Below are 57,671 nucleotides of genomic sequence, written 5' to 3'. Positions count from 1 at the left end.
AGCAATCCGATGAACCCGATCTCGCACACCTATTTCGGCCGCGCGACGGCGGCTGGCCTCGAGGTCTTCGAGCGGTCGACGCGCCGCTACGGCAAGCCGGAATTCGGCCTTCCCGAAACGCTGATCGACGGCGAGCCCGTTGGCGTTCACGAGCGCATCGTCTGGCGCGAGCCGTTCTGCAATCTGATCCATTTCGAGCGCGCGCTTCCCAAGGGGCGGGCTGCCGATCCGAAGGTGCTGATCGTCGCGCCGATGTCGGGCCATTATGCCACGCTCTTGCGTGGAACCGTTGAGGCCCTGCTTCCCCATTCCGACATCTACATCACCGACTGGATAGACGCGCGCATGGTTCCCTTGAGCGAGGGCACCTTCGATCTCGACGACTACATCGACTACGTCATCCAGATGCTGCACTTCCTCGGACCCGACACCCATGTCATCGGCGTCTGTCAGCCCGCCGTTCCGGTGCTTGCCGCCGTCGCCCTGATGGAAGCGGCTGATGATCCGCTGTCGCCGGCGTCGATGACGCTGATGGGTGGGCCGATCGATACGCGCATCAACCCGACAGCCGTCAATCTGCTGGCCAAGGAACGGCCGATCGAGTGGTTCCGCGACAACGTGATCATGCCGGTGCCGTGGCCGCAGCCGGGCTTCATGCGCATGGTCTATCCCGGCTTCCTGCAACTCTCCGGCTTCATGTCGATGAACCTCGACCGGCATCTGATCGCCCATAAGGAATTCTTCGCCCACCTGGTGAAGAACGACGGCGATGCGGCCGAGAAGCACCGGGATTTCTACGATGAATATCTTGCGGTGATGGATCTGACGGCAGAGTTTTACCTGCAGACCGTTCAGGTCGTCTTCATGCAGCATGCCTTGCCCAAGGGCGAGATGATGCATCGCGGTCGCCGGGTTGATACCACGGCGATCAAGAAGGTGGCCCTGCTGACGGTCGAAGGTGAGAATGACGACATTTCCGGTCTCGGCCAGACGAAGGCGGCGCAGACGATCTGCACCAACATCCCCGAGCACATGCGGATGCACTACATGCAGCCGGACGTCGGCCACTACGGCGTCTTCAACGGTTCGCGTTTCCGTCGCGAGATCGCGCCGCGCATCGTCGCCTTCCAGCGCGAGCACGCACGCCACGCAAAGCCGGTAAAGCAGCTGATCAAGGGCGGCAAAACCGCCTGATCCCCGTAAAATGCGGGCTTTTGCCCGCTTAGAGTCAAGGGTTTGTCCGATTCCGGGGAAGGGCGTCTTGTAGTCGAAAGCCCGCCTTCCCACATCGTTTTCACCGGGCCGCAATGGGTGGCCCGGGTGATTGCGAGGAATCCTGAAGATGAACCAATCTGCATTGATCCGTCCGGATTGGACGCCCGCGACCATTGCATTGATGGTGCTCGGTTTCGTGGTCTTCTGGCCTCTCGGCCTGGCCATGCTCGCCTACATCCTCTTCGGCGAGAAACTGAAAACGTTCAAGAAGGACGCCAACAGCACGGTCGATGGCATGTGCTCCGCCTTCAAGCGCGGCAATCGCGCCAACTGGACGCAGCATCATCGCACCGGCAACGTCGCCTTCGATGACTGGCGCCAAGCCGAGCTTACCCGCCTCGATGAAGAGCGTCGCAAGCTCGATGAAATGCGCGAGGAATTCGATTCCTACGTGCGCGAGCTTCGCCGCGCCAAGGACCAGGAAGAGTTCGACCGCTTCATGCGCGAACGCCGCAACGGCGGTTCCGGACCGGTAGCCCCGTTCGAGGCAAACTGAGTGACGAAAAAGACATCCGGTGTTTCACATGAAACGCCGGATGTCGCGATCAGCCATGCGGGCCACGTGTCTCTCTCGATGAGAAAACGGGCCGATCCTTATCGATCATCAGGCGCTTCGATCATCAGGCACTGGCAATTCCCTGGATCGTTGATGCCTTAGGGAATTATGCATTAGCCGAAAAGACCGCGAATCGGATAGAAAGCCGTCATGTTCCCTTCTTTCACGCGGCGGCGCATTCCCCCGGCTCCTGTCGACACGACCCGAGAAATCGAAGTCGCGGGCAAGATGCTTCCGCTAACCATCCGCCAGAATTCGCGCGCCACACGAATGACGCTGCGCATCGAGCCCGGCGGTCGGGCGCTGAAGCTGACGGTTCCGCAAGGGCTGGCCGATCGGGAGGTAAACGCCTTCCTCAACCGCCATCAGGGCTGGTTGATGACAAAGCTGGCGCGGTTTTCCGGCGAAAGCCAACTGGAAGAGGGTGGCTCGATCCTGATCCGCGGTATCGCGCATCGGATCGAAAGGTCAGGAAAAATCAGAGGTTTGACCGAGGCAATCATCGTCGGCGAAGACGCGATATTGCGTGTCAGCGGCGGCGAGGAACATCTGCGCCGCCGCATCGTCGACTTTCTCAAGAAGGAAGCGCGGCACGATCTCGATCGCCTGGTCGCGGTCTATGCCGGCCGGATCGGCCGGCGGCCCAAATCGCTGAGCCTGAAGGACACGCGCAGCCGCTGGGGCTCCTGTTCGGCCGATGGCGCCCTGAGCTTCTCATGGCGCATCGTCATGGCGCCGCCGAAGGTCATCGCCTATCTCGCAGCACACGAAGTCGCGCATCTCCAGGAGATGAACCACGGCCCTCAATTCTGGGCGCTGTGCGAAAAGCTTTGCCCCGACACCAACGATGCCAAGCGCTGGCTAAGGCGCAACGGCACGATGCTGCACGCCATCGACTTCGACTGATTTGCTTTGGAATTAGCCGCGGCTGGGGCCGGCGAGTGCCGCCTGAATTTTCTCGTCTGTCTTGTACTGGCTAAGCGCATAGACCGACCAGATCGCTGCCGGTACCCAGCCGATCAGGGTAATCTGCAGAATGAGGCAGATGATGCCTGCAAAGGGACGGCCGATGGTGAAGAACTGAAGCCAGGGAAGAATGAGGGCAAGCAGCAGACGCATTCGTCTCTCCGTTGTGATAGAATGCATATGGTGAGCGCACGCCGACACCGCAATGCCGCACCCTCTGGACGACGGTGTGCAGGGTGGTTTTTGGCTCGACTCCAGCGACATTTCATGCAAGGTCGCTTCTCATGAAAACCGAAGTGAAGATATGCGGGCTGAAGACCGCGGAAGCGGTGGATCGCGCAGTTGCGCTCGGCGCAACGCACACGGGGTTCATCTTTTTCGCCAAGAGCCCGCGCAACCTGGAACCCGATGACGCTGGCCGCCTGGCGGACAGAATCCGAGGCAAGGCGAAAATCGTCGCCGTGACCGTCAATGCCGACAATGACGATCTCGATGAAATCGTCGCCGCGCTTAATCCGGACATTCTGCAGCTGCATGGCAGCGAGACGCCCGACAGGGTGCTCACCGTCAAGGCGGTCTACGGCCTTCCGGTGATGAAGGCCCTGTCGATCCGCGACGCCGACGATCTGAAAAAGGTCGAGCCCTATATCGGGATCGCCGACCGCTTTCTCTTCGATGCAAAGCCCCCAGCAGGATCGGAATTGCCCGGCGGCAACGGTGTTTCCTTCGACTGGAAGCTGCTCGATGCGCTTGACGGCAGCGTCGATTACATGCTTTCCGGTGGTTTGAACGTGAACAACATCGGTGAGGCCCTGGCGCAGACGCGCGCCCGCGCCATCGATACCTCCTCCGGCGTCGAGAGCGCGCCGGGCGTCAAGGATCTGAAGCTCATGGAATCGTTTTTCGATGCCGTTCGCCAGGCGGAGGCGGTTACGGCACGGTCAGGGAGCAAGACGTGAACGAGGCGCCAAAACTGAATTCCTTCCGGGCGGGCCCTGACGAAGACGGCCGTTTCGGCATTTTCGGTGGCCGCTTCGTTGCTGAAACCCTGATGCCGTTGATCCTCGATCTGCAGGCCGAGTGGGACAAGGCAAAGAACGATCCGGCCTTCAAGGCCGAACTCGACAATCTCGGCGCGCATTATATCGGTCGCCCGAGCCCGCTCTATTTCGCCGAACGGCTGACCGCAGAACTCGGCGGCGCCAAGATCTACTTCAAGCGCGAAGAGTTGAACCACACCGGTTCGCACAAGATCAACAATTGCATTGGCCAGATCCTGCTTGCCAAGCGCATGGGCAAGACGCGCATCATCGCCGAAACCGGCGCCGGTCAGCACGGCGTGGCCTCGGCCACCGTCGCCGCCCGCTTCGGCCTGCCTTGCGTCGTCTACATGGGCGCGACCGACGTCGAGCGTCAGGCGCCGAACGTCTTCCGCATGAAGCTTTTGGGTGCCGAGGTGAAGCCGGTGACCGCCGGCAACGGCACGCTCAAGGATGCGATGAACGAGGCGCTGCGCGATTGGGTTACCAATGTCGACAACACCTATTACCTGATCGGCACGGCTGCCGGTCCGCATCCCTATCCGGAAATGGTCCGCGACTTTCAGGCCGTCATCGGCCAGGAGGCGAAGGAACAGATGCTTGCGGCCGAAGGCCGGCTGCCCGATCTCGTCATTGCTGCCGTCGGCGGCGGTTCCAATGCGATCGGCATCTTCCACTCGTTCCTTGACGACGAAGGCGTGAAGATCGTCGGCGTCGAGGCTGGCGGCAAGGGGCTCGACGGCGACGAGCATTGCGCGTCGATCACGGCCGGTTCGCCGGGCGTGCTCCACGGCAACCGCACCTATCTGCTGCAGGACGGCGACGGACAGATCAAGGAAGGCCACTCGATTTCGGCCGGCCTCGACTACCCCGGCATCGGCCCGGAACACTCCTGGCTCAACGATGTCGGCCGCGTCGAATATGTGCCGATCATGGACCACGAGGCGCTGGAGGCATTCCAGATGCTGACCCGCCTTGAAGGCATCATCCCGGCGCTGGAGCCCTCGCACGCCTTGGCCGAGGTCATCAAGCGTGCGCCGAAGATGGGCAAGGACGAGATCATCCTGATGAATCTCTCCGGTCGCGGCGACAAGGACATCTTCACCGTCGGCAAGATTCTGGGTATGGGGCTATAACGATCATGACCGCACGCATGGACAGAAAGTTCGCCGATGTGGCGTCGGAAGGACGTCCGGTCCTTGTCACCTATTTCATGGGTGGCGACCCCGATTTCGAAACGTCCCTTTCCATCATGAAGGCGCTGCCGAAGGCCGGTGCCGACGTCATTGAACTCGGCATGCCGTTTTCGGACCCGATGGCCGACGGACCGGCGATCCAGCTTGCCGGCCAGCGCGCGCTGAAGGGCGGCCAGACGCTGGCAAAGACGCTGGAGATCGCTCGCCGTTTCCGCGAGGAAGACCAGCGCACGCCGATCGTGCTGATGGGCTACTACAATCCGATCTACATCTACGGCGTCGATCGCTTCCTGACGGATGCTTTGGACGCAGGCATCGATGGCCTGATCGTTGTCGATCTGCCACCGGAGATGGACGATGAACTCTGCATCCCCGCCTTGCAGAAGGGCATCAGTTTCATTCGCCTGGCGACGCCGACGACGGATGACCGTCGTCTGCCGAAGGTTCTCGAAAATACCTCGGGCTTCGTGTACTACGTCTCGATGAACGGCATCACCGGCTCGGCACTGCCGGATCCGTCGTTGATTGCCGGTGCCGTTCAGCGCATCAAGGCCCATACGAAACTGCCCGTTTGCGTCGGTTTCGGCGTCAAGACGGCGGAACATGCAAGAGCCATTGGTGCTTCCGCCGATGGCGTCGTCGTCGGTACGGCGATCGTCAATCAGATCGCGTCGAGCCTGACCGAAGAGGGCAGGGCAACGGACGCGACGGTACCGGGTGTCGAAGCGTTGGTAAGGGGCCTTTCGGCTGGCGTGCGGTCCGCACGGCTCGCAGCAGCCGAATAATTGCCTATATTAGCGCGCACAACCCGAAGAAAATCTTCAGGAGTCTATAAGTGAACTGGATCACAAACTACGTTCGGCCGAAGATCAATTCGATGCTGGGCCGCAGGGAAGTTCCGGAAAATCTCTGGATCAAGTGCCCGGAAACCGGCGAGATGGTGTATCACCGCGATCTCGAGGAAAACAAATGGGTCATCCCGCAATCCGGCTTCCATATGAAGATGCCGGCCAAGGCGCGACTGAAGGATCTGTTCGACGGTGGCATCTATGAAGCCCTGCCGCAGCCCAAGGTGGCGCAGGATCCGTTGAAGTTCCGCGACTCCAAGAAATACTCCGATCGCCTTCGTGACAGTCGCGCCAAGACCGAGCTGGAAGATACGATCGTGGCCGGTGTCGGCCGCGTCCAGGGCGTCAAGCTCGTCGGCGTCGTGCATGAGTTCAACTTCATCGGCGGTTCGCTCGGCATGGCCGCAGGCGAAGCGATCGTGAAGGCCTTCGAGAAGGCGATTGCGGAGAAGTGCCCGCTGGTCATCTTCCCGGCCTCCGGTGGCGCCCGCATGCAGGAAGGCATCCTGTCGCTGATGCAGCTGCCGCGCACGACCGTTGCGGTCAACATGCTCAAGGAAGCGGGCCTTCCCTATATCGTCGTTTTGACGAACCCGACCACCGGTGGTGTAACCGCCTCCTACGCCATGCTTGGCGATGTCCATCTGGCCGAACCCGGCGCCGAAATCGGCTTTGCCGGCAAGCGCGTGATCGAGCAGACCCTGCGCGAAAAGCTGCCGGAAGGCTTCCAGACCGCGGAATACCTGCTGGAGCACGGCATGGTCGACATGGTGGTCAAGCGTCATGACATTCCCTCGACGCTGGCCCGTGTGCTGAAGATCCTGATGAAGAAGCCGGCCGATGCGGTAAAACTCAACGGCGGCGGTGCAGAACCAGCGGCTTTGCCGGTTGCGGCAAGCGCATAGCATACGATCCTATCGGGGCAGGGCGAGATGACAGCGGTGGAAGCCAGCGAAGCAGGCTATGAGATCGAAAAACTCCTTGCCTTGCATCCGAAAGGCTTCGACCTGTCGTTGGACAGGATAACCCGGCTTCTGGCCGCGCTCGGCAATCCGCAGGATCGGCTGCCGCCGATCATTCACGTGGCCGGCACTAACGGCAAGGGCTCCGTCACCGCATTCTCGCGGGCGGTGCTTGAAGCCGCGGGCTTGAGCGTTCACGTCCACACCTCGCCGCATCTGGTCAACTGGCACGAGCGCTATCGGCTTGGCGTCAAGGGTGGCAAGGGCAGGCTCGTCAGCGATCCCGTGCTTGCCGATGCGGTTCGGCGCGTCGCGGAAGCCAATGGCGGCGAGAAGATCACCGTCTTCGAAATCCTGACCGCCGTTACCTTCGTTCTTTTCGCCGAACACCCGGCAGATGTCGCGATCATCGAGGTCGGTCTCGGTGGCCGCTTCGACGCGACCAATGTCATAACCCGCCCTGCGGTCTCCGTGATCATGCCGATCTCGCTCGATCACCAGGCCTATCTCGGCGACCGGGTCGAACTGATCGCAGCGGAAAAAGCCGGCATCATGAAGCGTGGCTGCTCCGTCGTCATCGGCCAGCAGGAAGAAGAAGGCGTCCGCGACGTCCTGACCTCGACCGCCGAGCGTCTCGGCTGCCCGATGTCCGTCTACGGGCAGGACTTCATGGCGCATGAGGAATTCGGCCGCCTTGTCTATCAGGACGAGCGGGGTCTGTCTGACCTTCCCCTGCCGAAGCTGCCCGGCCGTCACCAGTATGCCAATGCAGCCGCGGCCATCCGCGCCGTCCGCGCCGCCGGTTTCGACGTGCCGGATGCGGCCATCGAGCGCGGTGTCGCCGGCGTCGAGTGGCCCGGACGCTTGCAGCGTCTTGCCGGTGGCAAGCTTGGTCACTACGGCCCGCAGGATGCGGAAATCTGGGTCGATGGCGGGCACAATCCCGGTGCCGGCCAGGTGATCGCCGAAGCCATGGCGAATTTCGAGGAGCGGGAGTCCCGCCCGCTGTTCCTGATCATCGGCATGATCAGCACCAAGGATCAGCTCGGTTACTTCCGCGCCTTCCTTGATCTGGCCGAACAGGTCTTCACGGTGCCGATTCGTGGCTCCGATGCCGGTCTGGATCCGGTGGCCCTGGCGCAGGACGCGGCCTCGGTCGGCTTCGAGGCGTCCGCCGTGTCATCGGTGGCCGAAGCGTTGACCGTCATCGCCAATCTCGTCGACGAAGACCCGATGCCGCCACGCATCCTGATCGGCGGTTCGCTCTATCTCGTCGGCGACGTGCTTGCCGATAACGGTACGCCACCGAAGTGATCGGTTGCCTGCGACAAGGATCGCAACAGGCCGCCATTTGCGCTGGCGCCCGAAAATTGGCAGCCGGGCAATTTCCTCTAGAGCATTTCCAGGAAAAGTGCGAAGCGGTTTTCCGTCAGGAAATGCGTAAAAACAAAGAGATAGAGCGTTTGTGCGGTTCCGCATAAATCGGAAACGCTCTTGACAAGAAAAAAGCCCGGCAAGCCGGGCTTTGAAGTCACTTCGATGTGGTGGCCTTAAGCGGCCGCAGTCGAAATCCAGGACGTCAGGGCCGTCTTCGGAGCAGCGCCAACCTTGATGTCGGCAACTTCACCGGCCTTGAACATCGCAAGCGTCGGGATCGAGCGCACGCCGTATTGCGCGGCCAGCTCCGGGTTCTCGTCGATGTTCAGCTTCACGACCTTGACCTTGCCGGCGAGCTCGTTGGAGATTTCCTCAAGGCTCGGCGCGATCATCTTGCACGGGCCGCACCATTCAGCCCAGAAATCGACAACCACCGGCTCGGCGGCGTTCAGCACTTCCTGCTGAAAATTGGATGTATCGACTTTTACAGTAGCCATCGGCTGCTCCTTGCGTTCGAAATGTCGGTGTCCAGATGTTGTGTCTCATGTGAGGCTGTCCCACTGGATTTTCAATATCGGGTATCTCACTTTGTCGCGAGGTCTTCAAGGCTCCTGTCCAGTGCCGCATCCTCGAGCACGTGGATGACGGGGCCTTCGGTGAAGATCAACGCACACTGGAAGCGGTGCGCGGGATAAAGTGGCCGCAGCAGCTCGCGATAGATCGCAAGCTGGGTTTTATAGGCGGCGGGGACGTTGTCGGCTGACGCGGGCACGCTGCGATTGGTCTTGAAGTCGGCAATGGTGACGACGCCATCCGCCACCGACAGCCGGTCGATCCGGCCGGAAACGGCAAATTCGCGGTTTGCGAGCTTCAATGTGCCCATGACCGAGACTTCTGCGCGGCTGGCGCCGGAAAAGAGCGCGCGCAGGTCACCATGATCGAGGACCTGCAGGACGGCATCACGCAGGCGCTTGCGTTGCGTTTCGGGCCAACGCGGCACCGAGCGGGCGAGATATCGGTCGGCCGCCGCCAGGCGCTCGGACGGGGCGATCGACGGCAGCACCTGCAGCAGCCGGTGCAGGATGGCGCCGCGCAGCATCGAGAAATTTGCTGGCGTTTTCACGGAAAACAGCGCCGAGCTGACGATCATGTCGCCGTCGTCCTCATCGACCGCAATGCCGACGCCCGATGGGCTCAGCGGCCGCGGCAACCGCCGTGGCGGCGGCAGCGGCGTCGAAAGAGCAATCGGCAGGCCGGTCTTCGCGGGGGCCATGAGGTCCGATAGCTCGTCACCTGACGGCACTTCGCGCGGCACATGCGTTTCCCGCCAGGAGTGCCCTGGCCATTCTTCGTCACCCGCCTTGAAGGTGACAGGGGTGCAGCGACCATTCTCGTCCTGCGAAAGGCTCGCCTGCACGATGGCGTGCCAAGTGTCCGCACTTGGCCGCTGCCCGCGATACCCGCAGACGACCAGCCGGTCGGCAGCCCGGGTCATGCCCACATAAAGCAGCCGGCGGTATTCTTCCTCGGCCAGCGTCTTCAGCCGGTCGCTGTCGGCGGCGATGAGTGAATTCGAAGCCGAACCGGGCGCCCGCCAGACGGGCAGCGGGTAGCTCGAGCCATCGGCGAGTGGCATCTCGAGGAAGCGAAGATCGGGCACGTGCTGGGAGTTGAAAGGCTTGCCGCCGCCGTCGACCAGAAACACCACCGGCGCCTCCAGCCCCTTGGCCGCATGCACCGTCATGATCCGGACTTCGTCGCGCTCCTTGTCCTGCTCGCGCTTGACGGTCGGCGCCTCGATTTCGAGCGTCGAGACGAAAGCCTGCAGGCCGGGCAGGCCGCTTCTTTCGTGTTCGAGCGCAAAGGTCAGGAACTCGTCGAGAATGTCGCTCACTTCGCTGCCGAGCCGGGCGAGAAACGCCGCGCGCCCACCATGAACGCCAAGCACGCGGGCATAGAAATCATGCGGGGCCAATTGTTGAGAAAGGGCGGCATAACGAAGAAGCGCCTTGACGGTTCCCTCATGTGGGGAGCCTTCGATGGCGCCGGATTCCTGCAGCCTCTGCCAGAGGCTAGCGCCTTCGTCCCGTCGGGCAGCGAGTTCGAAAAGCATGTCTTCGTCGAGGTTAAACAGCGGGCTCTTTAACAGCGCCGCGAGCGACAGGTCGTCCTCCGGCAGCAGCATGAAGCGCCCGAGCGCCAGCAGGTCCTGGATGGCGATATGGCTCGTCAGAACCAGCCGGTCGGCACCGGCGACGGGGATGTCGCTGCGCCGCTTCAGGGCGCGGGTCAGCGCATTGACAAAGGCGTCGCGCTTCCGGACGAGCACGATGACATCGCCCGGGCGCATGGCGCGGCGCACGCCCTTTTCGATGATGGTCTCGCGCCCGATCCAGCTATCGAGTACGGCGGCAATGCGCCGTGCCAAAATGTTGACCGGTGCCGTTTCCGGCGTGGCATCGAAGGGGGCCGTCCATTCGTCGTCGGTCGCCGTCGGCTCGGCCGCGATCACATCCCAGATGTCGACGGCGCCGGGATGGCCGATGCGGTTCGAGGCGTGCACGACCGCTTCGTTCCGGGCGCTCAGCCCACGCGCATGCGCCGGGTTGGCAAAGACGGTATCGACGGCGGAGAGCACGTCGACGGTGGAGCGGAAGGAGAGCTGCAGGCGGATCGGACTGAACGCCTTGCCGCCGTCTCGCACGCGCCGCTCGGTCTCGATGCTTTCGCGCGAGAAACGCTCGGGGCGTGCGCCCTGGAACGAGTAGATCGATTGCTTCTCGTCACCGACGGCAAACATGGTGCGCTCGTTGCCGCGCGCACTGTCGCCCGAGAAGAATTCCGCCGCCAGCGCCTGGATGATCGTCCATTGCGTCGGGCTCGTATCCTGGGCTTCGTCGACAAGGATATGGTCGATGCCCTGGTCCAGCTTGTAGTGAACCCAGGCGCTGACGTCGCCGCGCGCAAACAGGCTTGCGGTGCGATTGATCAGGTCCTCGAAGTCGAGCTGGCTGCGGGTGCGCTTCAGCGCTTCATAGTCGTTGTTGAGCCGATCGGCGAGCGTCAGCGCCGAGAGTGTCGCCTCGTACATCTGGATGATGCTCAGCCGGTCGGCGCAGGCGATGACATGATCGCGGGCGGCTTCGACCAGCTCAATCAGATCCGGCGCGGCCTGGAGCATGGCCTTGTTTACGAAGGCCGATTCGGCGCGCGGCTTGCCGGTGCCGGTAAAGAACAGCTCCTGCAGCCCCTCGTATCGGGCCATCGGATCGACAAGCTTGGCCGTTGCGCGAAGCCCCTCGGCGAAATCGAGCACCTTGGCGCCGCCGGCGCTGGCAGCCAATCCAAGGTAGCGTTCGAGGGCCGGGCCGTTAAGGCCGGGAAGCGGCCAGACGCTTTCGAGGATGCGCTCGACGCTGTCTTCAGGTTCAAGCCTGAGTGCCGCGTGCAGTTGCACGGCGACGCCGCCATGGAGGTCAGCATGGTCGAGAAATGCCTGTATCGCCGTGCGGTTGGAGACGATCGCACCCAGCAGTTTTTCAAGCCCGGTGTCGTCGGCAAGCTCGAGCACGGTGGCAAAGGCATCGGCAAGCGGTGCATCGCTGTCAGCCGTTGTCGCGGTCAAGAGGGCGCGGCGCGCGTCTGCCAGCAGCACGGCCGCCGCCCGGTCGTCGAGAACCGAGAAATGCCCGGCAACGTTTGCCTCGAGCGGAAACTGGTGCAACAGCGCCTCGCAGAAGGCGTGGATAGTCTGGATCTTCAGGCCACCCGGCGTTTCGAGCGCGCGCGCAAACAGCCGCCGCGCCTCCTGGAGCTTCAGCCGCGAGGGCAACTCGCCCTCGATGGTTTCGATCCGCTTTTCCAGCGCCTCGTCGTCGAGCGTCACCCATTCGGCAAGGCGTTCGAACACGCGGTTCGACATTTCCGAAGCCGCCGCCTTGGTATAGGTCAGGCACAGAATGGCCGAAGGCCTGCAGCCCGCAAGCAGCAGCCGGATGACGCGCTGCGTCAGAACGTGGGTCTTGCCCGACCCGGCATTGGCTGAAACCCAGGCGGAGCGAGCGGGATCGGAGGCGAGCGACTGCCGGCGCGACGTCCAGTCGAGCCAGGCTTCGGGCGTCCTTTCGTCGGGGCCGGCGCTTTCATCCCTCATCGCTGTCATCCTCGCTGTCGGCTGTCGACCATTCCGCAACCCGGGCCAGATGGTCGTATTCACCGCCGTAGTCGCGTTCCTTCTGCACGATCAGTCGTGAGGCAAAGCCATGTCTGCCCGACATCAGGGCGGTCAGCAGCTTTCTAAGCTCAGTCAGGGCGTCGTCCGCCAGCTGATCGGCCGATTTCGTTTCCTTGGCGCGGCTGTTTTCGTTGTTGACGGTCTCGACCTTGAAGCGGGAGCCGGGCTTCAACCGGACATAGAGCAGCGATTGCGGGTGGCCGGGACCCATGCCCTTGAACGCACCGGCTTTCAGCGCTGCCGCTTCCAGCGCCAGCTGCGGATCGAGCAGCACGCGGGCTTCCTTGATCGACGGGCTGGAGCCGGTCTTGTAATCGATGATTTCCACCGTCCCGTCGGTCATCGTGTCGAGCCGGTCGGCGATCCCCGTCAGGCGAATATCCACCACCCCGATCTCCATCGATGCCGCAACTTCGGTCAACGGCTTGCGGATAAACCGCGCACGCTCCCGTTCCCAGGCGACGAACGCCTTGCCGACCGCTGCAAAGCGTGGCCGCCATATGGTGTCGATATGGGCGGGCAGCCGTTCTTCGTCGAAGGCTTCATTGAGCAGGCGGCCCATCGCCTCTTCTGCAGCCGCGGACAGGATGTCGAAGCCGCCGCGCACGAAACGATCGACGATGCGGTGATAGAGCGTGCCGCGTTCTGACGCGCCCGGATCGCGATTGAACGGGTCGAGCGGATGCAGACGCAGGATCCGGCGCGCGTAGATCGAATAGGGATCGCGGCGAAGCCGCGAGACTTCGCTGAACGAATATTTGCGTGGCTGCAGGTCGACCGGCGGCTTGGGTGCCGGGCGCTCGGCCAAGGCCTGACGCCCACCCTTGTCGAGCATCCGCGCCCACAGGAGATAGTCGCTGCCGTTCGATCGCAGGTTCTCTGCCAGCCGCTTGCCGCCCAGCGCCAGCAGCCGCTGCAGCCATCGCGATGCGACGGTCGGCGCCGATCCCTGGCGCATCGAGCGGGTGAAGATCAGCTTGCGGGTGCCGCACGCCATCTGGAAGTCGTGGGCGAGCTGGCCGATGCGGCGTTCGGGCGGCTCGAGGCCGATCCCGGTTTTCATCGTTCGGGAAAGGAAGGGATCATTGGCGGTTTGCCCCGGCCAGTTGCCTTCGTTCATGCCGCCAAGCACCACGAGATCCATGCTCTGCAGGCGCGATTCCAGCGCGCCGAAGATGAAGACGCGGGGGTGGCGCATCGAGCGCGGCTTGACCGCCTCACTGGCGGCAAGCGCCTCCATGATGTCGCACCATTGCGGTCCGTCGGCATCCATCTGGCCTTCGGTCTCGATGATGCCGCGCAGCAGCGTCGCCAAGGCTTCGCCTGCCTCGCCGGACCATAGACCGCTGAGGTCGGCGCGCTCGTCGCCGCAGACGGCCTCCAGCGCCTGGCCGGTTCGTGTCGCCCATTCGGCAAAGGTAAATATCTCGGAGAAGGGGCGGCGGCCATGGCTGCGCCGCACCAGCGCGCCGGCGAGTGGGTCCGTTGCCACCTTTACCCGCGCTGCGAGGCCCCTCGCGGCGAGAATGTCGTCCTCGGTAATGCCGATCCGCCATTCCGGGGGATGGCGGTCCGTCCTGTGATGGCCGGCTGCCTGTTCGAGCAGCGGCACCAGAAGCGAAATGTCGGCGATATCGGTGCCGCTGCGCAGCGCCAAGCGCTCCAGCACATCGGCGCTGCGGCGCATCTCCGCCTGCGGCAGGCCGAAGCGGGCTAGGGGATGCTTGAACAAAGCGACCAACGGTACCGGATCGCCGGGCCTGAGACTTGCCTCCAGCAGAAGCCGCATCAGCGTGCCGGCAGGCGTAGAGGCGAGCGGCGTGCCGGCGGAATCGTCGGCCTCGATATCGAAACGTGCCAGCTCCGCGCCGACACGGCGCGCAAGATTGCGGTCGGGGGTGATCAGGGCCGCCTGGCTGTCGTCGCTTCCCTCAAGCGCCAGCCGCAGTGCGATCGCGATCGCCGTCGCCTCCTCGCGCTCATTGGCGGTTTCGATCAGGGCGACGTCGCCAAAGGCCCGTTGCAATGTTTCGGGCTTAAGTTCGTTGCGGGTTTCAGTCCAGCCATTCGTCGCCTTGGCGGGCAAAAGCGCATGCGACAGGATTTCGCTGCGATCGATGAGCCCTGCATCGGCCTGGTCGAGGGTCGGGATATCGCGGCGTTCCACCTGCATGCGTTGCAGCAGGCGGTGAAAGCCGTATTGCGGGTGGCTGCGGCTGGCCGGATCGGATCTGCCGCCGGTGACGGTCTCGCCGACGATCATGCCCCATTCGGCGTCGGTCATCGTCTGGTCGAGCCCCGGCAGCACGATCGTGCCGTTGGACAGCTTCTGAACCGCGGCAATCAGGGCGGCCGTCGCCGGGATGGAGCCGGTCGAACCGGCAATGACGATCGGCCCTTGAAGCGCGCCCGCGGCAATGCGCTGGGTCTCGGCCTGCAGGATGGCGTTGCGATGTCGTGCCGGCGAGGATTGTTTGAGTTCTTCCAGCCGCTCCGGCCAATAGGTGCGGGCGATTTTCAGGAACTCGAGCGTCAGCTGCCACCACAGCGCATGTTCGCCGGCATCGAGACTGTCGAGCTGCTCCCAGTCGAGTTCTTCCGTCTCCATCGCATCGATGAGTTCGGCCAGATTGCGCGCCAGCCAGATGGCGTCCGCCGGGCTTGCGGGGGCGATCAGTGGGCTTTCCGCGTGAATGTCGAGCACCACCTTCGGCAGGCGGTTTCGCCAGGCAAGGATAAGCCGGCCAAGTTCGATCAGGCGGGCGGTGCCGGGAAGGGGCGGCGCCAGGTCCAAGATCGCCGGCACTTCCGCATCGAAGAAGCCGCTGTCGTCATCGGTTTCGCCGAGTGCCCGGATCGTCGGCAGGATTGCCGAACGGCCGCCGAGCAGATCGACGAATTCGGAGCGCAGCACGCGGGCGGACCGACGCGTCGGGACGAAAATCGTCACGCCGGCAAGCGGCAGCGGATCCGCGGGATCGTAGCGAAAATCCGGCGTCAGCGTCCCGTCGCAGAGTTTGCGCGCAAGTGTCTTCAGGAAGGGCAGGCCCGGCGGAATCGTAAAGACGTTGGTTCCGCGATAGGACATGCTCATCCTTCCGGCTGGTAGCGGCGGATCGCGGCTTCAGCGTCTTCGATCGCCTCTGGCGTGCCCACAGTCATCCAGTGGCCGTCGAGCACGATGCCGAACAATCGGCCTTCGGCGATCGCCCGATCGAAATAGATGTTCAGGTTGAACGCATCATCCGGCGCGTCGGCAAACAGTTTCTTGTCGAGCGCGATCGCGCCGGCATAGACCACGGGATTGTCCATGCCCTCGGCATAGCGGACCAGACGGCCGTCGGTGCCGAGCGAAAAGTCCCTCTTGCCGTTGTGCCCGGTCGTATCCTCGTCGCGCACGCAAAGCAGTGCCATGTCCATGCGCTGCGGATCGAAGAAGCCGGCGAGCCGCTCGAGATTGCTGGGCTTGCCCGCTTCCTCGCCAACCCAGAAGAGATCGGCGTTCATCACCAGAACGGGGCCATCGGCAAGCAGCTTCAGCCCCTTGACCAGGCCACCGCCCGAATTCATCAGCGCATCGCGTTCGTCGGAAATCACGATTTCGGGCGCCGGGCGCTGCGCCAGATGTGCTTCCATCTGGTCGGCGAAGTGGTGGACGTTGACGGCTGCCCTGGTGACGCCGGCGTTCACCAGCAGATCCAGAACATAGTCGATCATCGGCTTGCCGGCGATCTTCACCAGTGGCTTCGGGATGGAGTTGGTGATCGGGCGTAGACGGGTACCGAGGCCCGCCGCGAGCACCATCGCATTGCTGATCGACATTGCTTCTCTGTCAGTTCGCTGATTCGGGCACGATGATTCCCGTCTTCATACACCAGTCGCGCAAGGGTTTCAGCGCTTCGTGCATGAGAGCGACTTCGAGATAGGCGAAAGTGCGCGGCATATGCTTCATATAGCCGGGTTTGCCGTCGCGCTGCATCAGCCGCACCCAGATGCCGACGAGCTTGCAGTTGCGCTGCGCCGACATCAGATGCCAGTCGCGAAGGAACAGGGCCTCGTCGAACGAACCGGCAGCGCGGCGGTCGCCGAGATAGGCATCCATCATGCGGCTTGCCAGTGCCGGTTCGATCGTCACCCGAGCGTCCTGCACCAGTGACGCCACGTCATAGGCCGTCGGGCCAATCATCGCATCCTGGAAGTCGATCAGGCCGACACGCTGGAGACCCTCGTGCTCGGGACGCCAGATGATGTTCGGCGAGTGAAAGTCGCGCAGGAGCAGGTTCTTCTCCGACGTCGCGATGAGGTCGATGAGGTCGTCCCAGATCGCCGCGTATTCCTGCTTTTCCTGTTCCGTCGCCGGCTCGCCGCGTTTCCACGGCAGGTACCAGTCGGTGAGCAGCCGGGTCTCTATCTTCATCGCCCTCCGGTCGAAATCAGGGATATGGTGCTCTACGCCGCCGGAGAGCGCGATGTCACGCCTTGCCGGGGTGGCGTGAAGTCGGGCGAGCAAGCGCGCGCTTTCGACGTAGCGTGCCTCGATCGGCTTCCCGGCCTCGTCGAGTACTCCTTCGGAGCCGAGGTCCTCGATCAGCAGAATTCCCTGGTCGAGATCGCGTGCGTAGATCACAGGTGCTGCAAAGCCCCGTTCTCTGAGGAGCTCGTCGATGGCGACGAAGGGGATCACATCTTCGGCGATATGCGCGAGTTGCTGGTAGTACCTGCCATCCTGGAGGATCGGACCGGGCTTATGCCGCGCGGCATCCATCAGGATCCGGCTCGGAAGGCCGTCTCGGCCGTCGACCCGTTCGTATGCTCGCACCGAGGCATCGCCGCTCAGGTGACGTCGGCGCGCGTCCGCAAATCCGTTACCTGCGAGGAAATCGCGGATCGCCAGCGAGCGGGTAATGCGCTGCAGGGCATCTTCGGGGCCGGCGATGCTGGCGGTTCGTCCGGCCGCCTCATGGGTGATCTGCAGCACGATCCTGTCGGAAGGCAACGCCCCGTCGGCCCTCTCCGGCCATTCGACCAGGCAGACGCCCAGAGACAGCGCCTCGTCGAAGCCCAGCTCATCGAGTTCGCTGGCATCTGCCAGCCGATAGAGATCGAAATGCGCCACGGGAATGCGCAGGTCGTAGCTCTGCACCAGCGTAAATGTCGGGCTCGGGACTTCCAGCCCGTCGTCATCGGCGACGGCGCGCAGGAAGGCGCGTGCCAAGGTCGACTTTCCGGCCCCAAGATCACCCGAGAGAGCCAGGCAGTCGCCGACTTTCAGCGCCAGAGCCAGGTCTTCGCCAAGCTGGATCGTGGCTGCCTCGTCCTTCAGGAAGCGTTCGATCGGCTTCATTATTCCGCCGCGACGATCTTCGGGACCTCTGCCGAAGGGATACGGCAGCTGACCTCGGTGCCTTCGCCCTCACGGCTGCGGATCGACACGGTGCCGTGGTGAAGGCTGACGAAGCTCTCGACGATCGACAGGCCAAGGCCGGCGCCGCCGCGCTGACCGTGGCTTTCGAAGCGGTTGAACACCGTATCGAGCACGTCCTGGGGAATGCCCGGTCCGCTGTCCGAAACGGAAAAGACGAAGTCTCCACCGTCGCGCCGGCACGAAAGCTCGATGACACTACCGTCAGGAGCAAAGTTGGCGGCGTTGGTGAGCAGCTTGACGAAAATCTGCTTCAGCCGCTGCTGGTCGGCGACCATGCGTCCGAGGTTGTCGGGTGCCGCAACGCGCAGTGTGACGCCGCCCTCGACCAGTCGGTCAGCCATCTGATGGGCGATGTCGTCGAGGAAGTCGGTAAGATTGATTTCCGACATGTCGAGCTCGACGATGCCGGCGTCGACGGTCGCAAGATCGAGAATGTCGTTGACGATGGTCAAAAGCAGCGACGAGGACGTGGCGATGTGATCGACATATTCCGCCTGCCGATCGTTGAGGTCACCAAAGGCAGGCGTCTTCAGCAAATCGGCAAAACCGATGATGTTGGTAAGCGGCGAGCGCAGCTCGTAGGACACGTGATGAACGAAGTCGTTCTTCAGCGCATCCGCCTTGCGCAGCGCATCGTTCTTCTCGGTCAGTGCCCGTTCGACCCGCACGCTGTCGGTGATGTTGACGAAGGTCAGCATCGTCTGGGCGTTTGGCAGCGGAATGACGGCGTAGTCGAGGATCAGCCCGGTTCGAAGTTCAAGAATGCCTCGACTCGAGGGCCGTTCGTCGTCGAAACTGGTGATGATATGGGAGAACCGCTTCCAGCCGTCCGGCTGGTCGTAGGACATGAGGCAGGCCTGCTCGATCGCGCGGATATGCGTGCCTGGCTTCGCCTCGGTCTCGTTGATGCCCCAGGTCGCGCGAAAGGCCGGGTTGGAAAGCCGGATGCGGCCATCGGGACCGAACACCGCAACGCCTTCGGCCAGATGGTCGATCGTTTCGCCCTGGACCTGGACCAGCGTGTTGTAGCGGGTTTCCAGATCGACCTTCTCGGTTAGGTTCTCGAATACCCACGTGACGCCGCCTTGCGGCCGTGCCGTTGCGAATACCCGTAGCGTCTGGCCGTTCGGCAGGTGCCAGAGGTCGGATTGCGTATCGAGCGCCTGGTAGACGGAGAGCGCGTTCGCCTTCCACTGTTTCCAGTTGAGCTGTTCGGGCAGCTGTCCGCCCGAGCGCAGACGGTCGAGCACTTCGCCATTGTCCGGCTTGCGCTCGAGGAAGCCCATGTCCAGGTTCCAGAGGCGCTGGAAGGCCTGGTTGTAGAATTGCAGGCGCTGATTGCCGTCGAAGATTGCGACCGGCGTTGCGAGATGGTCAAGCGTTTCCGCGTGGCTCTTGAGCGTGCGATTGAGTTCTTCCCGCACAGCCTCGACGCCGGAGACGTCGATGGCAATGCCGGTCGTTCCGGCCGGGCTGCGTGCGTCGACGACGTCGAAGAATGTGCGGTTGCCCTTGACCACGGTCGACAGCTTGTCTCGGAATGGCGTGTCGAAGGTCGAGACGGCGCGTATTTTTTCGCGTGCCACGGTCGCCAGCAGTTCACGGCCCTCGGCGATGGCTGCAGCGACGTTGGGGGCTTCCACGGCGTCGGCATAGGCCTCGTTGACCCAGCTCAGCGCTCCATCGGTGCCGCGCTGCCAGACCGGCAGGTCGATCGCGTCGAGCAGGGTGCGGAAGGACGTCAGCGAGTTGTTGAGGCGATCGCGTTCGAGCTTCAGTTCAGCCAGTTCAGCCCGCATGTTGTTAAGCGCGATGAAGCGCACAAAAGCGCGTCCGCCGGAAACGCGGCCTTGTGCCTCCAGGACTTCGTTGCGCGTCGTTTCGAGCACCAGATCGAAGCTGCGTGCCTGCGTGCGCAAGGCGTCGATCGCCTTTTCGAGCTCGCTGGCGGAATTCGCCTTAATCCAGCGCCCAAAGGCCAGGAACTCGCGATCGTCTGCAGGCGCGCCGGTTTCTGCCGGCAACTGGCCGAGCAACTCGGCCCGCTCGGCAAGCCCATCCCAGATGACGATGCGGCGGTTCTTGTCGGCAATGAGCGCCTGGAAGCGCGAGAGGCGCTGATTGGCGTCCGAAAGGTCGGATCGCAGCTCGCGGTTTTCAGCCTCGATATTGCCGCGCTGGCGGATCAGCCAGATTGCCGAGATCATCGCCGCGGAAATGACGCCGATGAGGACGGAGAAGGTGATGACCTCCGACGAACCGAAGATATTCGCCTTCTGCGCCGAGACCTGGGCGACCGCATCGGTCGCAGCGAAAAGCGCCGTGCAAGAAATCAGGCGGCGGAGATATACCGGACCTTTGCGGCGACCGCCCGATGAGGTTTGTTGTGCTGTTGTCATGGCGCTGCCGTCCCCGTCTGCCCGAAGGGTGCTGCCGGCCCTGTAGTGCCATGCGCAGTTCCGGCGATACCCGGTTGAAGGGTTCGCGTCAGTTCTGATTGCATCCCCGGTCTGTCTCCGTCTGTTTGCCGCTTGCCGACAAGACATCCCACTCGCAATGCCCGAAGGTCCGCACCGGCATCACGAATCAATGGGTTAGAGCATACTTCGTTGACGAATCGCCGGGAAGGGAGCTGCCCAAAAAAGAGGCCGCGCTCTCTTGTCAAGAACGCGGCCACAACATGTTGTGGATTGCCCGGGTAACGATTAGTACCGGTAGTGTTCCGGCTTGAACGGACCCTGCTGGCCGACGCCGATATAGTCGGCCTGTTCGCGCGACAGCTCGGAGAGCTTCGCGCCCAGCTTGTTCAGGTGCAGGCGGGCAACCTTCTCGTCGAGCGCCTTCGGCAGAACGTAGACTTCGTTCTTGTAGTTCTCACCCTTGGTGAAAAGCTCGATCTGAGCCAGCACCTGGTTGGAGAACGAAGCGGACATCACGAAGGACGGGTGACCGGTGGCGTTGCCGAGGTTGAGCAGGCGACCTTCCGACAGAAGGATCATGCGGTTGCCCTTCGGGAACTCGATCATGTCGACCTGCGGCTTGATGTTCGTCCACTTCAGGTTACGCAGCGCGGAGACCTGAATTTCGTTGTCGAAGTGGCCGATGTTGCCGACGATCGCCATGTCCTTCATCTCGCGCATGTGGTCCATGCGGATGACGTCCTTGTTGCCGGTCGTGGTGATGAAGATGTCGGCAGACGAAACAACATCTTCGAGCTGGACGACTTCGAAACCGTCCATGGCTGCCTGCAGGGCGCAGATCGGGTCGACTTCCGTGACCTTTACGCGGGCGCCAGCGCCGCTGAGCGAAGCAGCCGAGCCCTTGCCGACGTCGCCGTAGCCGCAGACAACGGCAACCTTGCCGGCCATCATCACGTCGGTGCCGCGGCGGATGCCGTCAACCAGCGATTCCTTGCAGCCGTACTTGTTGTCGAACTTCGACTTGGTGACGGAATCGTTGACGTTGATTGCCGGGAAGGGCAGCAGGCCCTTGGCCTGGAGCTGGTACAGACGGTTGACGCCTGTCGTCGTTTCCTCGGTCACGCCCTTGATGGCGTCACGCTGCTTGGTGAACCAGCCCGGCGAAGCCTGGAGGCGCTTCTTGATCTGCGCGAACAGGATCTCTTCTTCTTCCGAACCCGGGTTGGAGAGAACGTCCTCGCCGGCTTCGGCGCGGGCGCCGAGCAGGATGTACATGGTCGCGTCGCCACCGTCGTCCAGGATCATGTTGGAGACGCCGCCGTCGGTCCACTGGAAGATCTTGTCGGTGTAGGTCCAGTATTCTTCAAGCGTTTCGCCCTTGACGGCGAAGACCGGGATGCCGCTGGCAGCAATTGCTGCGGCTGCGTGGTCCTGGGTCGAGAAGATGTTGCACGAGGCCCAACGGATGTCAGCGCCGAGAGCCGCGAGCGTCTCGATCAGCACGGCCGTCTGGATGGTCATGTGCAGCGAACCGGTGATCCGCGCGCCCTTCAGCGGCTTGGAGGCGCCGAACTCTTCGCGGCAGGCGATCAGGCCCGGCATCTCGGTTTCGGCGATCGTGATTTCCTTGCGTCCGAAATCGGCAAGACCGATGTCGGCGACGATGTAATCCTGAGTGGTGGTCATGAAATTCTCCAGGCTGATCTCTTCAAGCCGCTCTGGCCCTCTGGCCATCCGGCGGCACGACTATGCCTCCCGCGCATGTCATCGCGGTGAGAGTGCGATCGATCTATCAGGAATCCTGGGGCAGGGCAACCTCGATATAAAGAAGTCTTTATATCTTTATATTGTCGGTCACATTTCTTCGCCGAACTTGTCGCGCACAAGCGCGTCGAGCGCATTCAGCGCTTCTTCGGCCTGCGCACCGCTGGCGGTGACGCAAACGCTTGAGCCGGTGCTGGCGGCCAGCATCATCAGGCCCATGATCGAGGTGCCCCCGACGGTGCTGCCGTCCTTCGACACCGTGATTTCGGCATCGTAGGCCTCGACCGTTTGTACGAACTTCGCCGAAGCGCGGGCGTGGAGGCCGCGTTTGTTGACGATGAGGAGCTCGCGCGTCAGCAACATGTCGGTGCGATGGTCCATCATTTTCCACTCAGGACGCGGCTGGCGACGTTGATGTATTTGCGTCCCGCCTCGGAAGCCTCCAGCAGGGCCTTGTCCATGTCGCTTTCGCCACGCACGCCGGCCAGCTTGATCAGCATCGGCAGGTTGACGCCGGCGATGACTTCGACCGTGCCGCTGCGCATGACCGAGATGGCAAGATTGGAAGGCGTGCCGCCGAACATATCGGTGAGAATGATGACACCGTGGCCCTCGTCGACATTGGTCACGGCGTCGAGGATATCCTGCCGACGCTGATCCATGTCGTCCTCGGGGCCGATGCAAACGGTCTCGATAGCTTTTTGCGGACCGACAACATGCTCGAGCGCGTGCCGGAATTCCTCAGCCAGCTTGCCATGGGTGACAAGCACAAGTCCGATCATGGGTATCTTTTCTCCGACTGCACGCGCAATTCACTGATGGTCAGATATCGCAATGCAGCAATTTCGTCCACCTGTTGGGGCGGCCATCTTGGCAAGGAAAAGGCGAAGTGCAAGCCAAAAATGCCGAAAAACCAGCCCAGTTGCCTGCAACTATAGCTAAAATCCTAATTTTTCGGGTAGCAGCACACGCAGAACAGCAAGCACGTGTACGCCGTTTTCAATGGGGACGCGAACAATTGGCAGGCTGCCACCGCCGGGTAGGGGAAGTTCCTCGTTTTCCGGCGGCATGCGCGGATCGAATGGCGCGTTGACGGGCAGGATTGCCCAATCCATTACCGCTGCATGCACCGTCTCGAGCCTGGCAATGCCGGCGCCGCGGATCTCTATCAGGCCTTCGATCGACGCGGGGCAACGGGCGATTATTCGGCCCTGCTCCATTGACAGGTCGACACGATCGTCGGCGACCAGTGCCGCAAAGTGTCCCATCTGCTGTGCCGCCGAAATACAGGCGAGCGCCAGCCGCGATTTGCCGATGCCGGAAGGTCCGGTTACCAGAAAGCCGGTCGTGCCGAGAACCATTGCCGTGCCGTGAATGTTGTGCCGCGGCGTCACGCGTGCGGCTCGGCGGGCAGGGAAAGCACGAAGCGGGCGCCGACGATCCGCCGATCCGGACCCATGATGTTCTCGGCCTTCAGCGTGCCGCCGTGCGCTTCGGCAATCTGCCGGGAGATGGACAGGCCAAGACCGGAGTTCTGGCCGAAGTCTTCGCCTTCCGGCCTGTCGGTATAGAAGCGTTCGAAGATCCGGTCGATGTCTTCTGCCTGGATGCCGGGACCATTGTCCTCGATATAGACGAGGCAGCGCGACCGGGAGCGCGTCAGGCGCACGACGATGCGGCCGCCCTGTTCGGGTACGAAGGAGCGGGCGTTTTCGATCAGATTGGTGATGATCTGGCCGATGCGCAGTTCGTAGCCGTTGATGGCGAAGCGCGCCTTGGGGCTGTCCTTGCGGTCGATGACGAAATCGAGCAGCACCGGCTTCTTCTTGCTGCGGATCTGGCGCGAGATATCGACGAGGTCGCCCAGCAGTTTTTCGAGGTCGATCACCTTGGCGTCGCTACGCGCAAGCTCGGCGTCAAGACGCGAGGCGTCGGAGATATCGCTGATCAGGCGGTCGAGGCGACGAACGTCATGCTGGATGACGTCCATCAGCCGCTTCTTCGATTCGTCGGTGCGGGCGAGCGGAAGCGTTTCGACTGCGCTGCGCAGCGACGTCAGCGGATTCTTCAACTCATGGCTGACGTCGGCGGCGAAATTCTCGATCGCCGCGATTCTGTCGTAGAGTGCGGTCGTCATCTCGCGCAACGCGACGGAGAGATTGCCGATCTCGTCCTGGCGCGACGAGAAATCAGGAATTTCCTCGCGCTCCTTGGCACCGCCGCGACGCACCCGGATGGCGGCGGCCGAAAGGCGCCGCAACGGATTGGCGATCGTCGACGACAAGAGCAGCGACAGAATGACGTTGACGAGGGCGGCTACCCCGAACACGCGGATGATGGCGAGGCGTTCGGCATGCACGATCTTGTCGATATCGCCGGCCTGGGTGGACAAGAGCAGCACGCCGAGAACGGCGCGGGACCGCTGCACTGGCACGGCGACCGAGACGATGAGCTCGCCCTTTTCGGTCACGCGGCGCACCGCACCACGCACGCCGGTCAGCGCGTTCATCACTTCCGGATAGATCGATCCGTTGCCGCCCGGCGGCTCCTTGTAGAGCGGCAGGTCGCCCGACTGCAGCAGGCGGTTGATCCAGCTTCCGAACTTTTCCTCGATACCGGTGGCTTCGGGATCGACGGGCGGCAGGTCGAAGCGCAGCACCTGGCCGCCGCTATAAAGGTGGCGCGAATCGAGCAGCAGATCCGCATCGGCGTCGAACAGGCGCGCGCGGGTGCGGGTCGGCGAGATCAGCCGCCTGAGCACCGGAGCCACCCGTTCCTGGATGATGGGGAAATCGAGGTCTTCGTCGCTCGGCAGCGGCGTGATGCTCTGGCCGGCCTGCAGCTCCAGCAGTTTTTCAGGATCGATGGTGATCGAATTGGTGTCGACGGAGGCGGAAGCCGAAATGGCGCCGGCGATGATTTCGCCCTGGGTCAGCAGGCTTTCGACGCGGGCGTCGATCAGCCCTTCGCGAAACTGGTTGAGATACATGATCCCGCCGACCAGAACCACGAGCGCAACGAGATTGAAGAAGACGATCCGTCGCGTCAGGCTCGAAAAGACGGCGTTGCCGAACAGGCGGCGAATCAGCGTGAACGAATAGGCCCAGCGCCGGCCTTTCGCCGATGTCCGTCCGTCAAGTTCATCGACATCGCCTTGCAAGACTTCCACCAAGTCTTTCCGCTCCCGCAGCGGGAGTATCCCCGCCGTATCTTCTGATTGCGACCAGGCGTCACCCGGATGTCGGGTTTCGCAGATCCGCGGATGTTCTTTCTGGTCTTCGGTCTCGTGGATCCGATGCCACCGGCCAAGCCAAGAGGCGGGTCAAAGCCTGCCGCCATCGCGTCGGTTCTGAATGCTCCACAAACGACGCGATGGCAAGTGCTGAGACCCCGCGTCGCTTCAGGCCATCTCGCGGAAGCGGTAGCCGACGCCGTAAAGCGTCTCGATCATGTCGAAGTCATTGTCGACCATCTTGAACTTCTTGCGCAGCCGTTTGATGTGGCTGTCGATGGTGCGGTCGTCGACATAGACCTGCTCGTCATAGGCGGCGTCCATCAGCGCGTCGCGGCTCTTCACCACGCCCGGGCGCTGGGCGAGGGAGTGAAGAATGAGAAACTCGGTCACCGTAAGCGTGACCGGCTCGTTCTTCCAGGTGCAGGTGTGGCGCTCCTGGTCCATGGCCAGCTGCCCACGCTCGAGCGAGCGCGAGGGCGTGTCGGAAGTCTTGGGTGTTCCGGCGGTGCCGCCGGCTGCAGCCGCTTCGCGGTTGGCCGCCCGGCGCAGGATCGCCTTGACGCGCTCGACCAGCAGGCGCTGGGAGAACGGCTTGGTGATGAAATCGTCCGCACCCATCTTCAGGCCGAAGAGCTCGTCGATTTCCTCGTCCTTGGAGGTCAGGAAGATCACCGGCAAATCCGACTTCTGACGCAGGCGCCGCAACAGCTCCATGCCGTCCATGCGCGGCATCTTGATGTCGAAGATCGCAAGCTGCGGCGGTCGGGCCAACAGGCCTTCGAGCGCCGAGGCGCCGTCGGTATAGGTCTCGACCTTGTAGCCTTCAGCTTCAAGCGCGATGGATACGGACGTCAGGATATTCCGGTCATCATCGACAAGCGCGATGGTCTGCATCGTGTTCAACTCCGTCATTTGAGGCCGATCGCCGGTTTCGTCTCCGAATCTGCGGCAACCGCGAGTCACGGGTGCGTTACTTGAGTATAAAGGTGGAACAAATTGTGGCGAAGCCCAAAATGCGCTCAAGCGTACACTCCGTCGCCCAGAGGCAGATATGGCGCAGGGAACTCGGATTCAACCGATTAAAAAAACGATAATTTTCTTTAAATCGATTAATATACTGAAATCATTATTCTTTTTTTGACGTCGCCTTGTTTTTGAGCGAGCATGCAAGTATGTTCCGGCCAGATTTAACGCCAATGGCCAAACACGAAGGAAGCTTGACCATGGAGCAACTCGGCACTCGCAATGCAGCGAACGGCTTGGAAAAACTCGGCTTTACGGATCTCGATGTGGTCCGCTACAACCTCGAAGCCCCAGAGCTTTATGAAGAAGCCATTCGCCGCGGCGAGGCTCAGCTGACGGCGCACGGCGCGATCGTTGCGCGCACCGGTCAGCACACCGGCCGCTCCCCGAAGGACAAGTTCGTCGTTCGTGATGCGTCCACCGACGATCAGATCTGGTGGGACAACAACAAGCCGCTGTCGCCGGAGCATTTCGCCGTGCTGCGCCAGGATATGCTTGATCATGCCAAGGGCATGTCGCTCTATGTCCAGGATCTCGTTGGCGGCGCCGACAAGGACAATGCCCTGCCGACCCGCGTCGTCACGGAATTTGCCTGGCATTCGCTGTTCATTCGCAACCTGCTGATCCGTCCGGAGCGTGGTGCGCTGGCTTCCTTCCTGCCGAAGCTGACGATCATCGACCTGCCGAGCTTCAAGGCTGATCCCGAGCGGCACGGCTGCCGCACGGAAACGGTCATTGCCTGCGATCTGACCAACGGTCTCATTCTCATCGGCGGTACGTCCTATGCCGGCGAGATGAAGAAGTCGGTATTTACCGTTCTGAACTACCTGCTGCCGAAGAAGGGCGTCATGCCGATGCACTGCTCGGCCAATGTCGGCCCTGAAGGCGATACCGCCATCTTCTTCGGCCTGTCGGGCACCGGCAAGACCACGCTTTCGGCCGATCCGACCCGCACGCTGATCGGTGACGATGAGCATGGCTGGGGAGAGCAGGGCGTCTTCAATTTCGAAGGCGGTTGCTATGCCAAGGCCATCCGTCTCTCCGAAGCGGCCGAGCCGGAAATCTTCGCGACGACCCGCCGCTTCGGCACCGTCATGGAGAACGTCGTTCTCGACGAACGCCGGGTTCCCGATTTCGACGACGGTTCGCTGACCGAAAACACCCGCTGCGCCTATCCGCTCGATTTCATCCCGAATGCCAGCGAAACCGGTACCGCGCCGCAGCCGCGCACGATCATCATGCTGACCGCCGATGCCTTCGGCGTGATGCCGCCGATCGCCAAGCTGACGCCGGAACAGGCGATGTATCACTTCCTGTCTGGCTACACCGCCAAGGTCGCCGGCACCGAGAAGGGCGTCACCGAGCCGGAAGCAACGTTCTCGACCTGCTTCGGCGCGCCGTTCATGCCGCGTCACCCGTCGGAATACGGCAACCTGCTGAAGGATCTGATCGCCAACAACGGCGTCACCTGCTGGCTGGTCAACACCGGCTGGACCGGCGGTGCCTATGGCGCCGGCAGCCGCATGCCGATCAAGGTGACCCGCGCCCTGCTCGCGGCAGCCCTCGACGGTTCGCTGAACGCTAGCGAACTGCGCACTGACGCGAACTTCGGCTTCGCCGTGCCGGTTTCGGTACCGGGCGTCGACGACGGCATTCTTGATCCGCGCTCGACCTGGGCTGATGGTAACGCCTATGACGCTCAGGCCCGTCGCCTCGTCGATATGTTCGTCGCCAACTTCGCCAAGTTCGAAGACCATGTCGATGGCAGCGTCCGCGATGCAGCTCCCGGCACGAAGATTGCCGCCGAATAAGCATTGCTGGCTATGATTCACGTGAAACCCGGCCTCAATGGCCGGGTTTCACTTTTTGTGGTTGCTTGTTTTCAAGCGGTTCGCTCTGTGCGCTGCAGCGCACGCGTCAAATGTGACGCGCAAAGGACGCTGTAAGGCTCGAGATCTGCTGCATAATTTTCTCCGTAAATCGATTCCGGTTTTAGGAATTATGCAGTAGAAAGCGCCAGGAGCGATCATGGCCAGCGACCCTTTATACATCAACGAACAGATCGTTATCGCCGGGTGGGAACTCAGCGAGCAATTCGTGCTGGCTGGCGGGCCGGGTGGACAGAACGTCAACAAGGTGTCGACGGCCGTTCAGTTGTTCTTCAATGTCCAGGCCTCGCCCGCGCTCACCGATCGCATCAAGGCCAACACCCTGAAGCTCGCCGGTCGCCGCGCCTCGAAAGACGGCGTGTTGATGATCGAGGCCAGTCGCTTTCGCAGCCAGGAGCGCAACCGCGAGGATGCCCGTGAACGGCTGAAGGAGATGATCCTGAAGGCCGCGGAGCCGCCGCCGCCACCGCGCAGGAAGACCAAGCCGACACGCGGCTCGATCGAGCGCCGACTGAAGGAAAAAACCGGTCGCGGCGAGACCAAGAAGTTGCGCGGCCGCCCGACTGGCGAGTGACTTGCGGTTGCGGATTCTTTTCGGCTGTCCCTTGTCTTTTGTCGCCAAGCGCCCTCTCTTATCGCGCAGGAACTTTTGCAGAAGGAGAAATCCATGGGCCTTTTCAGTTTTATCAAGAACGCCGGCAAGAAGTTGGGCATTGGCGGTGACGACGATGCGCCTGATGCCGACAGCGTCCAGAAGGAACTCGCTTCGCACGATCTCGGCACCAAGGACGTCCAGGTCGAAGTCGTCAACGACAAGGTGGTGCTGAAGGGTGTCGTCAAGGATCAGACGGCGTTCGAGAAGGCGGTCGTCGCCGTCGGCAACACGCTCGGCGTGTCTTCGGTCGAAGCGTCTGAGCTGAAGGTGGCGGATGCCGGTGCAGCGCCCGCGCCCGCCAAGGCCCCCGTCTTCTATACCGTCAAGAAGGGCGACAACCTCTGGAAGATCGCCGAGGCGCAGTACGGCAAGGGCAAGGGCGCCAAGCACACGGTCATCTTCGAGGCAAACAAACCGATGCTGACCCATCCCGACAAAATTTACCCCGGTCAGGTGCTGCGCATTCCGGATCTGGATGCCGCGTGACAGCCTTGTCGATGCGTGCATTTTCGAGCGTCGTTCTGGTGGTCGCAAGTCTTGGACTTGCCTCCGCCGGCACCGCGCAATCGCTGCGTGAGCCGGCTAAGGGTAGTTCGGAGCGTGCAGCGATCCTTGATGCCTTGCGGCCTGCCGTCGAGGCGGAGATGCGCGGTTCGGTTGAATTCGTCGTCACGACGATGCGAGCGGCGCCGAACTGGGCCTTCGTCCAGGTCGAGCCGCAACGTCCGGGCGGCGGCAGCATCGATCTCGCGCAGACCGGGTTTCGCGACGAGGCCGACATGATGGATGGCTTGACGGTGTTCGCGCTCGTCAGCTTCCAGGGCGGTCGATGGAATCTGGTGGATCACGTCGTTGGTCCGACGGATGTCGCCTATGCCGGCTGGTCTGAGCGCTACGGCGTCCCGGCAAAACTGCTCGGGCTTGAGGAGTGAGGGCAACCTCATGCAGGTTCTCCCGAAAGGAATAAAACACATCCCTGGCTTTCTCGACCGGGCCCGTCAGGAGCAGATCGTTGAAGCGATCAGGGGCGTGGTGCACGAAGCGCCGCTGTTCGTGCCGGCGATGCCGAAGACCGGTAAGCCGATGTCGGTGCGCATGACCAATTGCGGCCCGCTCGGCTGGGTGACCGACCGCGAGAAGGGCTACCGTTATCAGCCGCAGCATCCGGGGACGGGCAGGCCGTGGCCGCCGATGCCGGATGTTCTCCTTGAAATCTGGAATGCGGTTTCGGCCAGCGACAAACGGCCGGAAGCATGCCTGGTGAATTTCTATTCCGACGAGGCCCGCATGGGTCTGCACCAAGACAGGGACGAGCGCGATCTGGAAACATCAGTCGTCTCGATTTCCCTTGGCGATAGCTGCCTGTTTCGGGTCGGCGGCAGAGAGCGCGGCAGCCAGACCATATCCTTCAGGCTCGAAAGCGGCGATATCGTCGTGCTCGGCGGCGAGGGGCGTCTGGCCTTCCACGGCGTCGACCGGATCTATCCGAACACATCGACGCTGCTCAAGAACGGTGGCCGACTCAATCTGACGCTGCGCCGGGTGAACCCCTAAGGCATGTCGCGTCAAAATAGAGCGGCAGCCTTCGCGTCACGCCCACATTTTCCGCGAAGCCATCGCTGCGTATTCTCGGGTCGCACGCATGTTGCACGCTCAAAGCTTGCGCAGCGCCACCTTCTCGGTGAGGTGGTTGGGGCCTTTCTGCAGGATGAGGTCGGCGCGCGGCCGCGTCGGCAGAATGTTCTGGTGCAGGTTCTTCAGGTTGATGTTGTGCCAAAGTCCTTCGGCGATCGCGCGCGCCGCATCCTCGCTGATGGTCGCATAGCGGTGGAAGTAGGATTCCGGATTCTTGAAGGCCGTTTCCCTGAGGCGCATGAAGCGGCTGACATACCAGCTGTGGATCAGGCTCTCCTCGGCGTCGATGTAGATCGAGAAGTCGAAGAAGTCCGAGACCATCGGCACGATCTTGCCGTCGGCGGGCAGGTTGCGCGATTGCAGGACGTTGATGCCTTCGAAGATCAGAATGTCGGGCCGGTCGATGACCGTGTACTGGTCCGGCAGCACGTCATAGGTCATGTGCGAATAGCTCGGTGCCTTGACATTGGGCTGGCCGGCCTTGATCGCCGAGAGGAACCGCAGCAGCGCGCCGAGGTCGTAGCTTTCCGGGAAGCCCTTGCGATCCATCATGTTTTCGCGCTGCAGGACGGCGTTCGGATAGAGGAAGCCGTCCGTCGTCACCAGATCGACCTTCGGGCTCGACGGCCAGCGCGACAGGAGCTGGGCAAGGATACGTGCGGCCGTCGACTTGCCGACGGCGACCGATCCGGCAATGCCGATGACGAAGGGCGTCTTCGTCTCGCCGGACATGCTGAGGAAGCGCTTGCGCTGCTCGAACAAAAGCTGGGACGATTCCACATGCGCGGACAGAAGCCGCGACAGCGACAGGTAAATCTGCCTGACCTCGCCGAGGTCCACCGGGTCGTTCAGCGAGCGCAGACGCTGCACTTCGTCTGCCGTCAACGTCAGGGGCGTGTCCGCGCGAAAGCGGGACCACTCTTCGGCAGAAAACAGATGATAGGGCGAATAGTCCCGGTTCTGGAGATTGTCCGGGAGATCGACCGTTTCGATGTCTTGCGCAGCTAGGGTCATGGATCCTGCCGATTAGCCTTTTCCTGCAGACCGGATTGGCTTGTCCGCCGTGCAAGTTCGTCGAGCACATCCTGCAACGGAATGTCTGCAATTTTCAATACGACCATGAGATGATAGAGCAGATCGGCGCTCTCATCGACGAGATTCTGGCGGTCGTTGCGGATCGCTGCGATCACGGTTTCGACCGCTTCCTCGCCCAGCTTCTTGGCCGCTTTCTGCTGGCCGCTTGCGACCAGTTTCGCCGTCCAGGATTCGTCCGGTGACGCTTTGGCGCGCGCGGCGACGATGGTCTCGAGGTCGGAAAGGGAGAAATCACTCATGAACGAAACCCTGAAACTCAATCGAGACGCATGGCGATGCCATGTTCGGCCATATAGCGCTTGGTTTCGCCAATGCTATAGGTGCCGAAGTGGAAGATCGAAGCGGCCAGAACCGCCGTCGCATGGCCGTCGCGGATGCCGGCAACCATATGGTCGAGCGTGCCGACGCCTCCGGACGCAATGACCGGCGCACGCACCGCATCGGCAACCGCCCGGGTGAGCGCGATATCGTAGCCGCTCTTCGTTCCGTCACGATCCATCGAGGTCAAAAGGATTTCGCCGGCACCGAGATCGACGACGCGCCGGGCAAAGTCCACCGCATCGATGCCCGTCGTCTGGCGGCCGCCATGGGTGAAGATTTCCCAGCGGTTCTCTTCGCCGTCCTTCGAGACTTTCTTGGCGTCGATCGCAACGACGATGCACTGGTTGCCGAACTTGTCGGCGGCTTCGGCGACGAACTCCGGGTTCTTCACCGCCGCCGTGTTGATCGACACCTTGTCGGCGCCTGCCAAAAGCAGCTTGCGGATATCGGCCACCTGACGCACGCCACCGCCGACGGTCAGTGGCATGAAACACTGCTCGGCCGTGCGCGCCACCACATCGAAGATGGTTTCGCGGTTGTCCGACGAGGCGGTGATGTCGAGGAAGCAGAGCTCGTCCGCTCCGGCCGCATCATAGGCGCGGGCTGCCTCCACCGGGTCGCCGGCATCGATCAGGTCGACGAAGTTGACCCCTTTGACGACCCGACCGTCCTTGACGTCGAGGCAGGGGATAACGCGGGCTTTGAGGGTCATCGGCTCATGCCTTTCTCGTGGCGCGGATCAGCGCCAGGGCTTCCTGCGGGTCGATGCGGCCATCATAGAGCGCACGGCCGGAGATCGCGCCTTCAAGTTTTGCCGCATCCGGGGCGATCATTCGCCGGATATCATCCATCGAAGCGAGACCGCCCGAAGCGATCACCGGGATCGAAACCGCATCGGCAAGCTCCAGCGTCGAAGGCCAGTTGATGCCCGTGAGAATGCCGTCGCGATCGATGTCGGTGTAGATGATCGCCGATACGCCGGCACCCTCGAATTTCTTCGCAAGCTCGATGACGCCGAGTTCCGACGCCTCGGCCCAGCCCTCGACCGCAACCTTGCCGCCCTTAGCGTCGATGCCGACGGCGACCTTGCCCGGGAATTTTCGGCAGGCTTCGATCACCAGTGCCGGGTCGCGCACCGCGACGGTGCCGAGGATGACGCGGGCAAGCCCGCGCGACAGCCAGTTGTCGATATGGTCAAGCGTACGGATGCCGCCGCCGAGTTGGACCGGGTTCTTGGTCGACTTGAGGATCGCGTCGACGGCAGCACCATTAACGGTCTCGCCGGCAAAGGCACCGTTGAGGTCGACCACATGCAACCACTCGAAACCCTGCTCCTCGAAGGCGCGCGCCTGGGCGCCCGGATCCGGGTTGTAGACCGTTGCCTGCTCCATGTCGCCGAGCTTCAGGCGCACGCATTGCCCGTCTTTCAGGTCGATAGCGGGAAAAAGGATCATGTATCTATCCGATCAGAGGTCGCCGGAGCCTTCAGGGCTTCCAACGCAGGAAATTCGAGATGAGGGCAAGGCCAAGCGCCTGGCTCTTTTCCGGATGGAACTGCGAGCCGGCCTTGTTGCCATTGGCGACGAAGGCGGTGACGGCGCCGCCGTAATCCGCCTCGGCCACAACATCGCCGGCATTTTCCGCGGCCAGATGGTAGGAGTGCACGAAATAGGCGTGCAGGCCGTCGTCGCCGGTGCGGATGCCGTCAAACAGCGGGTGCGTGCGGGCAAGCCGCAGCGTGTTCCAGCCGATCTGTGGGATTTTCAGCGACGGATCCGCCGGCCTCATTTCTACGACGTCGCCGGGGATCCAGCCGAAGCCGTGGGTCGTGGTCTTTTCCAGGCCGCGCGACGACATCAGCTGCATGCCGACGCAGATGCCGAGAAACGGGCGACCGGCCTCTTCGACGACCTCGGTCAGTGCCTGCTCCATGCCGTCGACGGCCGTAAGGCCGCGACGGCAATCGGCATAGGCGCCCACGCCCGGCAGGACGATGCGGTCGGCGGTCGCCACCCGCTCGGGCCTGTCCGTCAGGTCGATCTCTGCGTCGATGCCGGCTTCCCGCGCTGCCCGTTCGAAAGCCTTCGTTGCCGAGCGCAGATTGCCCGATCCATAGTCGATAATGGCGACGCGCATCAGCGTTCTCCGTAGGATTCAAAAAGCCCAAGACCCGGGCCGGTGTTTGCCGGCGCCTGTCTCGGCCAGTCGACAGATGGCCGCTCCGCTGCCTTTCGGTCGGCCGGGGCCACGTTTGCGAAGTAGATTTCCTCGGCGGTCTCAAGATCGCGCGCCGGCACGATCGAGCGCACCGTCCAGTTGCGGGCGATCAGGCGGCGGGCGATGAAAACAGGGCCTTCCAGCGAGACCATGAGGCCGAGCGCCAGATGCAACAGCAGCGCTGCCAGGAGGCCGCCACCGATCACCGACAGAGAGATTAACAAAATCTGCAGAACAGCAACTGCGATTCCGAAGAGCCACATGCGCTTGGCGAAAAGCCAGAGCGCCGGAAACAGAAAGGCGCCCCACGAGAAGCCGTCGGCGACGAAACGCGCTCGGTCATCGTCGGCGCGGGCGCCCGGCGGGGTCAGGATCATGTAAGAGGCCATGGTCATCAGCCAGATAATGACCGCTCAGGCAAGCGTACCCTTGGTCGAGGGAACGCGTCCGGCCTGGCGCGGGTCGATTTCGGTTGCCGTGCGAAGCACGCGGGCGACGGACTTGAAGCAGGTCTCGGCGATATGATGGTTGTTGGCGCCGTAGATATTTTGGATATGCAGCGTGATCCCGGCATTCTGGGCGAGCGCCTGGAAGAATTCGCGCACCAGTTCGGTGTCGAACGTGCCGATCTTCGGTGAGGTAAAGGCGACGTTCCAGACAAGGAACGGCCGGCCGGACACATCCACCGCCGCGCGCGTCATCGTCTCGTCCATGGCAAGGTCGAGCGAGGCGTAGCGGGTAATGCCGCGCCGGTCGCCAAGCGCCTTGGCAATGGCCTGGCCGATGGCAATGCCAGTGTCTTCGACAGTGTGGTGATCGTCGACATGGAGGTCGCCATCGGTCTTGATGTCCATGTCGATCAGCGAATGTCGGGAAAGCTGGTCCAGCATGTGGTCGAAGAAGCCGACTCCGGTCGCAATCTTCGACGTTCCGGTTCCATCGATATTGACGGATACGGACACGGCCGTTTCATTCGTCTTTCGCGAAACTTGGCCGGTGCGGCTGGACGTGGCTTCTGCCATCAGGCTCTCCTGTATGCGCTGGAGCCGCTCCTTATCAGGGGAGGCGGAAAATATCCAGAACCGCGGCTGAGATTCGAACGATTCGGGCAGGCGCCCGATTTACGGTCAACTGCGTGGCTCACCGGGATTTGCAATCGCGTAAGGCGCACTTACATAGGCTCCAAGCAACCAGGCTCGTTCGAGCCCCCAACGCCCCTGGTTCTGGGGCCGACAGGTATCTTCAATGAGTGAACACAATCCCTACGGAACGATGCATGCGACCACCATCATCACGGTGCGCAAGGACGGCAAGGTGGTGATGGCCGGCGACGGCCAGGTCAGCCTTGGCCAGACGGTGATGAAGAGCAATGCCCGCAAGGTACGGCGTCTCGCCAAGGGCGACGTTATCGCCGGCTTTGCCGGGGCGACGGCCGATGCCTTCACGCTTCTGGAGCGGCTCGAAGCCAAGCTGGAGCAATATCCCGACCAGTTGATGCGCGCGGCAGTGGAACTCGCCAAGGATTGGCGCACCAACAAGTATTTGCGCAATCTCGAAGCGATGATGCTGGTCGCCGACAAGTCGATCACGCTGGCGATTACCGGCAATGGCGACGTGCTGGAGCCGGAACATGGAACGATCGCCATCGGCTCGGGCGGCAACTATGCCTTTGCCGCGGCCCGCGCCCTGATGGACAGCGACAAGTCGGCCGAAGAAATCGCCCGCCGGGCGCTCGAGATCGCAGGCGACATCTGCGTCTATACCAACCACAATATCGTGGTGGAGACGCTGGATGGCAACTGACCAGGTTCATGTCAGCTTCGAACGGGTGGCCGATGACCACCTGCCGATGCTGCATGCCTGGTTGAGCGAGCCGCATGTGCGGCAATGGTGGGGTGATCCGGACAAGGAAGTCGTGTTGATCCGCGACGGCTGCGCCACGGGCGAAGTGGATGGCTTCATCTTCCATGTAGCCGGCGAGCCCGCCGGCTACATCCAGTCCTGGACACCGTCCGAATATGACGAAGAGCCGTGGGCGAAGGATCTGCCCGGCGATGTCCCCGGCGTCGATATCTTCATCGGCCCGCCGGAGATGACCGGAAAAGGCGTGGCGTCGCTGGCCTTGAGGGCCTTTGCGCAGACGCTTTTTGCCGCCGGCGCACCACGGATCGTGATCGACCCCGATGCGGGCAACAGAAGGGCCGTGAGGGCCTATGCGAAAGCTGGCTTCGTGCCCTTTGGCGAATGGATAGATGCGTCCGGCCGCACACTCCTGATGGAGCTGACGCGGACCGAGTTTGAGAGGAATACATGAGTACTTTTTCACCTAGGGAAATCGTGTCGGAACTCGACCGGTTCATCATCGGCCAGAACGACGCCAAGCGCGCGGTGGCGATTGCGCTGCGCAACCGCTGGCGGCGCCAGCAGCTCGGCGACGAGTTGCGTGACGAGGTCATGCCGAAGAATATTCTGATGATCGGGCCGACCGGTGTCGGCAAGACGGAAATCTCCCGCCGTCTGGCAAAGCTTGCCGGTGCACCCTTCGTCAAGGTCGAGGCGACCAAGTTCACCGAAGTCGGCTATGTCGGCCGCGATGTCGAACAGATCATCCGCGACCTCGTCGAGGTCGGCATCGGTCTCGTGCGCGAAAAGCGCCGGGCGGAGGTCAAGGCAAGGGCGCACCAGAATGCCGAGGAGCGGGTGCTTGACGCGCTGGTCGGCGCCACGGCCTCGCCGGCAACGCGCGATTCCTTCCGCAAGAAGCTGCGCGCCAACGAACTGGACGACAAGGAGATCGAGGTCGATATCGCCGAGACCGGCGCGCCGGGCGGCTTCGAAATTCCGGGCATGCCGGGCGCCAATATCGGTGTACTCAACCTGTCGGAAATGTTCGGCAAGGCGATGGGCGCACGCACCAAGAAGGTCAAGACGACGGTCAAGGCTTCCTATGAGGTGCTCGTCAACGACGAGTCCGACAAGCTGCTCGACAACGAGCAGATCCAGCGCGAGGCGATGAGGGCGGTCGAGGACGACGGCATCGTCTTCCTCGACGAGATCGACAAGATCGCATCGCGTGAAGGCGGCATGGGTGCCGGCGTATCGCGCGAAGGCGTTCAGCGCGATCTGCTGCCGCTGGTGGAAGGCACGACGGTTGCGACCAAGTATGGACCGGTAAAGACCGATCACATTCTCTTCATCGCCTCGGGCGCCTTCCATGTGTCGAAGCCTTCCGATCTTCTGCCCGAACTGCAGGGCCGCCTGCCGATCCGCGTCGAGCTGCGTGCCCTGACCAAGGAAGACTTCCGCCGCATCCTGACGGAGACCGAGGCGAGCCTCATCCGTCAGTACAAGGCTCTGCTTGAGACGGAAGAAGTGAAACTCGACTTCACCGACGATGCCATCGATGCGCTTGCCGACGTGGCAGTCCAGCTCAACTCGAGCGTCGAGAACATCGGCGCCCGCCGGCTGCAGACGGTGATGGAGCGCGTGCTGGATGAAATCTCGTTCAATGCGCCGGATAGCGCTGGCCAGGCTATCACGATCGATGCCGAATATGTGCGCAAGCACGTCGGCGATCTCGCCGCCAACACCGACCTGTCGCGTTACATCCTGTGACGCACGCGTTGCATCCTGTAACGCGGAGGTGGCGGCAATCCTTTGCCGTCAGGCAACCGTGAAGATGCAAGGCGCCTGTCTCTCGACAGGCGCCTTCATTTTTTCTAACACGGAAACCGCAATCGATCGTGGCCGGAGGCATCTTTCCGACACGATCCTGTCGTAGGAGCCGCACCGCCGGATAGGGCGTCTCCACCGTTCATAGGAAGAAGAGATCGTGCGTTTTACCGCCTGCATGCTCGCTATTGCCACGTTTTGCCTGACCGCAGGCCAGACGATGGCGGCCAATGTTGTTCCGCCGGGCAACCGGAACGTCGAACAACCCGGCATCCCGGGCGCATCCGTTCGCCGCACCAAGGCCGGCCGCACGTCCTTCGATGCCAAATTCGAGAAGGTGCGGGATCTGCTCGCCAATGACCGGCAGCTGATCAGCAAGATCAAGTCGACGTCGCGCGCCTATGGCATCGCACCGATCCACATGATCGGCGCCATCGTCGGCGAACATACCTACAATGTCGATGCCTACGATCGGCTGCAGTCCTACTACGTCAAGGCTGCAGCCTATGCCGGCAACAGCTTCCAGTTCGGCTATGACGGCGAGACGGTGGCTGAGTTCGTCGCCCGCCCGCAATTTGCCGACTGCACCGGAAAGAAGAGCTCCTATTCGCTGTGGAGCTGCCGCGAGCGGGTCTGGGACAGCGAATTCCGCGGCAAGTCCGTCGACGGCAAGTCCTTCCCGAACAACCGTTTCAGCGCCGTTTTCTTCCAGCCGTTCTTTGCCGGCCAGACCTTTGGCCTCGGGCAGATCAATCCGCTGACCGCCCTGATGCTGACCGATATCGTCTCGAAGACGTCGGGCTACGAACGGCTCGACGAGAACAACGCCGCCGGGGTCTACGAGGCGATCATGGATCCTGATGTCTCGCTCGCCTATATGGCCGCCTCGATCCGCCACTCGATCGACGTCTACAAGTCGATCGCCGGCGTCGATATTTCAGGCAATCCCGGCGTCACCGCCACGCTTTACAATGTCGGCAATCCGGACCAACGCGCAGCAGCCCTTGCCGCCAGGAACCAGGGCGGCGAGACCCAGTGGCCCGAAGAAAACTATTACGGCTGGCTGGTGAACGACAAGCTCGTGGAGCTCGAAGGCCTGTTGTGATTCATGTGAAGCACTTTCCTTGATTGCGCCGTAAAAACCTGAAATCCTGGCGCAATCGAGAAAGGCCTATCACCATGGACATGCGTCCGGAGCCCTTCGAACCACCGGCTCCCATTCCTCGGGTCGGCGTGCCGTCCTACCTGAAGATCATCAAGACTGTTCTGCGCAATCCGCTCGAACTCTGGGGCGAGCCGTCCTACACGCTGCCGTGGATCGAGACCAAGTTCATCACGCAGCGCACCCTGATCGTCAACGATCCCGGCCTCATCCGCTATATCCTCGTCGAAAACGTCAGCAACTATGAGATGTCGAAGGTTCGGCGGCTGATCCTCCGCCCGATCCTGCGTGACGGTCTTCTGACGGCCGAAGGCGAGATCTGGAAACGGTCGCGCAAGGCCATTGCGCCGGTTTTTACCCCGCGCCACGCCAAGGGATTCGCCGGGCAGATGCTGCGCCGGTCGGAAGAGTTCGTCGAACGCTACGCGCACGCGAAGGTGAAGCCGTTCACCACCAATGTCGCCAGCGACATGACCGAACTGACCTTCGATATCCTGGCGGAAACGCTGTTTTCCGGTGAGGTCGCCGTCGAAAGGGAGGGCTTCGTCCAGAGTGTCGAAGAGCTTCTGCACCGCATGGGGCGCGTCGATCCGATGGATATCCTGCTGGCGCCGGAATGGCTGCCGCGATTGACCCGCATCGGCGGCAAGAAGGTCATGAACCGGTTCCGGTCGATCGTCTCGGAAACGATGGCGATGAGGCGCCAGCGCATGGCGACGGACCCAGCAGGCACGCCCAACGATTTCCTCACATTGCTGCTGCAGACGGAGGGCGCAAACGGCCTTTCGACGCAAGAGATCGAGGACAATATCCTCACCTTCATCGGCGCCGGGCATGAGACCACTGCCCGGGCGTTGGCCTGGACGCTCTATTGCGTCGCCAACACGCCGGCTTTCCGCGAGACGATGGAGGCGGAGATCGACACCGTGCTCAAGAGCGGTGCCGAACCGGTCGAATGGCTGAACCTGATGCCGCATGTGCTGGCGGCCTTCGAGGAGGCGATGCGTCTCTACCCGCCGGCGCCGTCGATCAATCGCGCCGCCATCGAGGAGGACGAATGGACGTCACCGTCCGGCGAGCGCGTCAGGATACCCAAGGGCATCGCGGTTCTGGTGATGCCGTGGACGTTGCACCGTCACGTGCTCTACTGGGACCGGCCGCGCGCCTTCATGCCCGAGCGTTTCCTGCCGGAAAACCGCGAGAAGCTGCATCGTTTTCAGTATCTGCCTTTCGGCGCCGGACCGCGCATCTGCATCGGCGCGACCTTCGCGCTGCAGGAGGCGGTCATTGCGCTTGCCGTCCTGATGCATCGGTTCCGTTTCGACGTCACCGACGAGACCCGGCCCTGGCCGGTGCAGAGGCTGACTACTCAACCGCGGGGCGGCTTGCCGATGCGGGTTTCGGCTCGCTGAAGGTCTTGCCGGGAATAGCCGATTGCACGCCACGCACCGGCGAATCCGCCGGCATCGGCTGCGGCAACAGCTTCGATGGCTTCTTGATGGTCTTGATCGCGGCGCAGGTCGCATCCCCGACATTGTCGCAGGGCTTGTAGACGACGATCTCGCTGCCGGCACCGTCGTCCCACACCGCCTGGATCGTCAATGTCTTGGCCTCGTTTGCGGGCAGCGAGATGTAGACATACTCGGCCGTTTCGTCGGCGGGCAGGTTGAAGGGGATCTGCGGATTGCATTTTGCCAAGGGGAAGCGCTTGTCGAGAGCGTCCGAGTTGATCGAGTAGCGGATTTCCGATAGCCGGCAATGCATCGTCTGCAGCGCGGTAAAATAGATCAGCTGCCGGTCGTCGTAGTTGCGAAACTGGATCCACCCGGTCTGCTTGTTGGCGTCGAGCATCGCCTTGTAGATCGAGACGTCGGGCAGTTGCGGCTTGTATTCCTCCTCCACGGCGTCCTGCGCGCCGCCCGGCTGGGCGAAGAGCAGACCTGCCGCAAGAATGCCGGCGACTGCCGAAGCTCTGGAAAACGTCATGCCGCACCCCCGTTCGTATCGTGTCGCTCTGCTGACTGCGAATGTCCGCGACACGATGGCCTTCTCTTCCAATATGTCATATCACCGGATCGATCCCCATTGAACCCGGCGCTACCCCGGGCCGAAACACTGGACTGGCTTGAATTGACGTCCCATTTTCTTCTCGGCATCGATACCGGCGGAACCTACACCGACGCCGTTCTCTTCAGCGAAACGGCGGGTGTCGTCGCCAAGGCAAAGGCGCTGACGACCCGCCACGATCTGGCCGTCGGGATTTCCGGCGCGGTGGAATCCGTCTTGGAGAAGGCCGGCGTCCCGGCTTCCGCCATCGGCCTCGTATCCCTGTCGACCACGCTTGCGACCAACGCGCTCGTCGAGGGCCAGGGCGGCCGTGCCGGCCTGGTGATGATCGGCTTCGGGCCAGACGATCTCAAGCGTGACGGGCTGCAGGATGCGCTCGGCTCCGATCCGGTGATCTTCCTGCCGGGCGGTCACAACGTTCACGGCGGCGAGACGCCGCTCGACATGACCGCGCTCGATGAGGCCCTGCCGACCTTGGCCAATCAGGTTTCCTCCTTTGCGATCGCCGGCTATTTTGCCGTCCGCAATCCGGATCACGAGAAGCGGGTGCGCGACCGCATCCGCGAAGTCTCGCATCTGCCGGTTACCTGCAGCCATGAGCTTTCGTCCAAGCTCGGCGGCCCGCGCCGGGCGCTGACGACACTGCTGAACGCCCGGCTCGTCTCGATGATCGATCGCCTGATCGGCTCGTGCGAGGGCTTTTTGAAGTCCCGCGGCATCGATGTGCCCATGATGGTTGTGCGCGGCGATGGCGCCTTGATCTCGGCCGAGGAGGCAAGACTTCGGCCGATCGAGACGATCCTTTCCGGCCCTGCCGCCAGCCTTGTCGGTGCGCGGCACCTGACCGGCCTCGACAATGCCGTGGTCTCGGATATCGGCGGCACGACGACGGATGTCGCGGTACTTGACCGCGGTCGTCCGCGGCTCGATGGCGAAGGTGCGGTGGTCGGCGGTTTCCGCACCATGGTCGAGGCGGTGGCGATGCGCACCTATGGCCTTGGCGGCGATTCGGAGGTCCGCATCAATGATCGTGGGCTGAAGGCGAAGATCGACCTTGGGCCGAGGCGGTTGATGCCGCTCAGCCTCGCGGCGGCGCTGCATGGCGATGCGGTGCTGTCCGTTTTGGAAAAACAACTGCGGGCGCAACATGCCGGCCGCAACAACGGCCGCCTGGCTGTTCGCACCGGTCTACCCGACCATCTGGCGAGCGGTCTGCAGCCACAGGAGCAGGCGCTCTACGAGCGCATCGGCACAGTGCCGATCTCGCTTGAAAACCTGCTGACCTCGACGCCGCAGCGGGCAACGCTGGACCGGCTGGTGGCACGCGGCCTGGTGCATATCTGCGGCCTGACGCCCTCCGATGCAATGCATGTGCTCGGCAGGCAGTCGCAATGGAGCGTCGAGGCTGCCCGTCTCGGCATCGAACTGGCAGCGCGCATCCGCGACGGCTCCGGCCAGCCGATTGCTGCATCTGCCGAGGCGATGGCCGAGATGATCGTCGATCGCGTCACGCGCCAATCGTGCGAAGTCATCCTGCAGGCCTGTCTCGGCGAAGACGGGGCAGGGGCCATCGACCCGGCGGTCTCGCAGGCAGTCGATCGTGCTCTGACCCGCGCGCCTGGTATCGTGCGGTTTTCGATCGGTCTCGATCGCCCGCTCGTCGGTTTGGGGGCTTCGGCCCCGGTCTATTATCCCGCTATTGCCGACATGCTTGGCACCGAGCCATCCATCCCTGATGAGGCCGATGTCGCAAATGCCATCGGTGCGGTTGTCGGCCAGGTGCGGGCAACCGTCACCGTGTTCGTCACCACGCCGGAAGAGGGCATTTTCATCGTCAACGGAGCAGGGGTGAGCGAGCGTTTTCTCGATCAGGACCAGGCCTTTTCAGCGGCCCGCCGTCGCGCCGAGACGATGGCGCTTGAGGCGGCACGCACCAACGGTGCCGACGAGCCGGCTTCGATGCTGCGAGAAGAAATCGACGCTCCCGAGGTCGAAGGAAGCCGCAAGCTGGTCGAGGCACGTTTCATCGCGTCGGCGAGCGGCAGGCCGCGCATTGCCCATGGCTGATCTTTTCGATTTTGGAAATAATTCTTCGCATCCTTGCTGAATTGACAGGGAATGAATTGGTGAGAAACTGCCGGCCTTTCACGCGCGCGAGTGGCCTGTTTCAAGGAGTAAAAAGATGGACCGCATTGAGAAATACGGATTGAAGATCGATGCAGGTCTGCATGGCTTTCTGGTCGACGAGGCGATGCCGGGCACCGGCGTCGACGCCGAGCGGTTTTTTTCCGCGCTGTCGGAGATCGTCCATGACCTCGCGCCGAAGAACCGCGCCTTGCTTGCCAAGCGCGACGATCTGCAGGCCAGGATCGATGCCTGGTATCGCGAAAATGGCGCGCCGAGCGACCTCGAAGCCTACCAGGGCTTTCTGAAGGAGATAGGTTATCTCCTGCCTGAGGGCCCCGAGTTTTCTGTTTCGACTGATAATGTCGATCCTGAAATCGCTACGATCGCCGGTCCGCAGCTCGTCGTTCCCGTCATGAATGCACGCTATGCCCTCAACGCCGCCAACGCACGCTGGGGTTCGCTCTATGACGCCCTCTACGGCACCGATGCCATTTCCGACGAAGGCGGTGCGGAAAAGGGACGCGGCTACAATCCCAAGCGCGGCACCAAGGTCATTGCCTGGGCGCGCGACTTCCTCAATGCAAGCGCGCCGCTGGAAAGCGGCAGCTGGGCGGATGTTGCGTCGCTGAAGATTGCTTCCGGCAGCCTTTCGGTTGCGCTTGCGGGCGGAGCGAAGACGACGCTTCGCAACTCCGAGCAGTTTGCCGGCTTTGCGGGTTCGCACGAAGCGCCGTCGCAGATCGTTCTCCGGCACAACAATCTGCATGCCGTCGTCGTTCTCGATGCGACGACTCCGATCGGCAAGGATGACCCGGCTCATATTTCCGACGTCATTCTCGAATCCGCGATCACCACCATCATGGACTGCGAAGATTCGGTTGCGGCGGTCGATGCCGAAGACAAGGTCGTCGTATACCGCAACTGGCTCGGCCTGATGAAGGGCGATCTCGAGGAGGAAGTCGCCAAGGGCGGCCGCAGCTTCATGCGCCGCCTCAACGCCGATCGCGTCTACACGGCGCCAAGTGGGGGCACGCTGACCTTGCCAGGCCGCTCGTTGATGCTGGTGCGCAACGTCGGTCACCTGATGACGAATCCGGCTATCCTTGATCGCGACGGAAACGAGGTGCCGGAAGGCATCATGGACGCGATGGCAACCGCGCTGATCGCTCTGCACGATATCGGCCAGGGCGGCCGCCGCATGAACTCCCGCGACGGCTCAATGTATGTCGTCAAGCCGAAGATGCATGGGCCGGAAGAAGTCGCTTTCGCCTGCGAGATCTTCTCGCGCGTCGAGGCGGCACTCGGCATGCCCGCCAACACCATGAAGATGGGCATCATGGACGAGGAGCGCCGCACGACGGTCAATCTCAAGGAGTGCATCCGCGCCGCGCGCGAACGCGTCGTCTTCATCAACACCGGTTTCCTCGATCGCACCGGCGACGAGATCCACACTTCGATGGAAGCCGGTCCGATGATCCGCAAGGGCGACATGAAACAGGCCGCCTGGATCGGCGCTTACGAAAACTGGAACGTCGACATCGGTCTCGAATGCGGGCTTTCCGGCCATGCGCAGATCGGCAAGGGCATGTGGGCCATGCCGGACCTGATGGCGGCGATGCTGGAGCAGAAGGTCGCCCACCCGAAGGCGGGTGCCAATACCGCCTGGGTGCCGTCGCCGACGGCTGCGACCCTGCACGCTACGCATTATCACCGGGTCAATGTCGCCGACGTTCAGGCCGGCTTGAAGAGCCGGGCACGGGCCAAGCTCAGCGATATACTGTCGGTTCCGGTCGCGACCCGTCCGAACTGGACGCCAGAGGAAATCCAGCGCGAGCTCGATAACAACGCGCAGGGCATTCTCGGCTACGTCGTGCGCTGGGTCGATCAGGGCGTCGGTTGCTCCAAGGTGCCCGACATCAACAATGTCGGCCTGATGGAGGATCGTGCCACTCTGCGCATCTCGGCGCAGCACATGGCGAACTGGTTGCATCACGGCGTCGTCACCGAGGCGCAGGTGGTCGAGACGATGGAGCGCATGGCCGCCGTCGTCGACGGCCAGAACGCCGATGATGCACAGTATGCAGCGATGGCCGGCAATTTTGACGGCTCGATTGCCTTCCAGGCAGCGCTCGAGCTGGTGCTCAAGGGCCGCGAGCAGCCGAACGGTTATACCGAACCGGTCCTGCATCGCCGTCGCCGCGAGTTGAAGGCCCGGCTGGCCGCCTGATCAAGGCGGCGCCGGGCTTCATCAACGCCGGAGACTTTCCAGGAAAACTGCGAAGCGGTTTTCCGTCCGGAAACGCGAAAAACCAAAGACATAGGGCGTTTCCGTGCCTCCGTTTGGGGCGGAAACGCTGTAGATCAGAACTCGGCCCAGCCTTCGGTGGACAAGGCCGCGTTGCCCTGCACCGCATACCCAGCCGATCGTACCGCAGGCGGTCGGTTTCCGATGTTCGCGTGCTGTTGGGGCGTGACGGCGCGGGGCGGCGTCCGCCGCGCCTCTGGCTTGGCCGCGGCACGGGTTTCCCCGGAAAGTTGGAACCTTCCGATCAGGGCGCGAAGGTTCGTGCCTTCCTGGGCAAGCGTCGCCGACGCGGCATTCGCCTCCTCGACCATGGCGGCGTTGCGCTGCGTCACCTGATCCATCTGGTTGACGGCGGTATTGACCTCGGCCAGCCCTACCGACTGTTCCCGGGCCGAGGTGGCGATGGCAGCCATATGCTCGTTGATGGTGATGACGTGCGCCTCGATGGTCTTGAGCGCCTCGCCGGTGTCGCGCACCAGCCGCACCCCGCTCTCGACTTCGGAGCTGGAGCTGCGAATCAGTTCCTTGATTTCCTTGGCTGCCTTTGCCGAACGCTGCGCCAGTTCGCGCACTTCCTGCGCCACGACCGCAAATCCCTTGCCGGCGTCGCCCGCCCGCGCTGCCTCGACGCCGGCGTTCAGCGCCAAAAGGTTGGTCTGAAAGGCGATCTCATCGATCACACCGATGATGCTGGAAATCTGACTGGATGATTCTTCGATCCGCCGCATCGCCTCGACGGCATTGGCCACGACGACGGCCGACTGCGTCGCGCTGGTCTTTGCTTCGCCTGCCACGTCGCGGGCTTCCTCCGTCCGGCGCGAGGAATTGCTGACATTGGCGGTGATCTGGTCGAGGGCCGCTGCCGTTTCCTCCAGGGATGCCGCCTGTTGCTCCGTGCGTTTCGACAGGTCGTCGGCGCTCTGGCTGATTTCGCGGGTGCCCATGCCGATATTGCCGGCGCTGTCAGCGACGGCGAGCATGGCATCGTTGAGCTGCGCGGCGGCCTTGTTGAGGTCGTGACGCAACTGCTCGAACTCTGCGGAGAAGGGTTCCTCCAGCCGCACGGCGAGATCGCCGTCGGCCAGCCGCTGCAAGCCGGTCGCAAGGCCTGACGTCGCCTGGATCAATTTCTGCTGCGCGGCCTCTTCGGCCTCGTCCTGCATCCGCGTGCGTTCCGCTTCGCCATTGCGGCGGCTTTCCTCGGCCTCGGCCTGCAGACGAAGGTTGGATCGGGCCGCTTCCCGGAACGACTGGATGGCGCGGGCCATCTCGGCGATTTCGTCCTTGCCGGTCACATTCGATCCGTCGTCTTCGAGATGGCCGTCGATCAGCTTGCGCATCGCCCCGATCTGCCTGGCGAGCGGACCGATGACGCCACGTGAAACCACCAGGTAGGTTCCAGCAGCCAGCGCGAGAACGAGCAGGATGATGCCGATGCTGACAGCTCGCACCGTTTCGAATTCGCGATGCTGTTCCTGAAAGACCTTGTCCGACAAGTGCACCTGAAGGTCGGAAATTTCCGAGATGGTCTCGGTCAAGGGATCGATGGTTTCGTAAAGCGAGGTGCGAACGAAGCTGTCGAGCGCCGCAGAATCACGCTCAGACAGGATTTTCGTCAGCGTTGCGATCGAGTCCATCGCGACCACCATCTGCTGCTTGGCGTTCTCGACAAGCTTCTGCTCCTCCGGTGTCATAGAGGTCGCGACATAGGCGTCCCAATTGGCGGTTATCACCTGCCGGGCGTCGTTGACCGAGGCAAGACCGGCCTCCATCGTCTCGTTTCCGTTGCGCACCTTGTGCGCCGCATCGACGATCGAGACGGCAAAAGCGTCCGATGTTGCCTTCAGATTTTTCAAGGGAACGATACGGTCGGCATAGACCGCATCCATCGTCGCGCTGTTTTCGGCAAGCGCATGCTGGCTGTAGACGGCAATGCCGATCGCGATGAGTGACAACAGTGCAATCGCACTCAGGAGCTTGGTCTTGATCAGCATGGCGGTCCCTTGGTTAGGTATCTCTCGGCCACACTTTTTAATTAATTAGATAATCCTTACTTAATAAGGCGCTGAATTTCAGGCCTTCTTGCGCGTTTTTTGAACAAATAATCGCAACGGAACCGGAAGCCAGCCACCCTGGTTTGAAGCACCGGAAGCGGGGCAACTCTGCGTAGCGACGTCGAGGAAATATCGTCGCGGACGTTCGGCCAACAAAAAAGCCGCCGAGGAATCCGGCGGCTTTCTGATTGCATGATCCTGGTCGCGTTTTACTGCTGAACGACCACGCGTGCGTTCTTGCCCGGACGAACGCGGGAGTAGAGATCGATGATGTCCTGGTTCATCAGACGGATGCAGCCCGACGAAGCGGCCGTGCCGATCGACGACCATTCCGGCGTGCCATGCAGGCGGAACAGCGTGTCCTTGCCCTGGTCGTTGAAGAGATAGAGTGCACGAGCGCCGAGCGGGTTCTTCAGGCCCGGGCCCATGCCTGCCTCGACATACTTGGCCACTTCCGGCTTCCGTTCCGCCATTTCCTTCGGCGGGTGCCACATCGGCCATTCCTGCTTCCAGGCGATATAGGCTTCGCCTTCCCATGCAAAGCCGGCCTTGCCGACGCCGATTCCGTAGCGAACGGCCTTGCCGCCGGGCAGCACGTAGTAGAGGAACCGGTTCGGGGTGTTGACGACGATGGTGCCGGGACGCTCGCTCGTCGAATAATCGACGATCTGGCGATGGAAGCGGCCATCGACCTTGTTGATCGGAACTGCAGGGAGCGCGTAACCGTGATCCTCAACTGCGCCATAATTGCCCGAAAAGATCTGATCCGAAGCGACCTGTTCCGCAACGGGAGCAGGCTCACCGCTTGCCGTCTCGGACTTGGTCGAAGTTGTCGAGCAGCCGGCTACGGCGAGTGTCGCCGCCAGGCTGCACAGGAGGAAGGCATTGCGGAAGCGCATAGGAGTCTCTTAAAATAAGAAGCGAAGAAAAACTGGGTCGGCCCGACCATCAGTGACAACGGTTATTTTCGATTAGTTGCTGCTATGCAAGGGATTGCGTGGCAACAAGGCGGCGGGAAAGTGTAAATTCCGTGACGCTGGCTTTTTTGCAACAAAAGCGGTGGCAGACGAGAGTCTAGACGAATGACAATTCTCTCTATCCATGACGACAACCCTCTCGTGGACGGTCGACAATCGAATCGCGCGCTCATGGTGCGCCGCGGGGTTCAGCGGCTTTTCACGGAATTGCGCCACGCGGTGCTGCCGGAATTGACGCTCGCCAGCGGCCGGCGTGCCGATCTCATCTCGCTGTCGGCGAAGGGCGAAATCTGGATCGTCGAGATCAAGACGTCGATCGAGGATTTCCGCGTCGATCGCAAATGGCCTGATTATCGGCAGCACTGCGACCGGCTGTTCTTCGCCACCCATGGTGACGTCCCGCTCGATATCTTTCCGGATGATTGTGGATTGCTGCTGTCGGATGGCTACGACGGACACATCATTCGCGAGGCACCGGAACACCGGCTTGCACCGGCAACCCGCAAGTCCGTGCTGCAGCTCTTTGCCCGCACCGCCGCACAACGGCTGATGCTGGCGGAGTGGGCTGCCGAGCGCAATGGCGAACTCGGCAACTCCATTCGCGATATCGTTTCCGGCTCCCGCGACGGGTCAGCCGAGGGTTGACTACTTCGGCGCGCGTTTTGCCAGGATCCGCTGCAGCGTTCGGCGATGCATGTTGAGCCGACGCGCCGTCTCCGACACGTTGCGCTCGCACATCTCATAGACGCGCTGGATATGCTCCCACCGCACCCGGTCGGCCGACATCGGGTTTTCCGGTGGTTCGACCCGTTCGCCCTGGCGCTGCACCAGTGCTGCGAAGATGTCGTCGGCGTCGGCAGGCTTGGCGAGGTAGTCGACCGCGCCGAGCTTCACCGCATTCACGGCCGTTGCAATATTGCCGTAGCCGGTAAGCATGATCATGCGGGTGTCGTCACGGCGGCTGCGGATCGCCTCGATTACGTCGAGGCCGCTGCCGTCGCCGAGCCTCAGATCGATGACGGCGTATTTCGGCGGGTTGCCCTTCGCCTTGGCGATGCCTTCGGCAACGGACTCGGCGATATCGACGGTAAAGCCGCGCGCTTCCATGGCGCGGGCGAGGCGTCGAAGGAACGGCGCGTCATCGTCGACGAGCAGCAGCGTTCTGTCCGGTCCGATCAGTTCGGCGTCCTGGGCGTGCGTGCTGGGCGAAGCTGTCGATTTTTCGGTCATTCTCGCAATCCTTGGGCGAAAAACGGGACGTTTTCACCGAGATTATAGGTTTCCTGTCATCCCGTTCAATAAACTGCCAAACGTCATTTCGCCAGTTTCGTGTCCATCAGCGCACGCGGCCATTCGACGCTGACCTTGGCGCCGGGGCGATCGGCGCCGCCGTTCTCGAAGCGTAGGCGCGCGCCGGACCGCTCGAGCAGGGTCTTGGCAATGAACAGGCCGAGCCCCAGGCCGCCGGCGCTGTCATCCTTCTGCCTGCGCGTGACATAGGGTTCGCCGATGCGCATCAGAATATCGGGGGCAAATCCATCGCCGTCATCGGCAATCGTCACCTTGACGTGGTCGGCGGTGTGCTCGACCGTCACGGTCACCTCCTGCTTGGCATAGTCGACCGCATTTTCCAGTAGATTGCCGAGCCCGTAGAGAATGCCCGCATTGCGGTTGCCGACCGGCTCCGATGCCTTGTCACCCTTTTCGACAAGATTGATGTGAATGCCGAACTCGCGGTGCGGCGCCATCACTTCCTCGACCAGCGAGGATAGCGGCAAGAGCCGCATATGCTCTTCGCTTTCGGAGGACAGCGTCGTCAGCCGCTTGAGAATGTCGCGGCATCGCTCGCTCTGGCTGCGCAGCAGATGCACGTCCTCGCCGAAGCGTGGGTCGTCACCGAGCTCACGCTCCATTTCCTTGGCAACGACACTGATCGTGGCAAGCGGCGTGCCGAGCTCGTGGGCAGCGGCCGCCGCCAGGCCGTCGAGCTGCGAAAGGTGTTTTTCACGCTGGAGCACGAGCTCGGTCGCCGTCAACGCCTCCGACAGTTCGCTCGCTTCGAGCGAGACGCGGTAGGTATAGAACGCGGCAAAGGCCGTCATCGACACGATCGCGAACCAGATGCCGGCCGTCAGCACCCGCGGCATCAAGAGAAGCGTGCCGGGATACCAGGGCAGCGGGAACGGCGAAAAGGCAAGGACGGTCACACCGATGACCGCAAGGCCGGCAAGAACGATGCTGTGCGGCTTCGGCTGCGAGGCCGAGGAAATGATGACCGGAACGCAAAGCAGCGGCGCAAACGGATTGGCAAGCCCGCCGGTGATGAAGAGCAGGCCGGTCAGCTGCGCGAGATCGAGCCCGAGCAAGGCAAACGCGGCCGGCGGTCGCAACCGGTGCGTCGGGGGGAAGCGCAGGGTGAGGTAGGTGTTGACCAGCGCCAATGTGGCAATCAGCACCAGGCACAAGAGCAAGGGCAGCGGAAACTGCAGCCACAGCGTTGTGATGATGACGGCGATCGATTGGCCGCCGACCGCAAGCCAGCGCAGGCGAATGAGCGTCTGCAGGCGCAGGCTTCTGTTCGAAGTCGGATCATTGTGTTCCAGTGCCACTGCCGTCATGCCTGCTCTTGTTCCTATGGCCCCCGTCAAGGGTATTGCCTCATGTACCACGCGGTTTTGCCCGTGTCGTCGGCGCGGCCTCCGCCGGGTTCTCCGGCCAGGGGTGCTTGGGATAACGCCCGCGCATGTCGGCCCGGACATCCCGCCACGACCCGGCCCAGAAACCCGGCAGGTCACGCGTGGTCTGGATCGGCTGCCGGCCGGGCGAAATCAGTTCGAGCAGCAGCGGCAGCCGGCCATCGCCGATAGCAGGGTGTTTTTTGAGCCCGAAGAGTTCCTGCACCCGGATGGAGAGAAGCGGTTCGTCGCCGTCATAGTGGATCGGATGCCGTTGTCCCGTCGGCGCCTCGAAATGCGTCGGTGCCAGTTTTGCCAGCTCCCGCTGCCGGTCGTGCGGGACCAGCGACAGCAATCCTTCGGAAAGCGCGCCGGCCTTGATGTCGGCGATAGCGGTGACGCCGTGTTGAAACGGAACGAACCAGTCCTCGAGCGTCGCAAGCAGGGCTGCGTCGGAAACGTCCGGCCAGGGTTCGCCGAGCGAGCGATACAGGAAACCGATGCGATCGCGCAGTTGCATCGCCTCCTTGGAAAACGGCAGGACCGCCAGTCCAAGCTGGCGAACGCCATCGGCAAGCGCGCGTGCTGCGCTTTCGCCAGTCGGTCTTGGAAGCGGCGCCTCCTCGAAGATGATCGCACCCAGCCGGGTGACGCGGCGCGCGCGCACCTGGCGGCTCGCCCGGTCGAAGACGCTTTGCTCTTCCCGCACGATCGCTTCGGGCATATGCGCGTCGACGTCGGCGCGCGAAAGCTCGGCCGCCGCCAGCACGCGCTGGCCGCCGGCGCGGCCCGTGAGGTCGGCGATCACAAGCATGTTTGCCGCAGCGAGGCGCTCGGTCTCGGCGATCTCGGCCCCACGGCCGTTTGCCATCACGAACCGCCCACGGCCACCGCGCTGAAGCGCGATGCGGTCCGGGAAGGCGTGCATCAGCAAGGCGCCGGGCTGGACCGGTTCGCTCGACTTTCGCGCCCCTTTGAGTTCCGCCGCCATGCGGCGGGCAAGATTGCGCGAGGCTTCGGCGCGCTCGCCGCGCTCCTGGCGAAAGCGGCGCAGCCGGTCCTCCAGGTCGATGGCGTTGCCGCCAAGGCCTTGCTCCGTCAGCATGACCGCGAGCAGACAGGCCGCCTCGCCCTGGCCCTCCTCGGCCGCCGAAACCGCCATGGCCGCAAGGCGCGGCGGCAGGGCCAGATCACGGATCTTGCGTCCCCTTGGGGTCAGCGCGCCGAAACCATCGAGCGCGCCAAGCTCGCTCAGCAGCTTTCGCGCTTCCATCAGGGTCGTTTCCGGCGGTGGGTCGATGAAGGCAAGCGCTGCGGGATCGGTGACGCCCCAGTGCGCCATGTCGAGCAGCAGTCCGGAAAGATCGCTGGCCAGGATCTGCGGCGGCGTGAAGGCCGCAAGCGCTGCAGTCTGGCCGGCATGCCAGAGGCGGATGGCAATGCCCGGCTCCGTTCGCCCGGCTCGGCCGGCGCGCTGATCGGCCGACGCACGCGAGACGCGCACGGTTTCAAGCCGGGTGATGCCGGTCGACGCTTCGAAGACCGGCAGTCTCTGCAAGCCGCTGTCGATGACGATCCGCACGCCGTCGATGGTGATCGAGGTTTCGGCGATCGAGGTGGCAAGAACGATCTTGCGCGTGCCTTTCGGCGCCGGCCGGATCGCCGCATCCTGCTCCTTCTGCGTCAGGTTTCCGTAAAGCGGAACGACCGTCGTATCGGCTGTAAACCGGTCGGCAAGCCGTGCCGCCGTCCGGGTGATTTCGGCCTGTCCCGGCAGAAAGGCGAGGATCGATCCTTCTTCGCTGCGATGCGCCTCGACGATGGCGCGCACGACTGCGTCCTCGACGCTCTCGCCGCCGCGGTCCTGGTTGCGGATGTCGATGGGGAAACTACGCCCCTGGCTTTCGACGACGGTCGCGTCACCGAGCAGTTTTGAAACGCGCTCGACGTCGAGTGTTGCCGACATGACGATGATCCGGAGATCGTCGCGCAGCGCAGACTGGACGTCGAGCGCCAGTGCCAGGCCGAAATCGGCATCGAGTGAACGTTCGTGAAATTCGTCGAAGAGAACCGCGGAGACGCCCGCCAGCTCCGGATCGTCGAGGATCATGCGGGCAAAAACGCCTTCGGTCACTACTTCGATCCGGGTCTTGGCCGATATCCGGTTGTCGAGTCGCATGCGATAGCCGACGGTTTCGCCCACTTTCTCGCCGAGTAGCTCCGCCATGCGCCCGGCCGCTGCCCGGGCGGCGAGCCGCCGGGGTTCGAGCAGGACGATCTTGCCGCCGTCGAGCCACGGTTGCTCGAGCAGGAACAGCGGCACGAGCGTCGTCTTGCCGGCGCCGGGTGGCGCCGAAAGCACGACGGAGCGGGCCTTGTCGAGAGCTTCGGCGATCTCGGGCAGGACCTCGCGAACCGGCAAGGCGGGCAGGGTAAGCGTCACGATTGTCTCTCCGCTCCGATATGGATGAGCGCACCGCCGGCGGCGTCCGCGTCCGCGCGGTCATGGGTCACGAGGATTGTCGGCAGGCCTGCGGACCGCGCCTTGGCAAAGACCAGCTCGCGCGTTTGCTGGCGCAAGGCCATGTCGAGTTTGGAAAAAGGCTCGTCGAGCAGCAGCAGGCGCGGCTCGGAGAGAAGCACGCGTTGGAGCGCGACACGCGCCTTCTGCCCGCCCGAAAGCGTCTCCGGGTCGCGGTCGAAGAACCCGCCAAGCCCGCCTTCATCGAGCGCGTTTTCTGCCATCCGACGCCTGACGTCTCGGTCCTTGAACGCCTCGGGTATGGCAAAGACGATGTTGCCGCCGACCGAAAGATGCGGGAACAGCAGCGGATCCTGGAAGAGAATGCCGGTGTGGCGCTGTTGCGGCCGCAGCGCGATCAGATCGTCCTGCCCGAGCAGAACTGCACCGCTGGCGGTAAAGGCAGGGTCGAGAAATCCGCCGATATAGGCGAGCAGCGTCGACTTGCCGGAGCCCGACGGACCCATGATCGTCAGGACGTCGCCGGGCATGACCGTCGCCGAAACGGAAAGCAGCAGCCGGTCGGCCAGCCGGATCGTCACATCGGACAAAGTCAGAGGCATCGTCTTGCCTGGCGTTCGCATTCAGATCCTCATTGCCCGTCGGTGGCGGAATAGCAACTGCGGCACGAGCGATGCAATGAGAAAACCGAGAAACGGCAACAGTGCCTGAAGCAGCGCATAAACGCCGATGATGCGCCGATCTCCTCCCGACGAAAGCGCCACCGCCTCGGTGGTGATCGTCGTCACCCGTCCGGCGCCGATCAGCACGGTCGGCAGGTAGAGGCTGACGGAGACCGCAAAGCCGACGGCAAATGCCGTCAGGCAGGCGCGAAGCAGCATGGGCAGTCGAATGGTCATGAGGATCTTGAGTGGCGATTTACCCAGTCCCGATGCGACCTGTTCGTAGCGCCGGTCGAGCGCCCGCCAGGGCGGCGCTAGTGACAGAAGCACATAGGGCAGAACGAAGACCAGATGCACGGCGGCAACGGTGGCGATCGACGGCGAAAACCCCGCCATTGCTGCCAGGATCTGCAATCCAAACACGAAGGCGATCTCCGGGACCAGCAATGGCAGGAAGACGGGAAACCAGCGCTCGGCGGTGCCGTGAGCACTGCGCGATAGCAGGCCGATGGCGATCGCAAGTGCGAGGAGCGATGACAGCAGGGCGATGATGATAGTGTTGGCCAGAGGTCCGGCGAACCCTCCAAGGGCGCGTTGCCATGTTCTGAAGGTGAGGCTTGTCGGCAGACTATCAGGGAATGGCCACAGCCCTGCAATCGACCAGAGCGCCAGCAGGCCGAGCCCGGTAAAGATCAACGCCGCGGACAAGGTCGTGATCACGGCTGCGGTCCGGCGAAGAAGTCGGTCGTCACTCAGGCGTTTTCCCGAAGCGCTCAGGCGCCGGTGACAAAGACGACCGAGCCGTTCGACGCCGATCCAGACCACGATCGCGAACAGGCCGAGCGCTAGCTGCAGCACGGCGCCGGCCGAAGCGAGGAACCGGGCGCCGATGTCGTCGTCGGCCAGCCATTGGGCGATACGTACCGGCAATGTCGGCGGCAATCGGGGCCCAAGGATCATCGCGACGTCGATCACCGAGGTCGAGTAGACCAGCACCGCGAAGACAGGCAGGCGGATCTGCCGATAAAGCAGCGGCCAGAGCGCGATGATAAAGCCCGATACCCGGCCATAGCCGAGAGCTGACATCAAACGTCGCGCATTCGCCACGGGCAGCTGCGGCAGTGCCGCCAGCATTACCAGCAGCAGAAAGGGCATCTCCTTGGCAATAAGACCGGATATCATCGACAACCCGAGCGGATCGTTCGGCACGAGCCAGTCCGGCGGTCGGTCGAAGCCGGTGAGTTCGGGAGAGGCGAGCCGAATGAGAAAACCGGACGGCGCGATCAGGAAGGCGATCGCAAATGCCGATGCGGCGTGCGGAACGGCCAGCAGCGGTGAAAGCAGATGCTGGATGAAGGCGAAGGGTCGCGTTCCGGCGAAACCCGCGACAAAGGTGCAGACCACCATCAGGGTGACAAACGTGCTGATCAACCCTGCCGCCAGACTGATCAGAGCCGAGCGCAGGATATGCGGCTGGGCGACCAGCGCCTCGAAATGCCCGAGCGTGAGCTGCGTACCGCCGAGTGCGGGCAGGTAGCCGAAGGCCGGAAGCAGGGTGCCGGCGAGACCAGCCAAAACCGGCAGGCACAGCATGACCGCCACACCTGTGCCGATGCCCCGCTGCAGGGCGTCCCTCACAGGGATGTCCGTCGATGGCGCCGGCACTCGCCGTTAATTGGCGGCGCCATATCGGCGGATCCATTCGGTTTCGATCCGCGTCATCCAGTCGGGATGCGGTTCGGCAAGCGCCGGGCCGAGCTGATCGGGCGGCAATGTCGCCACCCCGAGATCGAGGGCTGCAAAGGCGGCACGGTCGGCATCCGGTAGTTTCACCATCGCCAGCACCGTCGGGTCACCCCAGTATTGGGCGTCCTGTTTGCGCAACTGCGCCTCGGGAGAGAGCAGGAAATCCGCAAGCAGCAGCGCGCCCGCACCAGCATTGGCGTTATAGGGAATGGCAACGAAATGGGTGTTGCCAAGCGTTCCGCCGGAAAAGACGAAGGAGCGGACGGTGTCCGGCAGCTCGCCATTGGCGATAGCCGCCGAAGCTTCGGCGGGATTGAAGGCGAAGATGATGTCGAGTTCCCCGTCGGCCAGCTTCTGCTTCATATCGGGGTAGTTCTGCGGATAGGCCTTTCCCTTGCGCCATAACAACGGCGTCAGCTGGTCGAGATAGGCAAAGAGCGGCGCCACATCCTGTTGAAACGTTGCCTCGTCCACGGGCTTCAGCAACTTGCTCCTGTTATCGATGAGCTCGATCAGCGCCTGCTTCAAGAACGAGGAGCCGGCGAAATCCGGCGGCTGCGGATAGGAGAAGCGTCCCGGATGGGCCTTTGCCCAGCCAAGCAGGTCTTTTGCCGATGTGGGCAGCTGCGCGGTTGGCGTGCGGGCCTTGTCATAGAAAAAGACCAGTTTGGCGCCGCCCCAAGGGCTTTCGAGCCCTTCCGTCGGTACGGTGAAGTCGGTGAGGATTGTCGGCTTCGTCTCGTGGTCGACATAGGCCCAGTTCGGAAGCCGGGTTGCCCAGCTGGGGCTGAAGAGCAGGCCCTGCCGCTTCATCGCGGCAAAGTTCTCGCCATTGATCCAGATGAGATCGACGGTGCCGGCAGCATCCTTGCCCGCCGATCTCTCCGCAAGCACGGTTGCGACCGCTTTGGCAGTGTCATCGAGTTTTACATGCACGACGTTGACGCCGTAGCGCGCCTTCATCTGTTCGCCCGCCCAGGCGATATAGGCATTGATATTGGCTGAACCGCCCCAGGCGTTGAAATAAACCGTCTCGCCCTTGGCCTCGGAAACGACCGAAGCCCAGTTGTCGATGTCGAAAGCGGCCGCCGGGCAGGCAAGGCTAAGTGTGGCGACGACCGCCGCTGCCCATCGTCTTACCCATCCGATCATGCTGCACTCCCCCGCATTCGTGTTTCGGCGCGAAGGTAAGCCAAGCGCCTGTGGCGTCAATGCGCGCCGATGGTGGCGACCGTCACGTTTCGGTGAAACGACGGCAGTCTCGATGAGCACGGTTTGCCGTGAAGATGGGCGTTTTCCGCCGGGTGGGCGGCCTTTTTGCGAAGCTCCTAAGGAGAGGTAAGCGTGAGCGACGGCGTTTCCCTGGCTCTTGGCAACGCTTTTCGACCGATTGGCGAATGATTCTGGTTCTGGTTTTGCTGGTTTGGTGGTTTCGGCTGGGCTGTTGATAACTCTCGCTTCCAATTCGTGTGTATTTTCAGAGTGTTGTTCGATCTTGTCGATTTTTTGCGAATGCCTGTTGACGTGTTCGGTGAGTGGGGTCTATAAGCCCGATCACTGAACGAGGGCGGCGGCGCTGCTGGCGACGATGTCCTTCGTTTTAAGGTTT

The 57,671-nt window shown here is 62.6% G+C and carries 50 protein-coding genes (1 of these 50 running past the window's edge); 21 read left to right on the top strand and 29 right to left on the bottom strand.

The genetic code is table 11. From position 1 onward, the window contains the following. The 3 genes from phaZ to IB264_RS26725 form a co-directional block, all read left to right on the top strand. Positions 1-1,194, top strand: partial view of a polyhydroxyalkanoate depolymerase gene (gene phaZ, locus IB264_RS26735; protein WP_025425326.1) — the 3' portion only. 81 nt of this gene lie to the left of the window's left edge; 1,194 of the gene's 1,275 nt are visible here — the last part of the coding sequence; its start codon lies beyond the left edge, outside the window; it ends in the stop codon at positions 1,192-1,194. A gap of 148 nt (positions 1,195-1,342) precedes the next feature. Continuing rightward, complete coding sequence (locus IB264_RS26730) at positions 1,343-1,771, top strand: DUF2852 domain-containing protein (protein ID WP_025425327.1); 429 nt, start codon at positions 1,343-1,345, stop codon at positions 1,769-1,771. A gap of 210 nt (positions 1,772-1,981) precedes the next feature. Further along, entirely contained in the window at positions 1,982-2,737 is a 756-nt protein-coding gene (locus IB264_RS26725) for a M48 family metallopeptidase (RefSeq protein ID WP_025425328.1), read from the top strand. Between the two features lie 12 nt (positions 2,738-2,749). On the opposite strand, the gene IB264_RS26720 is transcribed toward IB264_RS26725, so the two are convergent. Next, positions 2,750-2,950 (bottom strand): YqaE/Pmp3 family membrane protein, encoded by a 201-nt coding sequence (locus tag IB264_RS26720; RefSeq protein ID WP_025425329.1) that lies wholly within the window; start codon positions 2,948-2,950, stop codon positions 2,750-2,752. Positions 2,951-3,081: 131 nt separating this feature from the next. On the opposite strand from IB264_RS26720, the gene IB264_RS26715 reads away from it, so the two are divergent. From IB264_RS26715 to IB264_RS26695, 5 genes are read left to right on the top strand one after another with little or no spacing between them, the layout of a single operon-like run. Beyond that, positions 3,082-3,756 carry a phosphoribosylanthranilate isomerase gene (locus IB264_RS26715; protein ID WP_025425330.1) on the top strand — a complete coding sequence of 225 codons (675 nt, stop codon included), beginning with the start codon at positions 3,082-3,084 and terminating at the stop codon, positions 3,754-3,756. After that, on the top strand, positions 3,753-4,973 hold the full coding sequence (gene trpB, locus IB264_RS26710) for a tryptophan synthase subunit beta (RefSeq protein WP_025425331.1): 1,221 nt from the start codon (positions 3,753-3,755) through the stop codon (positions 4,971-4,973). The genes IB264_RS26715 and trpB overlap by 4 nt, the downstream gene beginning before the upstream one ends. A gap of 5 nt (positions 4,974-4,978) precedes the next feature. Then, complete coding sequence (gene trpA, locus IB264_RS26705) at positions 4,979-5,818, top strand: tryptophan synthase subunit alpha (protein ID WP_025425332.1); 840 nt, start codon at positions 4,979-4,981, stop codon at positions 5,816-5,818. A gap of 50 nt (positions 5,819-5,868) precedes the next feature. After that, positions 5,869-6,786: an acetyl-CoA carboxylase, carboxyltransferase subunit beta gene (gene accD / locus IB264_RS26700; protein WP_025425333.1), complete on the top strand. Its 918-nt coding sequence runs from the start codon at positions 5,869-5,871 to the stop codon at positions 6,784-6,786. Positions 6,787-6,813: 27 nt separating this feature from the next. Continuing rightward, positions 6,814-8,157, top strand: a complete 1,344-nt coding sequence (locus IB264_RS26695; protein ID WP_025425334.1) for a folylpolyglutamate synthase/dihydrofolate synthase family protein — start codon at positions 6,814-6,816, stop codon at positions 8,155-8,157. Positions 8,158-8,393: 236 nt separating this feature from the next. On the opposite strand, the gene trxA is transcribed toward IB264_RS26695, so the two are convergent. The 12 genes from trxA to chvI all read right to left on the bottom strand — a co-directional run bounded on the left by trxA (position 8,394) and on the right by chvI (position 26,192). Beyond that, the gene (trxA, locus tag IB264_RS26690) at positions 8,394-8,717 is read right to left on the bottom strand and encodes a thioredoxin (RefSeq protein WP_025425335.1); all 324 of its coding nucleotides are present in this window, start codon (positions 8,715-8,717) and stop codon (positions 8,394-8,396) included. Between the two features lie 86 nt (positions 8,718-8,803). Beyond that, a complete protein-coding gene (gene addA, locus IB264_RS26685; protein WP_025425336.1) occupies positions 8,804-12,373 on the bottom strand; it encodes a double-strand break repair helicase AddA in 3,570 nt (1,189 codons plus the stop codon). Beyond that, entirely contained in the window at positions 12,363-15,542 is a 3,180-nt protein-coding gene (gene addB, locus IB264_RS26680) for a double-strand break repair protein AddB (protein ID WP_025425337.1), read from the bottom strand. Before addB ends, addA begins: the two co-directional genes overlap by 11 nt. Before the next feature lie 2 nt (positions 15,543-15,544). Then, a complete protein-coding gene (locus IB264_RS26675; RefSeq protein WP_025425338.1) occupies positions 15,545-16,276 on the bottom strand; it encodes a nucleotidyltransferase family protein in 732 nt (243 codons plus the stop codon). Positions 16,277-16,286: 10 nt separating this feature from the next. After that, complete coding sequence (gene tsaE, locus IB264_RS26670; protein WP_025425339.1) at positions 16,287-17,798, bottom strand: tRNA (adenosine(37)-N6)-threonylcarbamoyltransferase complex ATPase subunit type 1 TsaE; 1,512 nt, start codon at positions 17,796-17,798, stop codon at positions 16,287-16,289. Then, positions 17,798-20,278 carry a PAS domain-containing sensor histidine kinase gene (locus IB264_RS26665; RefSeq protein WP_025425340.1) on the bottom strand — a complete coding sequence of 827 codons (2,481 nt, stop codon included), beginning with the start codon at positions 20,276-20,278 and terminating at the stop codon, positions 17,798-17,800. Before IB264_RS26665 ends, tsaE begins: the two co-directional genes overlap by 1 nt. Before the next feature lie 306 nt (positions 20,279-20,584). After that, complete coding sequence (ahcY, locus tag IB264_RS26660) at positions 20,585-21,985, bottom strand: adenosylhomocysteinase (protein ID WP_025425341.1); 1,401 nt, start codon at positions 21,983-21,985, stop codon at positions 20,585-20,587. A gap of 168 nt (positions 21,986-22,153) precedes the next feature. After that, entirely contained in the window at positions 22,154-22,447 is a 294-nt protein-coding gene (locus tag IB264_RS26655) for an HPr family phosphocarrier protein (RefSeq protein ID WP_025425342.1), read from the bottom strand. Beyond that, entirely contained in the window at positions 22,444-22,845 is a 402-nt protein-coding gene (locus IB264_RS26650) for a PTS sugar transporter subunit IIA (RefSeq protein ID WP_025425343.1), read from the bottom strand. Before IB264_RS26650 ends, IB264_RS26655 begins: the two co-directional genes overlap by 4 nt. Positions 22,846-23,001: 156 nt before the next feature. Then, a complete protein-coding gene (locus IB264_RS26645; RefSeq protein WP_051509138.1) occupies positions 23,002-23,424 on the bottom strand; it encodes an HPr kinase/phosphorylase in 423 nt (140 codons plus the stop codon). A 29-nt stretch (positions 23,425-23,453) separates the two neighbouring features. Beyond that, positions 23,454-25,235 (bottom strand): sensor histidine kinase, encoded by a 1,782-nt coding sequence (locus tag IB264_RS26640; protein ID WP_025425345.1) that lies wholly within the window; start codon positions 25,233-25,235, stop codon positions 23,454-23,456. A gap of 228 nt (positions 25,236-25,463) precedes the next feature. Beyond that, positions 25,464-26,192 carry a two-component system response regulator ChvI gene (chvI, locus tag IB264_RS26635; RefSeq protein ID WP_025425346.1) on the bottom strand — a complete coding sequence of 243 codons (729 nt, stop codon included), beginning with the start codon at positions 26,190-26,192 and terminating at the stop codon, positions 25,464-25,466. Between the two features lie 329 nt (positions 26,193-26,521). On the opposite strand from chvI, the gene IB264_RS26630 reads away from it, so the two are divergent. The 5 genes from IB264_RS26630 to IB264_RS26610 all read left to right on the top strand — a co-directional run bounded on the left by IB264_RS26630 (position 26,522) and on the right by IB264_RS26610 (position 30,419). Beyond that, complete coding sequence (locus IB264_RS26630) at positions 26,522-28,132, top strand: phosphoenolpyruvate carboxykinase (RefSeq protein ID WP_025425347.1); 1,611 nt, start codon at positions 26,522-26,524, stop codon at positions 28,130-28,132. A gap of 217 nt (positions 28,133-28,349) precedes the next feature. Continuing rightward, positions 28,350-28,784, top strand: a complete 435-nt coding sequence (gene arfB / locus IB264_RS26625) for an alternative ribosome rescue aminoacyl-tRNA hydrolase ArfB (RefSeq protein ID WP_025425348.1) — start codon at positions 28,350-28,352, stop codon at positions 28,782-28,784. 93 nt (positions 28,785-28,877) lie between these two features. Next, on the top strand, positions 28,878-29,351 hold the full coding sequence (gene lysM / locus IB264_RS26620) for a peptidoglycan-binding protein LysM (RefSeq protein ID WP_025425349.1): 474 nt from the start codon (positions 28,878-28,880) through the stop codon (positions 29,349-29,351). Next, positions 29,348-29,797, top strand: a complete 450-nt coding sequence (locus tag IB264_RS26615) for a hypothetical protein (RefSeq protein WP_025425350.1) — start codon at positions 29,348-29,350, stop codon at positions 29,795-29,797. Before lysM ends, IB264_RS26615 begins: the two co-directional genes overlap by 4 nt. A gap of 10 nt (positions 29,798-29,807) precedes the next feature. Continuing rightward, positions 29,808-30,419, top strand: a complete 612-nt coding sequence (locus tag IB264_RS26610) for an alpha-ketoglutarate-dependent dioxygenase AlkB (protein ID WP_025425351.1) — start codon at positions 29,808-29,810, stop codon at positions 30,417-30,419. A 99-nt stretch (positions 30,420-30,518) separates the two neighbouring features. Here the strand turns inward: IB264_RS26610 and coaA are convergent, their stop codons facing one another. From coaA to hisB, 7 genes are read right to left on the bottom strand one after another with little or no spacing between them, the layout of a single operon-like run. Continuing rightward, a complete protein-coding gene (coaA, locus tag IB264_RS26605; protein ID WP_025425352.1) occupies positions 30,519-31,514 on the bottom strand; it encodes a type I pantothenate kinase in 996 nt (331 codons plus the stop codon). Then, positions 31,511-31,834, bottom strand: a complete 324-nt coding sequence (locus IB264_RS26600; RefSeq protein ID WP_025425353.1) for a phosphoribosyl-ATP diphosphatase — start codon at positions 31,832-31,834, stop codon at positions 31,511-31,513. The genes coaA and IB264_RS26600 overlap by 4 nt, the downstream gene beginning before the upstream one ends. Before the next feature lie 17 nt (positions 31,835-31,851). After that, entirely contained in the window at positions 31,852-32,628 is a 777-nt protein-coding gene (gene hisF, locus IB264_RS26595) for an imidazole glycerol phosphate synthase subunit HisF (RefSeq protein ID WP_025425354.1), read from the bottom strand. Between the two features lie 4 nt (positions 32,629-32,632). After that, positions 32,633-33,370, bottom strand: coding sequence for a 1-(5-phosphoribosyl)-5-[(5-phosphoribosylamino)methylideneamino]imidazole-4-carboxamide isomerase (hisA, locus tag IB264_RS26590; RefSeq protein ID WP_025425355.1), 738 nt, complete (start codon positions 33,368-33,370; stop codon positions 32,633-32,635). Positions 33,371-33,401: 31 nt separating this feature from the next. Continuing rightward, positions 33,402-34,052, bottom strand: a complete 651-nt coding sequence (gene hisH / locus IB264_RS26585) for an imidazole glycerol phosphate synthase subunit HisH (protein WP_025425356.1) — start codon at positions 34,050-34,052, stop codon at positions 33,402-33,404. After that, positions 34,052-34,522, bottom strand: a complete 471-nt coding sequence (locus IB264_RS26580; protein ID WP_025425357.1) for a DUF2628 domain-containing protein — start codon at positions 34,520-34,522, stop codon at positions 34,052-34,054. Before IB264_RS26580 ends, hisH begins: the two co-directional genes overlap by 1 nt. A 24-nt stretch (positions 34,523-34,546) precedes the next feature. Next, a complete protein-coding gene (hisB, locus tag IB264_RS26575; RefSeq protein ID WP_025425358.1) occupies positions 34,547-35,155 on the bottom strand; it encodes an imidazoleglycerol-phosphate dehydratase HisB in 609 nt (202 codons plus the stop codon). Between the two features lie 223 nt (positions 35,156-35,378). Here hisB and hslV point away from each other — a divergent pair, with 223 nt between their 5' ends. The 5 genes from hslV (at position 35,379) to IB264_RS26550 (ending at position 40,379) form a co-directional block, all read left to right on the top strand. Continuing rightward, positions 35,379-35,936: an ATP-dependent protease subunit HslV gene (gene hslV / locus IB264_RS26570; RefSeq protein ID WP_025425359.1), complete on the top strand. Its 558-nt coding sequence runs from the start codon at positions 35,379-35,381 to the stop codon at positions 35,934-35,936. Then, positions 35,926-36,447, top strand: coding sequence for a GNAT family N-acetyltransferase (locus IB264_RS26565; RefSeq protein WP_025425360.1), 522 nt, complete (start codon positions 35,926-35,928; stop codon positions 36,445-36,447). Before hslV ends, IB264_RS26565 begins: the two co-directional genes overlap by 11 nt. Next, a complete protein-coding gene (gene hslU, locus IB264_RS26560; RefSeq protein ID WP_025425361.1) occupies positions 36,444-37,748 on the top strand; it encodes an ATP-dependent protease ATPase subunit HslU in 1,305 nt (434 codons plus the stop codon). Before IB264_RS26565 ends, hslU begins: the two co-directional genes overlap by 4 nt. A 217-nt stretch (positions 37,749-37,965) precedes the next feature. Then, entirely contained in the window at positions 37,966-38,910 is a 945-nt protein-coding gene (locus tag IB264_RS26555; RefSeq protein WP_025425362.1) for a DUF1402 family protein, read from the top strand. A 74-nt stretch (positions 38,911-38,984) separates the two neighbouring features. Beyond that, entirely contained in the window at positions 38,985-40,379 is a 1,395-nt protein-coding gene (locus tag IB264_RS26550) for a cytochrome P450 (RefSeq protein ID WP_025425363.1), read from the top strand. On the opposite strand, the gene IB264_RS26545 is transcribed toward IB264_RS26550, so the two are convergent. Next, positions 40,333-40,953, bottom strand: a complete 621-nt coding sequence (locus IB264_RS26545) for a hypothetical protein (protein WP_025425364.1) — start codon at positions 40,951-40,953, stop codon at positions 40,333-40,335. The two genes, IB264_RS26550 and IB264_RS26545, sit on opposite strands and share 47 nt — an antisense overlap. A 144-nt stretch (positions 40,954-41,097) precedes the next feature. Between IB264_RS26545 and IB264_RS26540 the strand changes: the two genes are divergently transcribed. Both IB264_RS26540 and IB264_RS26535 read left to right on the top strand, forming a co-directional pair. After that, a complete protein-coding gene (locus tag IB264_RS26540) occupies positions 41,098-43,101 on the top strand; it encodes a hydantoinase/oxoprolinase N-terminal domain-containing protein (RefSeq protein ID WP_025425365.1) in 2,004 nt (667 codons plus the stop codon). A 115-nt stretch (positions 43,102-43,216) separates the two neighbouring features. Beyond that, positions 43,217-45,388: a malate synthase G gene (locus IB264_RS26535; protein ID WP_025425366.1), complete on the top strand. Its 2,172-nt coding sequence runs from the start codon at positions 43,217-43,219 to the stop codon at positions 45,386-45,388. A 134-nt stretch (positions 45,389-45,522) separates the two neighbouring features. Here the strand turns inward: IB264_RS26535 and IB264_RS26530 are convergent, their stop codons facing one another. Both IB264_RS26530 and IB264_RS26525 read right to left on the bottom strand, forming a co-directional pair. After that, positions 45,523-47,460, bottom strand: a complete 1,938-nt coding sequence (locus IB264_RS26530; RefSeq protein ID WP_057206497.1) for a methyl-accepting chemotaxis protein — start codon at positions 47,458-47,460, stop codon at positions 45,523-45,525. Positions 47,461-47,729: 269 nt separating this feature from the next. Further along, positions 47,730-48,419 (bottom strand): L,D-transpeptidase, encoded by a 690-nt coding sequence (locus IB264_RS26525; protein ID WP_025425367.1) that lies wholly within the window; start codon positions 48,417-48,419, stop codon positions 47,730-47,732. Positions 48,420-48,602: 183 nt separating this feature from the next. Between IB264_RS26525 and IB264_RS26520 the strand changes: the two genes are divergently transcribed. Beyond that, positions 48,603-49,142 (top strand): MmcB family DNA repair protein, encoded by a 540-nt coding sequence (locus tag IB264_RS26520; protein WP_025425368.1) that lies wholly within the window; start codon positions 48,603-48,605, stop codon positions 49,140-49,142. Here IB264_RS26520 and IB264_RS26515 read toward each other — a convergent pair whose 3' ends face one another. The 6 genes from IB264_RS26515 to IB264_RS26490 form a co-directional block, all read right to left on the bottom strand. Next, positions 49,143-49,727: an ActR/PrrA/RegA family redox response regulator transcription factor gene (locus IB264_RS26515; protein ID WP_025425369.1), complete on the bottom strand. Its 585-nt coding sequence runs from the start codon at positions 49,725-49,727 to the stop codon at positions 49,143-49,145. It lies immediately after the preceding gene. Between the two features lie 83 nt (positions 49,728-49,810). Continuing rightward, complete coding sequence (locus IB264_RS26510; RefSeq protein ID WP_025425370.1) at positions 49,811-51,115, bottom strand: ActS/PrrB/RegB family redox-sensitive histidine kinase; 1,305 nt, start codon at positions 51,113-51,115, stop codon at positions 49,811-49,813. A 40-nt stretch (positions 51,116-51,155) separates the two neighbouring features. Beyond that, positions 51,156-53,615 (bottom strand): ATP-dependent helicase HrpB, encoded by a 2,460-nt coding sequence (gene hrpB, locus IB264_RS26505; RefSeq protein ID WP_025425371.1) that lies wholly within the window; start codon positions 53,613-53,615, stop codon positions 51,156-51,158. After that, entirely contained in the window at positions 53,612-54,277 is a 666-nt protein-coding gene (locus IB264_RS26500; protein ID WP_025425372.1) for an ATP-binding cassette domain-containing protein, read from the bottom strand. Before IB264_RS26500 ends, hrpB begins: the two co-directional genes overlap by 4 nt. After that, a complete protein-coding gene (locus IB264_RS26495; protein ID WP_051509141.1) occupies positions 54,278-55,909 on the bottom strand; it encodes an ABC transporter permease in 1,632 nt (543 codons plus the stop codon). It lies immediately after the preceding gene. A gap of 78 nt (positions 55,910-55,987) precedes the next feature. Next, complete coding sequence (locus IB264_RS26490; protein WP_025425374.1) at positions 55,988-57,214, bottom strand: ABC transporter substrate-binding protein; 1,227 nt, start codon at positions 57,212-57,214, stop codon at positions 55,988-55,990. Positions 57,215-57,671: the final 457 nt, after the last annotated feature.

The sequence above is a fragment of the Ensifer sp. ENS11 genome (assembly GCF_014851895.1).
GTDB lineage: Bacteria > Pseudomonadota > Alphaproteobacteria > Rhizobiales > Rhizobiaceae > Ensifer > Ensifer canadensis.
This window is presented reverse-complemented; position numbering and strand designations above follow the sequence as displayed.

What these genes read in the sequence shown, in the direction of transcription:
- trpA (WP_025425332.1), top strand. Translation starts at nt 4,979, where the DNA reads ATGACCGCACGCATGGACAGAAAGTTCGCCGATGTGGCGTCGGAAGGA.
- IB264_RS26565 (WP_025425360.1), top strand. Translation starts at nt 35,926, where the DNA reads ATGGCAACTGACCAGGTTCATGTCAGCTTCGAACGGGTGGCCGATGAC.
- ahcY (WP_025425341.1), bottom strand. Translation starts at nt 21,985, where the DNA reads ATGACCACCACTCAGGATTACATCGTCGCCGACATCGGTCTTGCCGAT.
- hslU (WP_025425361.1), top strand. Translation starts at nt 36,444, where the DNA reads ATGAGTACTTTTTCACCTAGGGAAATCGTGTCGGAACTCGACCGGTTC.
- IB264_RS26495 (WP_051509141.1), bottom strand. Translation starts at nt 55,909, where the DNA reads ATGCTGTGCCTGCCGGTTTTGGCTGGTCTCGCCGGCACCCTGCTTCCG.
- IB264_RS26500 (WP_025425372.1), bottom strand. Translation starts at nt 54,277, where the DNA reads ATGCGAACGCCAGGCAAGACGATGCCTCTGACTTTGTCCGATGTGACG.
- IB264_RS26720 (WP_025425329.1), bottom strand. Translation starts at nt 2,950, where the DNA reads ATGCGTCTGCTGCTTGCCCTCATTCTTCCCTGGCTTCAGTTCTTCACC.
- addA (WP_025425336.1), bottom strand. Translation starts at nt 12,373, where the DNA reads ATGAGGGATGAAAGCGCCGGCCCCGACGAAAGGACGCCCGAAGCCTGG.
- IB264_RS26545 (WP_025425364.1), bottom strand. Translation starts at nt 40,953, where the DNA reads ATGACGTTTTCCAGAGCTTCGGCAGTCGCCGGCATTCTTGCGGCAGGT.
- IB264_RS26510 (WP_025425370.1), bottom strand. Translation starts at nt 51,115, where the DNA reads ATGACGGCAGTGGCACTGGAACACAATGATCCGACTTCGAACAGAAGC.
- IB264_RS26520 (WP_025425368.1), top strand. Translation starts at nt 48,603, where the DNA reads ATGACAATTCTCTCTATCCATGACGACAACCCTCTCGTGGACGGTCGA.
- hisB (WP_025425358.1), bottom strand. Translation starts at nt 35,155, where the DNA reads ATGGCAGAAGCCACGTCCAGCCGCACCGGCCAAGTTTCGCGAAAGACG.
- chvI (WP_025425346.1), bottom strand. Translation starts at nt 26,192, where the DNA reads ATGCAGACCATCGCGCTTGTCGATGATGACCGGAATATCCTGACGTCC.
- tsaE (WP_025425339.1), bottom strand. Translation starts at nt 17,798, where the DNA reads ATGAAGCCGATCGAACGCTTCCTGAAGGACGAGGCAGCCACGATCCAG.
- trxA (WP_025425335.1), bottom strand. Translation starts at nt 8,717, where the DNA reads ATGGCTACTGTAAAAGTCGATACATCCAATTTTCAGCAGGAAGTGCTG.
- IB264_RS26655 (WP_025425342.1), bottom strand. Translation starts at nt 22,447, where the DNA reads ATGATGGACCATCGCACCGACATGTTGCTGACGCGCGAGCTCCTCATC.
- IB264_RS26730 (WP_025425327.1), top strand. Translation starts at nt 1,343, where the DNA reads ATGAACCAATCTGCATTGATCCGTCCGGATTGGACGCCCGCGACCATT.
- IB264_RS26630 (WP_025425347.1), top strand. Translation starts at nt 26,522, where the DNA reads ATGGAGCAACTCGGCACTCGCAATGCAGCGAACGGCTTGGAAAAACTC.
- IB264_RS26725 (WP_025425328.1), top strand. Translation starts at nt 1,982, where the DNA reads ATGTTCCCTTCTTTCACGCGGCGGCGCATTCCCCCGGCTCCTGTCGAC.
- IB264_RS26675 (WP_025425338.1), bottom strand. Translation starts at nt 16,276, where the DNA reads ATGTCGATCAGCAATGCGATGGTGCTCGCGGCGGGCCTCGGTACCCGT.
- IB264_RS26695 (WP_025425334.1), top strand. Translation starts at nt 6,814, where the DNA reads ATGACAGCGGTGGAAGCCAGCGAAGCAGGCTATGAGATCGAAAAACTC.
- IB264_RS26535 (WP_025425366.1), top strand. Translation starts at nt 43,217, where the DNA reads ATGGACCGCATTGAGAAATACGGATTGAAGATCGATGCAGGTCTGCAT.
- IB264_RS26490 (WP_025425374.1), bottom strand. Translation starts at nt 57,214, where the DNA reads ATGATCGGATGGGTAAGACGATGGGCAGCGGCGGTCGTCGCCACACTT.
- hisH (WP_025425356.1), bottom strand. Translation starts at nt 34,052, where the DNA reads ATGCGCGTCGCCATTATCGACTATGGATCGGGCAATCTGCGCTCGGCA.
- IB264_RS26550 (WP_025425363.1), top strand. Translation starts at nt 38,985, where the DNA reads ATGGACATGCGTCCGGAGCCCTTCGAACCACCGGCTCCCATTCCTCGG.
- addB (WP_025425337.1), bottom strand. Translation starts at nt 15,542, where the DNA reads ATGTCCTATCGCGGAACCAACGTCTTTACGATTCCGCCGGGCCTGCCC.
- IB264_RS26645 (WP_051509138.1), bottom strand. Translation starts at nt 23,424, where the DNA reads ATGGTTCTCGGCACGACCGGCTTTCTGGTAACCGGACCTTCCGGCATC.
- IB264_RS26600 (WP_025425353.1), bottom strand. Translation starts at nt 31,834, where the DNA reads ATGAGTGATTTCTCCCTTTCCGACCTCGAGACCATCGTCGCCGCGCGC.
- IB264_RS26530 (WP_057206497.1), bottom strand. Translation starts at nt 47,460, where the DNA reads ATGCTGATCAAGACCAAGCTCCTGAGTGCGATTGCACTGTTGTCACTC.
- IB264_RS26525 (WP_025425367.1), bottom strand. Translation starts at nt 48,419, where the DNA reads ATGCGCTTCCGCAATGCCTTCCTCCTGTGCAGCCTGGCGGCGACACTC.
- arfB (WP_025425348.1), top strand. Translation starts at nt 28,350, where the DNA reads ATGGCCAGCGACCCTTTATACATCAACGAACAGATCGTTATCGCCGGG.
- IB264_RS26665 (WP_025425340.1), bottom strand. Translation starts at nt 20,278, where the DNA reads ATGACAACAGCACAACAAACCTCATCGGGCGGTCGCCGCAAAGGTCCG.
- hisA (WP_025425355.1), bottom strand. Translation starts at nt 33,370, where the DNA reads ATGATCCTTTTTCCCGCTATCGACCTGAAAGACGGGCAATGCGTGCGC.
- coaA (WP_025425352.1), bottom strand. Translation starts at nt 31,514, where the DNA reads ATGACCCTAGCTGCGCAAGACATCGAAACGGTCGATCTCCCGGACAAT.
- IB264_RS26610 (WP_025425351.1), top strand. Translation starts at nt 29,808, where the DNA reads ATGCAGGTTCTCCCGAAAGGAATAAAACACATCCCTGGCTTTCTCGAC.
- IB264_RS26580 (WP_025425357.1), bottom strand. Translation starts at nt 34,522, where the DNA reads ATGGCCTCTTACATGATCCTGACCCCGCCGGGCGCCCGCGCCGACGAT.
- hisF (WP_025425354.1), bottom strand. Translation starts at nt 32,628, where the DNA reads ATGACCCTCAAAGCCCGCGTTATCCCCTGCCTCGACGTCAAGGACGGT.
- IB264_RS26715 (WP_025425330.1), top strand. Translation starts at nt 3,082, where the DNA reads ATGAAAACCGAAGTGAAGATATGCGGGCTGAAGACCGCGGAAGCGGTG.
- hslV (WP_025425359.1), top strand. Translation starts at nt 35,379, where the DNA reads ATGAGTGAACACAATCCCTACGGAACGATGCATGCGACCACCATCATC.
- IB264_RS26650 (WP_025425343.1), bottom strand. Translation starts at nt 22,845, where the DNA reads ATGATCGGACTTGTGCTTGTCACCCATGGCAAGCTGGCTGAGGAATTC.
- IB264_RS26515 (WP_025425369.1), bottom strand. Translation starts at nt 49,727, where the DNA reads ATGACCGAAAAATCGACAGCTTCGCCCAGCACGCACGCCCAGGACGCC.
- lysM (WP_025425349.1), top strand. Translation starts at nt 28,878, where the DNA reads ATGGGCCTTTTCAGTTTTATCAAGAACGCCGGCAAGAAGTTGGGCATT.